Raw genomic sequence first — 57,671 nt, 5'->3', positions numbered from 1 at the left:
TCGAGGCGATCGCCGACCGCCTGATCGATCGCGTCGCGCCGACCGGCCGGATGGACGTCATCAACGATTTCGCTGCGCCCTTCCCGTCGATCGTGTTCGCCGCCTTGCTCGGCGTGCCCGAAGAGGATCACGTGCAATTGAAGCGCTGGTCGGCCGATTTCGCCGAGATGCTCGGCAACTTCCAGCACAATATCGATCGCATCGCCCAGGTGCTTCGCTCGACCGCCGAGATGGTCGATTATTTCCGTCGCGCGATCGAAGAGGAAGACCGCCCGCTCGCCGACGGCCTGCTCAAAAGCCTGGTCGAGGCCGAGGTCGACGGCGAGCGTCTGTCGATCGACGAGGTGATCGCCAACGCGATCGTCACGATGGTCGGCGGGCAGGAGACCACCACCAATCTGATCGGCTCGGGCCTGCTCACGCTGATGCGCCAGCCCGACCACCTCGCCGAACTGCGCGACCGCCCCGAGTTGCTCGAGACCGGCGTCGAGGAGCTGCTCCGCTACGAAAGCCCCAGCCAGCATACCGGGCGCATTTGCCGCGAGGACACGCAGCTCGGCGATCGCGTCATCGGCAAGGGCGAGGCGGTGATGGCGGTGATGGCGGCGGGCAACCGCGACCCGCGCCGCTTCGCCGATCCCGATGCGCTCGACCTTTCCCGCGCCGACAACCGCCACCTCGCCTTCGGCTGGGCGGCGCATTTCTGCTTCGGCGCGCCGCTCGCGCGGATGGAGGGCCGCATCGCCTTCCGCAAATTGCTCGAGCGCATGCCCAATGTCGCGCTCGCCGCCGATACGCTCGAGTGGCGCGAAAACCTCGGCCTGCGCGGCCTCAAAGCGCTCCCTGTGAGGTTCGATTCATGAATGAGATGACCAACGCCGCCGACCTTCGCCGCCAGTTGATGGAGCGGATGCTGCGCGGTGAGGCCACCCCCGCCGCCGCGCAGGCGCTGCCCGATCCGATCCTCCCGCGCGATCCCGCGCGCGTGCTGCCGCTCACCCGCGAGCAGAATCAGCTCTGGCTCCACGCGCAGATGGCGCCGGAGATGCCGCTCTACAACGAATCGATCACCATCCACCGCCGCGGCGCCTACGATCACCGCGCGCTCGAAATGGCGCTGAGCGAGATCGTCCGCCGCCACGAAATCTGGCGCACCTCGTTTCATGAGCGCGACGGCGAGCTTTCGCAGCGCGTCGCCGATCCGTTCTACGTCAAGCTGCCGCTGCTCGACATCAGCGCGATGCCCGCCGCCGAGCGCGAGGCAGAGGCGCACCGGCTTGCCACCGTCGATGCCAAGGCGCCGATCGATTTCGAGACCGCGCCCCTGTTCCGCGCCCGCGTCGTCAAGCTCGCCGAGGACGATCACCGCCTCTACCTGACGCTGCACCACATCATCTTCGATGGCGTCTCGATCTACCGCACGCTCGTCCCCGAACTCGCCGCTCTGGTGAAGGCCTATGAGGCCGGCCAGCCCTCGCCGCTTCCCGAACCCGCGATCCAGTACGGCGATTATGCCGCCTGGCAGCACGATCAGGCCGATCCCGAAACGCTCGACCGCCAGCTCGATCACTGGCGCAATGCGCTCGCCCAGCCGTTGCCGCGCCTCGAACTCGCCGGCGATCGCCCGCGTCCGGGCATGCCGACGCATGCCGGCTCGATGGAAGTGTTCGAGCTTTCGGCCGATCTGATCGGCAAGCTGAAAGCGCTCGCCCGCGACGAGAACGCCACGCTCTACATGGTATTGCTCGCCGCCTACAAGGCGATGCTCTATCGCTATACCGGCGATACCGACATCATCGTCGGCGGCGTCACCGATACCCGGCGCCGCCCCGAATTGCAGCCGCTGATCGGCTATTTCCTCAACACCATGGCGCTGCGCAGCAAGCCGGTCGGCGACCAGCCGTTCCGCGCCTATCTCGCCGAGGTGAAGGCCAGCGTGATCGGCGCGCTCGGCGCCAGCGATATCCCGTTCGATCGCCTGATGCGCGCGTTGGGCATCAAGCGCGGCAAGGGCACGCACCCCTTGTTCAACACGCTCTTCTCGATCGAACCGCCGGTCGATCCCTTCCCCGAAGGCTGGGATCTGACGCAGATGGACGTTGTCGTCGGCGCTGCCAAATACGACCTCTATCTCGAGCTCGACGAGCGCCCCTCGGGCATGGACGGCCGCTTCCTCTATTCCACCGAATTGTTCGACGCGCGCACGATCCGCCGCATGATCGCGCATTGGCAGACGATGCTCGAAGGCGTCGCCGCCGATCCCGATACCACGCTTGGCCGTTTGCCGATGCTGTCGGCCGACGAGCAGAACGAGCTGGTCGATCGCTGGAACGACACCGCGCAGCCGCTGCCGCATTCGAATGTCGTCGACTGGTTCGCCGAACAGGCCGCCCGGCGTCCCGATCAGACCGCGCTTGCCTACGATAACGAGCGCTGGACCTATGCCGATCTCGCTCGCCGATCGGATACGATCGCCGCGCGCCTCGTCGCCGAGGGCGTCGCCCCCGGTGCGCTGGTCGGGCTGTCGCTCGGCCGCTCGCCATGGATGGTCGCGGCGATGCTCGGCGTTGCCAAGGCGGGCGCGGCCTATCTGCCGCTCGATCCCGGCTTTCCGCCGAGCCGCCTCGCGCTGATCGCCGAGGACGCCGGCCTCGCGCTGGTGCTGGTCGAGCCCGGCACCGAACACGCGATTCCCGCCGGCATCGCGCCCAGCCTGTCGCTGACCCGCAACTGGCCAGACACCGCGTTTGAGCCGCGCAGGATCGACGGCGAAAGCCTCGCCTACGTGCTCTACACCTCGGGTTCGACCGGCAAGCCCAAGGGCGTCGAGATTCCGCACGCCGCGCTCGTCAATCTGCTGATGGCGATGCAGCAGGCGCCGGGCTTCGCCGAGGGCGAAACGCTGCTCGCGATCACCACTTTGTCGTTCGACATCGCCGAGCTCGAATTGTGGTTGCCGCTGGTCACCGGCGGCACCGTCGCGATCGCCGCGCGTGACGAAGCGATGGACATGGCCGCGCTGATCGCCCGTATCGACAGGGTGAAACCCCACGTCATGCAGGCCACCCCTGCGACGTGGCGCGGGCTGATCGAGACCGGCTGGGCCGGCGCGCCCGGGATGCGCGTGCTGTGCGGCGGCGAGGCCTTGCCCCGCGCGCTCGCCGACCAGCTCCGGCCCCGCGTGAAAGAGCTGTGGAACATGTACGGCCCGACCGAGACGACGATCTGGTCGACCGTTTCCCAGGTCGAAGCGGACGGCCCGATCGCCATCGGCAAGCCGATCGCCAACACCCAGGTTCGCATCCTCGATGCCGACGGCAACGACCGCCCGGTCGGCGCGATCGGCGAGTTGATGATCGGTGGGCGCGGCCTCGCGCAGGGCTATCGCGGTCGCCCCGATCTCACCGAACAGCGCTTCGTCGATCATGCCGGCACGCGGCTTTATCGCACCGGCGATCTCGGCCGCTGGCGCGCCGATGGCGTGCTCGAATGCCTCGGCCGCACCGATAACGAGGTCAAGATTCGCGGCTTCCGCATCGCCATCGAGGAAGTCGAGGGCGCGCTGGCGAAACTTCCCGGCGTTGCGGGCGCCGCTGCCCGCGCCTGGCCCGATCCGAGCGGCGAGCACATGCTGGCCGGCTATGTCGTCGGCGGCGGCGATCCCGCCGGCTGGCGCGACGAGCTGGCCAGGACGCTCCCCGATTACATGATCCCGACGCGCTTCGTGGCGATGGACGAACTGCCGCTCACGCCCAACGGCAAGGTCGATCGCAAGCAGCTTCCCGAGCCCGGCGCCGGCGCCCAGGCCAAGTCCGCCGGCGAACCCCCGCGGACGCCCGAGGAACAGCAGCTCGCCGAAATCTGGCGCGCCGTCCTCAAGGTCGAGACGGTCTCACGCGACGACGATTTCTTCGATCTCGGCGGCCATTCGCTGCTGATCGCGCGCCTCATTCGCCGCATCCAGGCCGATTACGGCGTCCGCCTGCCGATGGGCGCCTTGTTCCAGGCGCCCCGGCTCGCCGACATGGCCGAGCTGCTGGCGAGCGGCGTCGCGGCGGAGAACATTTCGCCGGTCGTCCCGATCCAGCCGCACGGCAGCAAGCCGCCGATCCTGTGGCTCGACGGCGGCTCGACCTTCCTGCCGCTTTCGGAACGCCTCGGCACCGATCAGCCCTTTTTCGGCATTCATGTCGATGCGATTCTCGAAGCGGCCGGCGGCTGCCCGAAGAAGCTCGAGGACGCCGCGCGTCTCGTCGTCGCGGCGCTGCGCAAGGAACGCCCCAACGGGCCGTATTTCGTCGGCGGCTGGTGCACCTCGGGCATCCTTGCCTATGCCGTCGCCGAGGAGTTCCACCGCCAGGGCTGCGACGTGCCGCTGCTGATGCTGGTCCACGCCTTCCACCCCGAAAAATCGCGCGAGATCGGCGCGTTCGGCGCGTTCGTCAGCAAGTTCCGCTTCCATCTCGCGCAGACCATGGCGCAGCCGCGCGGCCATCGCATTCGCTATTTCTTCGAGCGGCTGCGTGGCCTTTCCGATGCGGCGAACTTGCGCGGCGGCCGCGAGGCGGTGCTCCAGCCCAAGCTGCGCATCCAGCTCGACAAGGCGGCGCTGCGCTACCATCCGCCCGCTTACGGCGGCGCCACCGTGCTGTTCGAGCCCGCCGAGCATCCCGATGTGCTCGATTTCGCCGAGCATTGGCGGGCGTCGTGCACCGGCGCGTTCACCGATCACGTCGTCCCGGGCGGTCACCGCACGATGCTCGAGCCGCCGCACGTCGACACTTTCGCCGCGATGCTCAGGCCGCATCTCGACAAGGCGATGGCCGCCGGGCAGCTGCGCGAGGCGAGCTGAGCCGATGGCGGCGCCCGCCGTCCATTTCGCTCGCCTCGATGTCGCGCCGGCGGAACAGGCGCGCCTCGCCGGCCTGCTCGCGCCCGATGAGCGGGCCCGCGCCGCGCGCTTCCGGTTCGATCGCGACCGCCGCCGCTTCGTCGCCCGCCGCGGCCTCGCCCGTGAACGCCTCGCCGCGGTGACGGGCGGCTGCCCGGCGCGCTTGCGCTTCACCGCCAATGCGCATGGCAAGCCCGAACTGGCCGGCGGGCCGCATTTCAGCCTCTCGCATTCGGGCGACACGATGATGCTCGCGATCGGCGATGCCGCGCTCGGCTGCGACGTCGAGGCGATCGACCCGGCACTCGATTGGCTGCCGCTCGCCCGCACCTTCTTCGCAGGCGCAGAAACCGCCTCTCTCGCCGCGCTCGATCCCGCCGCGGCGCGCCTCGCCTTTTTCGCCTGCTGGTCGCTCAAGGAAGCCTTCGTCAAGGCGCTGGGCCTCGGCCTTTCCTATCCGCTCGACGCCTTCACCGTCGCGATCGGCGGCGTGCCCGCGATCCGGTCGGGCGGCGACGGCTGGGCAGCGCTCCCGGTCGCCGCGCCCGACGGCTACCGCGCCGCGCTCGTCGCGCGCGCGGGCTGATCCGCCGCCGCGACGATGGCATGGCGGCGCGGCAATGCTATGCACCGGCGATGTTCGACGCGCGCGACTGGGCGATGATCGTCCGCCGGATGATCGCTTACTGGCTGCTGATCGCGATGGCCGTCGCGATCGTCGTCGTGATTATCCGCAGCCGCCGTCGCTGACCGCCATCTCGCGATAGCGCGCGCGCAGGCTCACCTTGTCGATCTTCTCGGTGCCGAGCCGCGGCAACGGCTCGGCCGATACCCACACCCGCGCCGGCAGCTTGAACGCGGCGATATGTTCGCCCAGGAACGCGCACAATTGCTCGGTCGCCAGCGTCTCGCCTGCGCGATAATGCACCACCGCGCCGGGCACTTCGCCATAGCGCGGATCGGGCAGCCCGAACACGCAGCATTCCGCCACCGCCGGATGCCGATAGATTGCCGCCTCGACTTCCTGGCACGAGATATTCTCGCCGCCGCGGATGATGATGTCTTTCTTGCGGTCGACGATGAACAGATAGCCGTCCTCGTCGAGATACCCGATGTCGCCGGTCAGGAAGAAGCCGTCGGCGGTGAACGCCGCCTCGGTCGCGTCTGGCCGATTCCAATAACGCTTGAAGTTGCAGATCGATCGGATCGCCACCTCGCCGCGCGCGCCCTGTGCCATCGCTTTCCCCGCGCCATCGACGATCGCCAGCTCGACCAGCGGCCGTGATGCGCGCCCGGTCGATTCGGGCTTGGCGAGGTAATTCTCGCGCCAGTTGCCGCAGCCGACCGCGTTGGTCTCGGTCAGCCCGTAACCGATCAGCGGCGCCCCGCCGCCCATTTCCTCCTTGATCCGCCGCACATGCTCGACCGGGCGCGGCGCGCCGCCCGCGGCGAAATCGGTCACCCTGGAAAGGTCGTATTTGTGCCGGTTGGGATGCGTCAGGATCTCGTAGCTCATCAGCGGCACGCCGACGAAATAGCTCACCTGCTCGGCCTCGATCAGCCGCATCGCTTCCTCGGCGTCCCATTTCGGCATCAGCACCAGCTTGCGCCCCATCGCGAAGCTCTGCAGCATCACCGGAATCTCGGCGGTGACGTGGAACAGCGGCACGTTGAGCAGCGTCGCCGGCTGCCCCTCGGGCGGCGTGCCGTTCTCGGTCGCGATGCCCAGCATCACCAGCGCCTGCGCGAGATAGTTGAACACCCCCTGCAACACCCCGCGATGATCGCTGAGCGCGCCCTTGCACTGCCCGGTCGAGCCGCTGGTGAACAGGATCGTCGCATCGTCCTCGCCGCCAAGCAACGGCAGCGCGGCGGCGCCCGATCCCCGTTGCGAAGTCACCGGCGCCAGCGCCTCGGCCAGCGCCGGTCGGTCGTCGATCGCCACCACCCGGCACGCCACGCCCGCGGCCTGGGCCAGCCGCTCGGCGCGCGGCCCGTCGGCGAACACCAGCCCGCATTCGACGTCGCCGATCGCATCGGCGAGCTCCTCCGGCGTCCACCAGCCGTTGAGCAGCGTCGCCACCCCGCCGGCCATCGTCACCCCCATGTAGAGCGCGATCCACGACGGCGAATTGCGCATCGCGATGCCGATGCGATCACCCTTGGCGACGCCGAATCCGGCGATCAGCGCCGCCGCCACCGCTTTCGCCTGATCGTAGACCGCGGCGAAGGTCAGCCGCTCGTCGCCCGCCACCAGAAAGGTCGCTTCGGCATGTTCGGCGCAGAAATGCGCGAAATAATGCGATAGCGCCGGCGGCGCGGTCGCGATCATCGGCAGCATCCGCCCGTCGCGCTCGACCATCGTCACCGCAAGCGGCCCGTCCGGAGCGGTCAGGCGGGCGATTCCGGCGTCCATCCGGCGATCGAGCTCGGTCGGCATCACTCTCTCCTTGGTCTTCGCTGTTTGTCCCCTTATGGAGGCGGCGATGACCGGGGAAAAGCCTTGATCCTGACCGAACTCGCCGCGGCCGCCGCGGAAACCCGCCACTATCTCCACTGGACCGATCTCGGCCTCAATCCGGTGATCTTCAAAATCGGGTTTTTCAGCCTGAAATGGTATTCGCTGGCCTATATCGCCGGCATCGTCGTCGGCTGGTGGTATCTGTTGAAGCTGCTCGCCCAGCCCGGCGCACCGATGAGCCGCGCGCATGCCGACGATCTCGTTTTCTACGTCACGTTGGGCGTCATCCTCGGCGGCCGCATCGGCTATGTCGTGTTCTACGCGCCGGAAATGTTCCTGCACCCGCTGCAGGTGTTCAAGCTGTGGGACGGCGGCATGTCGTTCCACGGCGGCGTCATCGGCACCTCGCTGGCGATGATCCTGCTGGCCCGCAACAAGGGGCTCAACTGGCTCCGGATCCACGATTATGTCGCCTGCTGCGTGCCGTTCGGCCTGTTCTTCGGGCGCATCGCCAATTTCATCAACGGCGAATTGTGGGGCAAGCCGGCCACCGTGCCCTGGGCGATCATCTTCCCGCATACCATGCCGCCCGGCATGATCGAGCCGCCGCGCCACCCCAGCGAGCTCTACGAGGCGGCGCTCGAAGGCATCTGCCTGTTCCTGATCCTGTGGTTCGCGTTCTGGAAGACCAGGTCGCGCTACGATCCGGGCAAGCTCACCGGCATCTTCCTGCTCGGCTATGGCTGCTTCCGCTTCTTCGTCGAATATTTCCGCGAACCCGATCCGCAGTTCGACGGCACCTTCTTCGCCAATGTCATCCACATGGGCCAGGTGCTGTGCCTGCCGATGATCCTCGGCGGCATCTATCTGATCGTCACCGCCAAGCGCCGCCGCCACCGCGTCGAGCCGATCGCCGGCGGCGAAAGCGTGGCATGAGCGCGGCGAACCGATAGGCCTTCCGTCACGCCGGACTTGTGAAGACTGATTTCGATTGTGCCTGAGGAGGGCCGCGCCATCTCGTCCGATACGCTCTCCCCGGATGCCGCAACCCAGGGCGCGCTGCCCGATCGCCTCGCGCGGGCGATCACGCTGGGCGGGCCGATCCCGCTTTCGCAATTCATGGCTGCCGCCAACGCGCATTATTATGCGACGCGCGATCCGCTCGGCGCCACGGGCGATTTCGTTACCGCGCCCGAGATCAGCCAGATGTTCGGTGAGCTGATCGGCCTCGCGCTGGCCGATAGCTGGGATCGTGCCGGCCGGCCTGACGCGGCCTATGTCGAGCTCGGCCCCGGTCGCGGCACGCTGGCGGCGGACGCCTTGCGGGCGATGGCCAAGGCGCAGGCGATGCCGCCGGCGCATTTCGTCGAGACCAGCCCGGTGCTGCGCGCCGCGCAGGCCGCTCGCTTGCCCGGCGCGACCTGGCACGACGATCTGGCGACGCTGCCGGACGATGTTGCGCTGCTCGTCGTCGCCAACGAATTCTTCGATGCGCTGCCGATCGCGCAGCTCGTCAAGGGCGGCGACGGCTGGCACGAGCGGCTCGTCGCTTGCCAGGATACCTTGTTCCTGCCGATCGCCGGCAAGCGCGTGCCTGACGAGATCATCCCGCCGTCGCTTGCCGATGCGCCCGCCGGCGCGATCATCGAGACCGCGCCCGCCGCCGTCACGCTGATACGCGCGCTCGCCCGCCGCCTCGTCGCCCAGGGCGGCGTCGCGATCATCGTCGATTATGGTTACGAAGGCCCCGCCATCGGCGACACCTTGCAGGCGGTGCGCGGCCACGCCGCGGCCAATCCGTTCGATGCGCCCGGCGAGCAGGATCTTACCGCGCATGTCGATTTCGCCACGCTGAAGGCTGCCGCCGAGGCGGAGGGCGCAACAACCTGGGGCCCGGTCGATCAGGGCGATCTGCTCCTCGCGCTCGGCATCGATGCGCGCGCCGCCTCGCTCGCGCGCCGCGCGCCGGATCGCGGCGACGAGCTTGCCGCCGCGCGCCAGCGGCTCGTCGCGCCCGATCAGATGGGCCGGCTGTTCAAGGCGGTCGCGATCGCGGCGCCGGGCTGGCCGGTCCCGGCCGGTTTCGCATGATCGCCTATCGCGCCGCCACGCCCGGCGACGGCGCCGCGCTCGCGCAAATGGCCGCACGCTCGTTCACCGAGACATTCGGGTCGCTCTACCCCGCCTCCGATCTCGCGCATTTTCTCGATACCACATTCGGCGCCGGCCTGCCGTCGCAGCTCGACGATCCCGCCTATACCATCCGCCTCGCGACCGAGGACGATCGCATCATCGGCTTCGCCAAACTCGGTCCGGTCGCTTTCCCCGGCGATTGGCCGGCGGGCGCCACCGAGCTCCACCAGCTCTATGTGCTGGGCGGCTGGCACGGAGAGGGCGTCGGCCCGGCGCTGCTCGATTGGGCGATCGCTACCGCCCGCGCCGCCGGGCACAGCGAGCTGCTGCTCAGCGTCTATATCGACAATCGCCGCGCCCGCCGCTTCTACGATCGCTATGGTTTCGAAGAGATCGGGCGATACGAATATCGCGTCGGCGAGACGATCGACGACGATCGCATCATGCGGCTCGCGCTGTGAGCGTCGAGGTGATCCGCGCCGCCGCGCTGCAGGGCGTGGCGCACGGTTTTCTCGGCCGGCGGGGCGGCGTCTCGACCGGCGATTATGCAGGGCTCAACGTCGGTATCGGCTCCGACGACGATCCCGATGCGGTCGCCGCCAATCGCGCGCGGGCGCTGGCCGCGGTGGTGCCCGGTGCCGCGCTGGCGACGCTCTATCAGATCCACTCCGCCGAGGCGCTGATCGTGCGCGAGGCGCTCGATGGCCCGTTGCGCCCGCGCGGCGATGCGCTGGTCAGCGATCGGCCCGGCATCGCGCTCGGCATCCTCACCGCCGATTGCGCGCCGGTGCTGTTCGCCGACCGCGAAGCCGGCGTCGTCGCCGCCGCGCATGCCGGCTGGAAGGGCGCGATCGGCGGCGTCACCGATTCGGCGATCGCGGCGATGGAATCACTTGGCGCCCGGCGCGACCGTATCCATGCCGCGATCGGCCCGTGCATCGCGCGCGCGTCTTATGAGGTCGATGCCGCGTTCGCCCGCCGCTTCGAGGCCGACGACCCCGCCAACGAACGGTTCTTCGCGCCGGGGCGCGCCGGTCATTTCCAGTTCGATCTCGAAGCCTATGTCGCCCACCGCCTCGCCGCGGCGGGCGTGGCGCGCGTCGAAGCCCTCGGCCTCGATACCTATCCCGACGAATCGCGCTTCTACAGCTACCGCCGCGCCACCCACCGCGGCGAGCCCGGCTACGGCCGCCAGATCTCGATCATCGGCTTGGCCTAGTCATCTGAATCCCAAGTTCGCATTATAAATGTCGTCATGCTGAACCAGGTTCAGCATGACGGTGAAGGGGCGGATCATCCTCTTTCAATGTTGGAAAATCTCTGTCACCCCAGCCCGATGCGGCACCAATCGCCCCTCGTCCCGTGCAGTCTCATCTCCTCGACATCCCTCAAGGCACGCCCCGCACAAACACCTCGCGACACGCTCCACTTTCTCCACTTCGCGATCGTAATTCCGGCAATTCCAGTCACTTGCGATTCAACCACCCGGTTGACCCCGATTCTCGCCCAACCCCGCCCTCGCGCTCCTGCTCGCGATCCGATAGACGCGCGGCATCACACGCGCGCAACCGAACGCGCGGGTTCCGCATTGGAGAGAGTATGACCGATATCACCGACGAAACCGAAGCCGCGATCACCGGTACCACCCCGCGCCGCAATCCCAAGCCGGAGGTCGACAAGATCGGCGGGCGCAAATTGAAGCCCGCGACGCTGATGATGGGCCATGGTTATGATCCGATGCTGTCCGAAGGCTCGCTCAAACCCCCGATCTTCGCCACCTCAACCTTCGTTTTCCCCAACGCCGCTGCCGGCAAGCGCCATTTCGAAGGCATCACCGGCAAGCGCCCGGGCGGCGCCGAGGGGCTGGTCTATTCGCGTTTCAACGGCCCCAATCAGGAAATTCTCGAAGATCGTTTGGGCGTCTGGGAGGATGCCGAGGATGCGCTGACTTTCTCCAGCGGCATGTCGGCGATCGCCACCTTGTTCCTGGCGATGGTCAAGCCCGGCGACACCATCGTCCATTCGGGCCCGCTCTACGCCGCCACCGAAACGCTGATCGCCCGCGTGCTCGGCAAGTTCGGCGTCCACTTCCTCGATTTTCCCGCCGGCGCCAGTCGCGAGGAAATCGATGCGGTGCTCGCCAAGGCCAATTCGGGCCGCGTCGCGCTGATCTATCTGGAAAGCCCCGCCAACCCGACCAATGCGCTGGTCGATATCGAGGCGGTGCAGGCCAGCCGCGACGCGATCTGGGGCAATGGCGAAGACAAGCCGCCGATCGCGATCGACAACACCTTCCTCGGGCCCTTGTGGCAGAAACCGCTCAAGCACGGCGCCGATATCGTCGTTTACAGCCTGACCAAATATGCCGGCGGCCATTCGGATCTCGTCGCCGGGGGCGTGCTCGGCACCAAGAAGCATATGGACGTGATCCGGGCGATGCGGAACACGATCGGCACGATCACCGATCCCAACACCGCGTGGATGCTGCTCCGCAGCCTCGAAACGCTCGAACTGCGCATGACCCGCGCCGGCGAAAACGCCGCCAAGGTCTGCGAATTCCTCCGCCAGCATCCCAAGATCGAGAAGGTCGGCTATCTCGGCTTTTTGAAGGACGATGCCCAGGCCGATATCTACAAGCGCCATTGCACCGGCGCCGGATCGACCTTCTCGCTCTACATAAAGGGCGGCGAAAAGGAGAGCTTCGCGTTCCTCGACCAGCTCAAGATCGCCAAGCTCGCCGTCAGCCTCGGCGGCACCGAGACGCTCGCCAGCCATCCCGCGGCGATGACCCACATCTCGGTCGCCGACAGCCGCAAGAAGGCGCTCGGCATCACCGACAATCTCGTGCGCATCTCGATCGGGGTCGAAGATGCCGATGATCTGATCGCCGATTTCGACGCGGCGTTGAAGGCGGTTTGAGCCGAGTCGCGAGGGGGTGCGGGTTTTGGACGGGGCGGTAGTGTCCGCCCGAACCCGCTCACCCCCGCGATGCCAGCGTGATGATCGAGAGGCCCGGTGGCAGCGGCAGGCGGCCGACGAGGTGGCGCTCGAGCCCAAAGATCCGCTCGAACGCGGCATTGAGCGGGCGGGCGGGCGGCGAATCGTCGCTATCGTCCTTGCCGGTCAGCTTGCCGGCCAGGCGCGCCGCGACCGCCGCGGGGAACAGCAGCGAATTGAACCAGCGCAAGCCGTTGTGCGTGAGGCCCGCCCCCCGGATCGCCGCGTCGAGCGTCGCCTTCGAATACCGCCGGTGGTGGTGGTTCACCACGTCGTGCGCGCTCCACATCCACTGGTGGGCGGGCACGGTGATCAGGATCTTGCCGCCGGGTTTCAGGCATTCCGCCATCGCCTCGAGCGCGGCAACATCGTCCTCGATATGCTCGACCACGTCGAGCACCGCGATCAGATCGTAGCTGGCACGATCGATGCCCGCGAGTTGCGGCAGCGGCGCGGTGGCGATCGGCTTGCCGAGCCGCGCGCTGGCGATCTCGCGCGCCGCGGCATCGATCTCGATCGCATCGACCGCGCCGAACCGTGCCAGCATCGGCAGATTATGCCCGGTGCCGCAGCCGATCTCCAGGATGCGGGCATCGGCAGGCAGCCCGGCGTAGCGGGCGACGTAATCGGCCAGGATCTCGCGGCGCGCGCGATACCACCAATGCGTGCTGTCGTGTGCCGCCATGCGATCGTAGACGACGCGCTCCATCAGGCGAACGCCCAGTATCGGTTAAGCCAGAAGGTGACGAGCGGCACCACGCTGACCGCCGGCACCAGCGGCCACCAAGTCGGGCCGTGGAAGAACGGCCCCGTCACCAGCACCCAGGTGAAGCCCTGCTGCATGATGAAGCCCAGCCCCTGGACCGTGAAAAACCGCCGGATCGTCCGCCGGCTGCGCGTGCCGTGGCCGCGAAAGCTGATCGCGCCATGGGCATAGCGGCCGGCGGTGGTCGCCACGACAAAGGCGATGACGACCGCGAGATTGGGGTTCATCACATAAGTGGCGAGCGGCCAGTAGATGATCGCATAGAGCCCGGTCAGCGCCAGCCCGGTGAAGCCGAAGCGCACCAATTGGCCGAGCATTCCGCTCGTCCGCCATCGCTCGATCTGTCCCGCAATCGTCGCCACGCGCTGCCCTTGCTCTTTCGTGGAGGTGCAGTAATGGCCGGAATCGAGTGAGGGAAGCGTTTTGATCGATAGCCAAAGCGGGGCCTGGAGCATCCGCCGAGAACTCGAGGTCAACTGGCTGCGGCTGACGCTGCTTGCCTGGGTGATGGTCGCGATCTGGTCGGTCTGGCAGGATTGGGGCCATATCTACTGGCTCGCGCTGGGCGATACCGACGACAATATGCGCCTGATGCAGGTCCGCGCGCTGCTCCACGGGCAGGGCTGGTACGACCTCAGGCAATATCGGCTCAACCCGCCGGGCGGATTCGATATCCACTGGACGCGGCTGGTCGACCTGCCGATCGCCGCGCTGATCCTGTTCTTCCGGCTGTTCACCACCGAATTCTGGGCCGAACGGCTGGCCTGCGGCATCGCGCCGCTGATCCCGCTCGCGATCACGATGAGCGCGCTGGGGCTGGCGGTGCGGCGGCTGGTCTCGCCGCTTGCCTGGCCGCTGGCGATCGCCGTGATACTGATCGGCTGCCCGACGGTGATGCTGATGTATGCGCCCGAGCGAATCGATCTCGGCGGCTGGCAGCTCGCGATGCTCTCGCTGCTCGCCGCCGGGCTGACCGATCCGGCGCGTCGCCGTGGCGGGGTGACGATCGGACTTGCCACCGCGCTGTCGCTGTCTATCGGGCTCGAGCTGCTGCCCTATGAGGCAATCGCCGGCGCGATCGTCACGCTGCGCTGGATCGCCGATCGCGACGCCGCGGCGCGGATGACCACTTATTCGCTGACGCTGTCCGGCGGCAGCGCGCTGGGCTATGCGATCTTCGCGTCGGACGCCAACCGCGTGATGCGCTGCGACGCGCTGACCCCGGTCTATCTGACGGTGATGGTGACGGCGGGGCTGCTGCTGTTCCTGCTCGCGCTGGCCAGCCCGAGGCGCTGGCAACTGCGCCTGCTGCTTGCCGCCATCGCTGCCGCGGTGATCGGCGCGGGCTTCGTTCTGTTGTTCCCGCAATGCCTGGGCCGCCCCGAACAGGTCTCGCCCGAGCTGGCGAAGAACTGGCTCGACAATGTGCGCGAGGCCAAGCCGATCTACGCGCAGCCGATCAAGACGCAGATCGCCGTCGGGGTGATGCCGCTGATCGGGGTGATCGGCACGCTGCTGGCGCTGTGGCGCAACCGCAACGAGCCGCGCCTCGTCGCCTGGCTGTCGCTGCTCGCGCTGCAGCTGGCCTCGAGCGCGATGATGTTCTGGCAGGTGCGAATCGGCTCCGACGCACAGACGCTGGCGGTGCCCGGCTCGGTCGCGCTGATCTGGATCCTCGTGCCGATGGTGATGGGCAGCGATCGCGCCTACGTCCGCGTGCTCGGCACGGTCGGCGCGGTCGCCTTCGCGACCGGCGGTTTCGTCGGGATGCTGCTGCCTTATGTGCCGCTGGGCAAGCCCAATGCGCGGATCGCCCTGGTCAACAAGGCCAATCGCTTCTGCCCGACGCTGCCCGCGCTGCAGGCGCTCAACCGCTATCCGGCGCAGACGGTGTTCACTTTCGTCGATCTCGGCCCGCGGCTGATCACGGTGACGCATCACGATGCGGTCGCCGGGCCCTATCATCGCAACGGCGACGCGATCCTCGACGTCCAGCACGCCTTCCAGGGCTCGCCCGAGACGTTCCGCCGGATCGCCGCGAAGCACGGCGCGACCTTGCTGCTGATCTGCCCGAACATGTCCGAATCGACCGTCTACCGCGCGCGCGCGCCGGGCGGCTTCTACGATCAGGTCGCGCATGGCCAGACCTTCCCGTGGCTCAAGCCGCTGCCGCTGCCGCCGAACGACCCGCTGCGGCTGTTCCAGATCGAAAAGTAGATTATGCGGCGAGCGGGAAGCGCAGCAGCCGGTCGTCGAGCGCGATCAGCGCCTGCGCCGGCGCGCCGACCGCGCGGACGATCTCGGGATGATCGGCATCGAGCCCGCCGGTGAGCGCGCCGAATGCGGGCAGGATCAGCTTGCGTTCGGTGGCGACGAAGCAGCGCCGGGCGACGCGGCGGCCGCGCACCGTCAGCCGCAATTTGGGGTGGAAATGACCCGACAGCTCGGCGCGCGGATCGGCGGGATCGGCCTCGTGGCGCAGGATTACGCCGTCGACCTCCGCCTCTGCCATCACCTCGCCGCCGCAGCGATCGACCAGGTCGCGATCGTGATTGCCGGTGATCCACACCCAGCGGTGGCGCGCGGTGAGCGCAGCCAGGGTCGCGCGCGCCGCCGTGGGCAATCGCTCACAACCCGCCGAATCGTGGAAACTGTCGCCCAGGCACCAGATTTCGCGGGGATCGGTGGCGACGACCAGCGCCGAGAGATCGGCGAGCGTCGCCATCGAATCGTACGGCGGCAGCATCTGCCCGCCCGCCGCGAACCAGCTCGCCTTCTCGAAATGGAGGTCGGCAACGATGAGCGCACGCCGGGCGGGCCAGAACAGCGCGCCCTGGGGCAGTGCGGCGAAGGCATGACCGGCGAACGAAAAGCGAACCATCGCCTCGCTATGGCCCCCGAACGGCACGCGATCAATGCCTCGCGCGTTGGCATCGCGTTCCGAACGGCGTAAGGCGCGGCCGCAATGTCCGAAACCACTCCCGAAATCGCCGCCGCCGGCAAGCGATCGCAACTCACGATCAGCCTCGCTGCGCTGGGCGTGGTGTTCGCCGATATCGGCACCAGCCCGATCTATGCCTATCGCGACGCGCTCGATCAGGCCGGCGACACCGGCATCGGACCGGCCGAGATTCTCGGTGTGCTGTCGTTGGCGATCTGGTCGCTGATCATCGTCGTGTCGATCAAATACGTGCTGCTGCTGTTGCGCGCCAACAACCAGGGCGAAGGCGGCGTGCTCGCGCTGGCGGCGATCGCGCGGCGCGGGCGGGGCACGCGGGCGCGGATGGCGCTGGTGCTCGGCGCCGCCGGCGCGGCGCTGTTCTATGGCGATTCGTTGATCACGCCGGCCTTGTCGGTGCTGGCGGCATCGGAGGGGCTGCGCACGCTGCCCGGCGCGCGCACCGCGGTTTCCGAGCACGCGATCTTCTTCCTCACCATCTTCATCCTCGTCGCATTGTTCGCGGTGCAGGCGCGTGGCACGCAGCGATTGTCGCGGTTCTTCGGCCCGATCGTGCTGTTGTGGTTCGTGGTGATCGGCGCACTGGGGCTGTGGCGGCTGATCGAGGAGCCAAGCGTGCTCGCCGCGCTGTCGCCGCTGCGCGCGGTACGGTTCGTCTACGATCACGGGCTGACCGGCTTCTTCGTGTTCGGCGCAATGAGCCTGACCGTGGCCGGCGCCGAGGCGATGACTGCCTATATGGGCGGATTCGGCCGCGATGCGATCCGGCGCAGCTGGTTCGCGGTCGCGCTGCCGGCGCTCGCCCTCAACTATTTCGGGCAAGCCGCGGCGGCGATCGATGCGCTGCAGGGATCGGCGATCGTCGACGGCCGGTTCGTCAATGCCGACTGGTTCTTCCTGATGGCGCCGGTGCCGTTGCGCATTCCGCTGATCGCGCTCGCCATCGTGACGACGATCATCGCCAGCCAGGCCGTCATCAACGGCGCCTTCTCGCTGACCCAGCAGGCGATCCAGCTCGGCCTGTTGCCGCGGCTGCGTATCCGCCGCAGCCTCGCCGCCGATGCGCCGACCCTCTATCTGCCGGCGATCAACTGGCTGCTGCTCGCAGGCGTGCTGCTGTTGATCGTGCGGTTCCGGGATTCGACCGACATGGCCGCCGCTTATGGCATCGCCGTGACCGGCACGATGCTGGTGACGACCGCGCTCGCCTATATCGTCGTGCGGCATCGCTGGCGGTGGAGCCGGGTGCGCGCGATGCTGCTGGTCGGGCCGTTCTTCGTGCTCGATATCGTATTCTTCGCCGCTAACCTGCTGCGCGTCGTCGAGGGCGGGTGGATCACGCTGCTGGTCGGCGCCGGCATCGGCCTCATCATCAGCATCTGGGTGCGCGGCCGCGGCATCGTCCGCGTGTTCGAACAGCGCCACAGCGTGCCGCTCGCCGACCTTGCCGCCGCGCTGGAACGGCGGCCGCCGGAGCGGGTGGCGGGGACGGCGGTGTTCCTCACCGCCAATCCGGAAAGCGCGCCGGGCGCCCTGCTCCACAATCTCAAGCACAACAAGGTGCTGCACGAAAAGAACTTGGTGGTAAGCGTCAAGACCGACGACCGCCCGGTGGTGCCAGCCACCGAGCGCACCAAGGTCGAGCGGATCAACGACTCGTTCATCCGCGTCAAGCTGAGCTACGGCTTCATGGAATCGCCGGACGTGCCGCGCGACCTGGGCCTCGAGGCAAAGGGGCGGGGCATGGAGTTCGAGCTCAACAAGACCTCGTATTTCATCGGCCGCAACACGCTGAAGCCGTCTAAGGACGAGGGCATGCCTTTATGGCAGGATCGCATCTTCATGTTCCTGCAGCGCAACGCCTCCGACCCGACCGACTTCCTGCAGATTCCGCCGGGCAAGGTGCTGGAGCTTGGCGAGCAGGTGACGGTTTGAGGGACTAACGGCGCGCCTTGCCGCGCAGATGGATCACGCCCTAATTCGCCGCCATCTGCGCGGGCCGCGGCATGCTGAAGCGGATTTCGCGATTGGCGAAATCGATCTGGATGTTGCGGAACAGGCGCAGCGAATCCATGCCGAGCAGCAGCGCCGGCTGATCGGCGAGATCGAACCGGCGGAACGGCTCGGCATCGTTCACCGCCATCGGCACGTCATGGAAGGTGATGCCGCCGATCGAGATGCGATCGACCGCGATGTAATCTGCATTCATCAGCTGACCGAGCGCCGAGATCAGGTCGACCTTGCCCAGCGATTTGGGTTGATGGTCGAGCATCGCGACGAAGGCACGATTGGCGATGGTGATCGGCGTGCCGGTATCGACGACGACGGAGATATGCTTGCCGTGGTAGCTCGCGTTGGTGACGATCAGCTGGCCGAACCGGCTGCGAGCGGTGACGACGATCTCGTTCGGACTGGCGGGCGCGCTGATCCGCTTGCGCGACGGCCGCACCGTCATTTCGTTCCTGTCGAAATCGATCGACACCGATTGGCCCTGCAGGGCATCGATGCCGAGCATGCCCGGCGCACCCATATCGGCCTGGTTGAGCGCGGGCGCCTCGATCGTCGCGGCAGCGGTCTTGCTCAGCTTTAGCGCCGGCACGATCGCGGTGCCGACCAGCGCCTGGTTGGTCATCGCGGTGACGCGTACCGTGCGCCCCGATTTCAGCCCGAGCAGCCCGGCAAGGTCGCGCGAGACGACGGTACGCTGGGCGCCGGTATCGACGACGAACTCATACGGGCCCCGCTCGCCGATCGATACGGGCACCGTCATCCGCGACGCCTGGTTGGTGAAGCTGAGCTGATCTTCGGGCAGCGGCGGTTGTTCAGCAGCAATCAGCGGTATGGGAGGCACGTTCTGCAACGGCATCCCGGCCGGTAAAAGCGCTGTAAGCGCAGGAAGAAGAATACCGCGCATATTGGAACGATACGCCCGGTCCGGACCTAAGGCAAGACGTTTGCGAGGCGGGACGAGCCGTTCAATCGGGCCGCATCGCCTCCGCCGCCAACGCTTCCGCTTCGGCCAGCAGCGCATCGTCGGCCAATCCAGTCGCTACCCGCTCGCGGCCGATCATTGTCAGCACCGGCACCGCCAGCGGCGTCACCCGATCGAGATCGACATGCACCATCGTCTCGGCCGCGCGGTCGAGCAGGTCCGCCAAGCGCCCGACATCAGTCATCTTCGCGCGGGCGTCCGCCCAGGCGGCGCGGAGCAGCAGGTGATCGGGCTCGTAGCGGCGCAGCACGTCGTAGATCAGGTCGGTCGAGAAAGTGACTTGCCGGCCGGTCTTGCGCTTGCCGGGATGCTGGCGCTCGACCAGCCCGCCGATCACCGCCACCTCGCGGAACGCGCGCTTTAGCAAGTGCGATTGCTGCACCCAATCGACGAATTCGTGTTCGAGGATATCGGGCGAAAACAGGCTAGCCGGATCGCGCACCGGATCGAGCGAATAGGTCGCGATGCAATAGTCGCTGGCGACGAAGCCGAGCGGCTTCAGCCCCTGCGTCTCCATCCGCCGGGTGAGCAGCATGCCCAATGACTGGTGCGCGTTCCAGCCTTCGAAACTATAGGAGACCATATAGTGCCGGCCCTCGCGCGGGAAGGTCTCGACGAGCAGCTGGTCGGCGCGGGGCAGCGCCGATCGCCGCGCCTGCATCTCCAGCCATTCGCGCACGTCGTTCGGGAAGCGATGCCAATCCTCCGACGACGCGAGAAAGCGGCGGACGCGCCCGGCGAGGTTGGTCGAGATCGGCATCCGCGCGCCGCCATAAGTCGGAATGCGCGCCGGGCGGCTGGTGGCGCGGACGATCAGATCCTCGGTGTCGATCCGCTCGACCTCGAGGCTGAGCCCCGCGAAGAAGAAGGTGTCGCCGTGGCTGAGCGTCGCCGCGAACCCCTCCTCGACCTTGCCCAGGTGTCGCCCGTTCTTGAAGCGCACGTTGAGCATCGTCGCCTCGACGATGATACCGGCGTTGAGGCGGTGCTGCTTGACGAAATTGGGATGGCTGACACGCCAGGTGCCATCGGGGTCCTGCGTCAGACGCTTGAAGCGATCATAAGCCTTGAGCGCATAGCCGCCGTCCTGAATGAAGCCGAGCACGCGCGCGAACGCCGCGTCGGTCAGCGCCGAATAAGGCAGCGCCGAGCGCACCTCGTCGCGCAGTTCCTCCTCGCGGAACGGCGCCGCGCACGCGCATGCCATGACGTGCTGAGCCAGCACGTCGAGCCCGCCGGCGCGGAACGGCTCATTGTCGAGCTCGCCCGCCTCGACTGCGTCCAATGCCGCGCGCGCCTCGAGATATTCGAAGCGGTTGCCGGGGACGAGGATCGCCTCCGACGGCTCGTCGAGCCGGTGGTTGGCACGGCCGATCCGCTGCGTCAGGCGCGAGGCGCCCTTGGGCGCGCCCATCTGGATCACGCAATCGACATCGCCCCAGTCGACGCCGAGATCGAGGCTCGCCGTCGCCACCAGCGCGCGCAGCCGTCCCGCCGCCATCGCGCCCTCCACCTTGCGCCGCGCCTCGCGCGCCAGGCTACCGTGATGGACGCCGATCGGCAGGCCCATCGCGTTGACCTTCCACAGATCCTGGAAGATCAGCTCGGCGAGGCTGCGCGTGTTGCAGAACACGATCGTCGTCTTGTGCGTCTCGATCTCGGCCATCACCTGTTCGGCGGCATAGCGCCCCGAATGGCCCGACCACGGCACGCGCCCCTCGGGCAGCAGGATCGCGACATGGGGCTCCGCGCCGGGATCGCCCTCGACCAGCGCCACGGAATCAATATCTCCATCGGGCGCGAGCCAGGCGCGATAGGCGTCGGGGTCCGCCACCGTCGCCGACAGCGCGACGCGGCGCATGGCGGGGGCGATCCGCTGCAACCGGGCCATGCACAGCGACAGCAGATCGCCGCGCTTGCCGGTGGCGAAGGCGTGGACCTCGTCAACGACGATCGTCTTGAGACCCGCGAACATCGTGAAGCTGTCGGGATAGCTGAGCAGCAGCGACAGCGATTCGGGTGTGGTGAGCAGAATCTGCGGTGGCCTGGCGCGCTGGCGCGCCTTGCGGTCACTGGGGGTATCGCCGGTGCGTGTCTCGACGCGAATGTCGAGCCCCATCTCGTCGATCGGGGTGATGAGGTTGCGCTGCACATCGACCGCCAGCGCCTTCAGCGGCGAGACGTACAGCGTGTGCAGCCCGTCGGTCGGCGCCTCGACGAGGCCGGCGAGCGTCGGCAGGAAGCCCGCCAGCGTCTTGCCCGCGCCGGTTGCCGCGACGAGCAGCGCATGCCGCGCCGCGCGCGCCTCGTCGAGCATGGCAAGCTGATGCCGCCGCGGCGTCCAACCGCGCGCCGCGAACCAGTCGGTCAGCGCCTGGGGCAATGAGGGCGAAGCAGACACCACCGGCTATATGGGGGCCAAGCCATCGGAATCGCCAGAGGCAATCGCGGCGCCGCGGCTATTCGCGGTCGAAGAGCGCGGCGAGTTGCTCGATGATCGTGCCGCCCAATTGCTCGGCGTCCATGATCGTCACGGCACGCTGATAATAGCGGGTCACGTCATGACCGATGCCGATCGCGATCAGCTCGACCGGTGAGCGGCTCTCGATCCAGGCGATCACCTGGCGCAGGTGCTTTTCGAGATAGCTGCCCGAATTGACGCTGAGGGTGGAATCGTCGACCGGGGCCCCGTCGGAAATGACCATCAGGATCTTGCGATCTTCCGGCCGCACGATCAGCCGGTTGTGCGCCCACAACAGCGCCTCGCCATCGATATTTTCCTTGAGCAGGCCTTCGCGCATCATCAAGCCGAGGCTGGTGCGCGCACGGCGCCACGGTGCGTCGGCTTCTTTGTAGACGATGTGACGGATGTCGTTGAGGCGGCCTGGATGCGGCGGGCGGCCAGCGGCGAGCCACGCCTCGCGCGACTGGCCGCCCTTCCACGCGCGGGTGGTGAAGCCGAGGATCTCGGTCTTGACCCCGCAACGCTCGAGCGTTCGCGCGAGGATATCCGCCGAGATCGCCGCGATGCCGATCGGGCGGCCGCGCATCGACCCCGAATTGTCGATGAGCAGCGTGACCACGGTATCGCGGAATTCGGTGTCGCGCTCGATCTTGTAGCTCAGCGAATGAGTCGGGTTGACGACCACGCGGGCAAGGCGCGCGGCATCGAGCAGGCCTTCCTCCTGATCGAAATCCCACGAGCGCGATTGCTGCGCCATCAAGCGGCGTTGCAGCCGGTTGGCGAGCTTCGACACCGCCGATTGCAGGTGGACGAGTTGTTGGTCGAGATAGGCGCGGAGGCGGACGAGCTCGTCGGCATCGCACAGGTCGGATGCGCTGACGACTTCGTCGAACTGCGTGGTCCAGGCCTTGTAGTCGAAGCTCGGGGCCAAATCGGAGAACGGGCGGTTGGGGCGGACCGGGAGCATGCCCTCGTCGCCATCGTCGCCGGGCTCGCCCTCGGCGTCGTCCACGCTGTTCTCGTCGAGTTCGCCCTCGCCTTCCGATTCGTCGTCCTGCTGCTGCTCGCCGCGCGCCTCGACGTCGCCTTCTCCCTGCTGGCCGGGATCATCGCCTTCGTTGCCTTCGTCGGACTCCTGTTCCTCCTGGCCCTCATCCTCGCTGCCACCCTCATCATCCTCTTCGGGCAGCACCTCGCCCTCGGTGAGTTCGAGATCGCGCAGCAGTTTCTTCGAAAGATCGGCGAAAGCGGCCTGATCGTCGATCGCGAGGCCGAGCGCGTCGAGATCGGCGCCGATCTTGTCCTCGAGCCAGTCCTGCACCAGCGCCATGCCCGGCGCGGCGGTAGCGGGCGGGGCGCGGCCGGTAAGCCGCTCGCGAACCATCAGGCCGAGCGCGGTCGACAGCGGCACCTCGTCCTTGTTGCGCGCGCGGGTGATCGGGTCCGAGCGCAGCCGCAGGCCAAGCGCGGTATCGAGGTTATCCGAGATGCCTTGGTATCCGCGCGAGCCGAGCGCCTCGACGCGGGCATTCTCGACCGCATCGTAAACCGCGCGCGCGATCGGCTCGCCCGGGGCGCCGCGCTGATGGACCGTGGCGTCGTGGAGGCGCATCCTGAGGGCGAACTGATCGGCGAACCCGCGCGCTTCGGCGACCTGATCGGCGGGAAGCTGGCGCGCGGGCATCGGCACCTTGACGTGCTTGCCGGTCTGCGACGGCGCATCGGCGGTGAAGGCAAGCTCGAGCTCGGCCTCCTCCGACAGCGCTCGTGCCGCGCCGCCAAGCACCGCCTTGAAGCGATCGAGGGGCGTTTCCGCGGCCACTTACGCCTTGCCGACCACGCTTTCGGGCAAATCCTTGCCGAACACGCGCTGATAATATTCGGCGACCAGCGGCCGCTCCGCCTCGTCGCACTTGTTGAGGAACGACAAGCGGAAGGCGAAGCCGATGTCGCCGAAGATCAGCGCGTTCTGCGCCCAGGTGATCACCGTGCGCGGGCTCATCACGGTCGAGATGTCGCCGTTGACGAAGCCCTTACGGGTGAGATCGGCGACGCGAACCATGTCCTCGACGGTCTTCTTGCCCTCGGGCTTGTCATATTCGCCCGATTTGGCGAGCACGATCTGCGCCTCGGTCGCTGCCGGCAGATAGTTCAACGTGACGACGATGTTCCAGCGATCCATCTGGCCCTGGTTGATCTGCTGCGTGCCGTGATAGAGCCCGCTGGTATCGCCCAGGCCGACCGTGTTGGCGGTGGCGAATAGCCGGAACCAGGGATTGGGCCGAATCACGCGGTTCTGGTCGAGCAGCGTCAGCTTGCCTTCGGTCTCCAGCACGCGCTGGATCACGAACATCACGTCGGGCCGCCCCGCGTCATATTCGTCGAACACCAAGGCGGTCGGCGTCTGCAGCGCCCATGGCAGCAGGCCTTCGCGGAATTCGGTGACCTGCTGGCCATCGCGCAGCACGATCGCATCGCGGCCGACGAGATCGATGCGGCTGATATGCGCATCGAGGTTGATGCGGATGCACGGCCAGTTGAGGCGTGCGGCGACCTGCTCGATATGCGTCGACTTGCCGGTGCCGTGATAGCCCTGCACCATCACGCGGCGATTGTGCGCAAAGCCCGCCAGGATCGCGAGCGTGGTGTCGGGATCGAACACATAGGCCGGATCGAGATCGGGCACACGCTCATCGGCCTCACTGAAGGCCGGGCATTCCATGTCCGAATCGACGCCGAACACGTCGCGCACCTTGATCATCTTGTCGGGCGCGTCGAGCACGGTGGTCTCACGGCTGTCGGGCTGGGTGTTGGGAATATCGCTCATGTCACTCTCGATACCGTTCGGGCCGGGCGTGTCGATGTCAGTGCGAACGGAAATGAATTACGTCAAGCCAAGTCGATCTTGGCGGGCAATGAGAACAAGGTGACGAAGCGCGCTGCCAGCGCCCTGTTCCCCTCGATGGCCAATGTATGATCCGCCTCGGCTTCGGCAATGGGTCGGCGGCCGTAGATGACGCGTATCAGGTCATTGGGCGCACTGGTCAGCACGAAATCAGCGCTGTCCGGTGCTGCGCGTTCGACGGTTACCTCGCCGCCCGCCACGCGCATCACGAAGCCGTCGCCGTCGAAGCGAAAGCCAGCGGTGCAGGCGAAGCCCGCTGCCGCGCTGGCGACGAACAGCGCGCGCATCGACATCATCAGCGACGCCGGTGACAGCGGCAGCCGCGGGTCGTGACGGCGGCTGCGTAGCGCCCATACCACCATCGCGTCGAAGATCGGCCGGCTCTCGAACCCCCATTCGGTAAGCTCATAGACCTGCACCGAGGCGGGTGAGGGGAGCATGCGCTTGCGCACGATCCCCGACGCGATCAGCCCTTCCAGCCGCTGCGTCAGCACGTTCGCACTGACGCCGGCCAGTTGCGCCCTGATCTCGCCGAACCGGCGCGGCCCGAACATCAGCTCGCGTACCACCAGCAGCGCCCAACGCTCGCCGACCAGTTCCAGCGCCAGCGCGGTGCCGCAGGCATCGTCATACCATCGTTTCGTCGTGACCTTGCCTTTCATAGTTACTTTTTATAACTTCACAGTTGCTTTTAATAACCGAATGCGGCACGACTCGCAAGCACCGAGTCGCAAAGGAGTGATCCCCCGATGGCCAAGATGATCTTCGTCAACCTGCCCGTGACCGACGTCGCCCGCTCGACCGCCTTTTACGAGGCGATGGGCTTCGAGAAGAACGCGCAGTTCAGCAACGAACAGGCGTCGATGATGGTCTGGTCGGACACGATCAGCGTCATGCTGCTTGCTCACCCATTCTATTCGACCTTCACCTCGAAGGAGATCGCCGACACCAAACGGACCAGCGCGACGCTGCTCTGTCTGTCGCGTGACAGCCGCGCCGAGGTCGATGCGATCACCGAGGCGGCGCTGGCTGCCGGTGGCCATGAAACCCGCGATCCGCAGGAGATGGGCTTCATGTACGGCAGATCGTTCGAGGATCCCGACGGCCATACATTCGAGGCGATGTGGATGGACATGGCCGCCGCCAGCGCAGCCGATGCGGCGGGCGAGCTCCACCAGCCGGCCGCCGGCTGAGCCGCGAGAGCGAGGCCGATGCGCCGCTTTCGCGCCATTCTGATCGGGGTCGCCGCCTTCGCCATGACGACGCTGGCGATTCTGGCCGAGGCCGCATTGGCCGGCACCGCGCCATTCGCCTGACCTTTGAGGAGAGAGACGATGCAGCCCACCATCACCACCTTCGCCTGGGTGCCCGACTTCGCTCGCGGCTTCGTCCGCGACATCCGGGCGCGCTGGGCGTGCGAGGAAGTCGGCCAGCCGTATGACGTCAAGCTGATCCGCGACGCCAAGGGCCCCGATTATCGCTGCTTCCAGCCATTCGGCCAGGTGCCGGCTTATGCCGATGACGAGGTCGAGATTTTCGAATCGGGCGCGATCGCCCTGCATATCGCCGAGCGCGGCACCGGGCTGCTGCCCAACGATCCCGCCGCGCGCGCACGGGCGATCCAATGGCTGATCGCGGCGCTCAACTCGATCGAGCCGTGGGTGATGCAGCTCGCCGTGGTCAATCTGTTCGAGGCCGATCAGCCGTGGTCCGCGATGCGGCGCGACAAGGTGATGGCGGACCTGCAAGGGCGACTCGCCGATCTCGGCGCGGCCCTCGGCGACAAGGCCTGGCTCGACGGCGACAATTTCACCGTCGGCGACCTGATGATGGTCTCGGTCCTTGGCGGGTTACGCAATACGGACATCTTGGCGGGCTATCCCAATCTGGCCGATTATGTCGCCCGCGGCGAAGCGCGGCCGGCACATCGCAAAGCGATGGCCGATCACCTCGCCGTCTATGACAATGCCGACGCCCCTGTCTGATCCCCAGGAGAGAGACGATGACCTACATCCAGGGTTTCCTCACCCCCGCCAAGACCGTGAAGCAGCAGGCCTATCGCGACATGTCCGCGAAAATGGCGTCGATCCTCACCGATTACGGCGCACTCGGCATCGTCGAATGCTGGGGTGCCGACGTGCCGGAAGGCAAGCGCACCGACATGAAGCGCGCAGTCGCCGCAGAGGGCGACGAGACGGTGGTCTTTTCCTGGGTCGTCTGGCCCGACCGCGCTACCTGCGATGCGGCATCGGAAAAGATGATGTCCGACGAGCGCATGCAGCCCGAAGATCCGATGCCGTTCGACATGAAGCGGCTGATCTATGGCGGCTACGAGATCGACGAGGATACCGGCGAGGGCGGCCGCTTCGGCTTCATCACCGGGATGGTCGCCGCGGTGCCCGACGACCAGCGCGACGCCTATCGTCGCCATGGCGAGGCGACCGCGCCCCTGTTCAGGGAATATGGCGCGCTGCGCGTGACCAGCGGCTGGGGTGTTGACGTGCCAGAGGGCAAGACCACCGATTTCCGTCGCGCGGTGGAGGCTGGCCCCGGCACGACGGTGATCTTCGGCTGGATCGAATGGCCCGACAAGGCGACCGCCGACAGCGCGATGGCGAAGCTGTTCGAAGACCCTCGGTTGCGCGAACTGACGCCGCCCTGGGACGGACCGACCGCGATCTTCGGCGGCTTCGCGCCAATCATCGACAGCTTCCACGACTGATCCAGCGCTTGCAGGAGAGAAACGATGCCCAATCCGCATGGAACCCCGATCTGGTACGAACTGATCACCGCCGATCCCGACGCGGCCAAGCGCTTCTATGATGCGGCGGTCGGCTGGACGATCGAGGCTCAGCCGTCGGGCGAACTGGACTATCGCATGATTACAACCACCGGCGGCGACAATGCCGGCGGCGTGATGCGGCTGACCGACGAGATGAAGGCCGGCGGCGCGAAACCGGCGTGGCTGTTCTACATCGGCGTCGATGACGTCGATGCGACGGTGGAGAAAGCCAAGGCGGCGGGTGCGGGCGTCATCATGCCGCCCTGGACGATCGAAGGAATCGGCCGGATGGCGCTGCTCCACGATCCGCAGGGCATTCCCTTCTACGTGATGCGCGGCGCCAGCGAGGAGAACAGCACGGCGTTCGAGCGAACGGGGCTGGGCAAATGCAACTGGAACGAGCTTACCACCGATGACCAGCAGGGCGCGCTCGACTTCTACGGTGCGGTGTTCGGCTGGCAATATCCCGAAAAGATGCCGATGGGCGAGATGGGCGATTACGTGTTCATCGACGTTGCCGGAGAGCGGATCGGCGCGATCATGCAGCGCCCGAAGGACAGCCCGCCGCAGAACTGGCGCTTCTATTTCCGCAGCCCCGACATCGAGGCGGCGGCGGGCAAGGTGAAAGCCGGCGGCGGCACCGTGCACATGGGGCCGATGGAGGTGCCCGGCGGCGACCGCATCATCGTCATCAGCGATCCCGAGGGTGTCAATGTCGGCATCGTCGGGCCCGGCGAGCAGACCGGCTGAAACCACCATTGTTCGCCCCGGACGAGTCGAAGGGCGAATTCAATGACGCAAATGGCTGCGGAATGACGCCTCTCGATATGCTGAGGGCGAACGCCGACAGTTTTGACTTACGAGGAGAGAGACGATGAACAAGATGACGACCTGCCTGTGGTTCGATCGCGGCGAGGCGCGCAAAGCGGCCGAATTCTACGCCGCAACCTTTCCCGACACCCATGTCGGTGCGCGTCATGCGTCTCCCACGGACAATCCTTCCGCCAAGCAGGGCGAGGAGCTGATGGTCGACTTCACCCTGCTCGGTCAGCCGTGCATCGGGCTCAACGGCGGGCCGAACTTCAAACCCAACGAAGCCGTGAGCTTCATGGTGCTGACCGACGATCAGGAAGAGACCGACCGCTATTGGAACGCGATCGTCGGCAATGGCGGCCAGGAAAGCATGTGCGGCTGGTGCAAGGACCGCTGGGGCTTTTCGTGGCAGATCACCCCACGCGCGCTGATCGCCGCGACGACGGATAGCGATAAGGCGGCGGCCAAGCGCGCGATGGAGGCGATGATGACGATGAAAAAGATCGACATCGCGAAAATCGAGGCGGCGCGTGCCGGAGCGACGACCGATGCGTAAGGTCATCGGCAGCGTGTTCCAGTCGCTCGACGGGGTGATGCAGGCGCCGGGCGGGCCGCGCGAGGATTGGACAGGCGGCTTCGAACTGGGCGGCTGGATGTTCCCGCTCGCCGACGAGGCGACCGGCGCGTGGATCGGCGAGCTGTTCGGCGGCGCGTACGACCTGCTGCTCGGCCGCAAGACCTACGAGATCTTCGCCGCCTATTGGCCCTATGTCGATGACGGCAACCCGATCGCGAAGGGCTTCAACGCGGCGACCAAATATGTGCTGACGCGCGGCGACGACCCGCTGCCCTGGGAAAACAGCCATCGGCTGGCCGACATCGCAGCGGTTGCCGCGCTGAAGCAGGGCGATGGGCCGGACCTCATCATCCAGGGCAGCAGCACGCTCTATCCCACGCTCCTCGAAGCCGGGCTGCTCGACCAGCTGACCACGCTGACCTATCCGGTGGTGCTGGGCCCCGGCAAACGGGTGTTCGGGGCGGGCACGCCGCCGCGCACGCTGAAGCTCGTTCGCCACCAGGTGTCGCCCGGCGGCACCATCATCGCCCATTACGAGCCCGCCGGTGAGGTCGAAACCGGCAGCTTCGCCGCGATCGAGCCGAACGCGCGCGAAGAGGCGCGGCAACAACGTATGAAACGGAAAGATTGAAGGCGATGGCACTTGAATTGTTCGGACACCCCTTCTCCTCCTACACGTGGAAGGCGCTGATTCCGCTTTACGAGAACGGCACGGCGTTCGTGTTTCGCAACGTCGATCCCAGCGAACCCGACAATCATGCTGAGCTGGCGCGGCGCTGGCCGCTGGCCAAATTCCCGCTGCTGGTCGACGGCGACGCCCAGGTGTTCGAATCGACTGCGATCATCGAATATCTCGACGCCGCGCATCCCGGCGCGGTGCGGTTCGTGCCCGGCGACGCGCTGGCGAGCGTGGACGTGCGCATGCTCGATCGGCTGTTCGACAATTACGTGATGACACCGATGCAGAAGATCGTCGGCGATGCGCTGCGCCCCGCCGACGCCCGTGACGCTCTCGGCGTCGAGCAGGCCCGGGCGACGCTCGACCGTGCGTATGAATGGCTCGAAACGCGCATGGCCGATCGCGAATGGGCCGCGGAGGGCGGCTTTTCGCTCGCCGATTGCGCGGCAGCCCCGTCGCTATTCTATGCGGATTGGGTTCATCCGATCGGCGACCGCTTCCCCGCGCTCGCCGCCTATCGCGGGCGGCTGCTCGCCCGCCCGTCTGTCACGCGCTGCATCGACGAGGCGCGGCCGTATCGCCACTACTTCCCGCTCGGCGCGCCCGACCGCGATTGATCGTTCAGGGCAGCGCGAGGCGCGGGCCAAGTTGCACGGCGCCGCGTTTGAGTTCGCGCATCGCGCGGGCGAAGCCGGCGGTGGTGCGCGCGACATCGGCGACCTGCGCGGGGCGGCGCGCGAGCGAGCGGAGCATCGCCTGGGTATCGACACCGCCATCGGGGCGCATCGAGACGGTGATCGCGTGCGGCAGCAGATGGCGAGCGCCATCCGAAACGCAGCGGACGATCGCGAAGGGCAAGCCGCGCTCGGCAGCGACTGCGGCGGCGACATGGCTTTCCATGTCGACCGCGAGCGCCGCGTGACGCTCGCCGAGCGCGAGCTTCTCGGCAACGGTATCGATCATCCGGCCATCGGCGAAGAAACCGCCGACGCGGGCGCCGGGTAGGCGCGCGGCCAGCGCGGCGCGCCAGGCCGGATCGCACTCGATCTCGATCGCGCCGGACAGACGATCGGCCACCACCCAGTCGCCGATCGCCAAGCCGTCGGCGAGCGCGCCGGTCATGCCATAGCTCGCGATCCCCGCCGCACCCGCGGCGGCCTGTTCGAGCTTGCGGCGCAGCCCCACCGGATCCCCGCCGCCGGCGACGACGACGATGCCGGGCTGGCGCAGCGTCTGCACCTCGCGGTTGAAGCCGGTGGCGACGACGACGTGGCTCATGGGTGGCCCCGCCCCCCTTTAGACGCAGGATATCGGGCGGGACATTTGCCTACATGCCCCATGCCACATCCTTTGCGTTGCTGCGTTTGAGATTTCGATAGCGTGCCAGCGCCCAGAGCGGGAAATATTTCGGATAGCCGTGGTAGCGGAGATAGAAGACGCGTGGGAAACCGCCGCCGGTGTACATCTCCTGCCCCCACAGGCCGTCCTCCTGCTGATGCTCGGCGAGCCAGGCGGCGCCGCTAGCGACAGCCTCGCTCTCCACCTCGCCCGTCGCCATCAGGCCAAGCAACGCCCAGCCGGTCTGCGAAGCGGTCGAGGGCGCGGGGATGTGGCCGGTGCGATCGAGCGTATAGCTGTCGCAGGATTCGCCCCAGCCGCCATCAGCGTTCTGGATCGCCTTCAGCCATGTCACTGCCCTGGCGACCATCGGGTGCGACGGTGCCACACCGGCGGCGTTGAGTGCGCAGAGCACCGACCAGGTGCCGTAGATGTAATTCACGCCCCAGCGGCCGAACCAGCTGCCGTCGGGCTCCTGCGCGCGCTCGAGCCAGGCCAGCGCCGCCTGCATTCGCGGCCCGTCGCGCTCGCCCAGTTGCGCGAGCATCGAGACCACGCGCGCGGTAACGTCGGCGGTCGGCGGATCGAGCAGCGCGCCGTGATCGGCGAACGGGATATTGTTGAGATAATGCCAGCCGTTGTCGGCATCGAACGCGCCCCAGCCGCCGTCCTTGCTCTGCAACCCGCGGGTCCATTCGGCACCGCGGTCGATCGCCTCATCCAACCCCCCGTCGCGAGCGCTGGCGCGATCCATCGCCATGACGACGACGGCGGTGTCGTCGAGATCAGGATAATGATCGTTATTGTACTGGAAGGCCCAGCCGCCGGGGCGGACATCGGGACGCTCCTCCGCCCAATCGCCGGCGACGTCGAGCACCTGGCGCGGCTTGAGCCAATCGAGCGCCCGGCGGGCGGCGCCCTCATTAGCGTCCCCGCCGGCTTCGAGCATCGCGTGCGCGGCAAGCGCGGTATCCCACACCGGCGAAACGCACGGCTGGCAATAAGCCTCATCATCAGTGACGACGAGCAGCCGCTCGACCGATTCCCGCGCGATCGCGCGCGCGGGATGATCGGGCGGATAGCCGAGGCAATCGAACATCATCACGCTGTTGGCCATCGCCGGATAGATCGCGCCGAGCCCGTCCTCGCCATTGAGCCGCTCGATAACCCAGGCGACGCAGGTATCGAGCGCGCGCTGACGAAGACGCCGCGGCCAATGATCGCCGACCGCTTTCAAAACGCGATCGAGCGCGTTGAAGCCCTTGGTCCACAGCCATTTGGGGTCGTCGGCCTGGCTCTTGAGCGCTGCTTGGCGGCCGGTGAACAACTCATCGACGCGAACGCCCCTAGGATTGCGCGCAAGCGGGCGCCTGGCGCCAAGCACGAGCAGCGGCACGATCACCGTGCGCGCCCAATAGCTCATCTTCGACAGGTGGATCGGGAACCAGCGCGGCAGCAGGATCAACTCGGGCGGCATGGTCGGCACCGCGTCCCACGAGCCGGCGCCGTAGAGCGCAAGCTGGATGCGGGTGAAGACGTTGACCGCTTCGGCACCACCGGCGGCGAGGATCGCATCCCGCGCACGAGCCATGTGCGCGGCATTCACGTCGTCCCCGATCATCTTGAGCGCGAAATACGCCTTCACGCTCGCGCTGATATCGAACCCGCCGGCGTGAAACAGCGGCCAGCCATGATGATCGGACGATTGGATGCGGCGGAGGTAGCGGCCGATCTTCGCCTCGAGCGCGGCGTCGACCGGCTCGCCGAGATAATGGCGCAGCAGGATGTATTCGGCCGGGATCGTGGCATCGGCCTCGAGCTCGAACACCCAATGGCCATCCGCCTGCTGCGCGTCGGAGAGCGCGGCGGCGGCACGATCGACGGCGCGGTCGATCGCTTCGAGCGGTGGGCGGGCGGTGGTATCGAGCATCGCGGCCTTCCGTTACGCCGATTGCCCGGCGCGCGCCAAGCCCGCCGCGGTCTCGCCCGAGCGCAACGCGCCCTCGATCGTCGCGGGCAGGCCGGTATCGGTCCAGTCGCCGGCGAGGAACAGGTTGCGCCAGCGCGTCGCGGCGGGCGGGCGCTTTGCATTCTGATCGGGCGTGGCGGCAAAGGTGGCGCGCTTTTCCTTGACCACCTGCCAGCGCGGCAGCGGCGCCGCCATGCCGAGCGCGGCACAGATATCGGCCCAGAAGGTACGCGCGAGGTCTTCCCGGTCGCGTTCGACCAGACGGTCGGCCGCGCTGACGGTGATCGACAGCCGATCGTCGAACGCGAACAACCATTCGGCGGTGCCGCCGAGCAGGCCGAGCATCGGCGGCGTGCCGGACGGCGGGACGACATCGAAATGCGCGTTGACGATGGCGTGGAAGGAGTCCGGCACGACGAGATCGGGGACCAGCGCGCTCGTCACCCAAGGCGGGACGGCGAGGATGACTGGTTCGTCGGGCGCGATCGGTTGCGGACCGTCCGACCAGTCGAGCCCGGTGACGACCTCGCCGTCGAACCGGATCGCGCGCAGACGGCGGCCGAGCGCGACCGGCGCGTCGTGCGCGGCGAGCCACGCGGTCGCCGGATCGATGAACGCGGCGGCAAGCGTCGGTTCGGCCACTTGCGGACGCATCGCCGCGCCGCCTTTGGCAATCGTCTCACGCAGCACGTTGGCGGTGAGGCGCGCCGAGCCCTCGCCCGGTGGCGTGTTGAGCGCGGCGAGCAGGACGGGTTCGAGCAGCTTTTCCCACACCGGACCGATCGTGGTGAAGCGCTCGTCGACGCGGGCCTCGCGCGTGGAGAGCAGGCGGAGGATCGGCAGGTAATCGACCACGCCCGAGCCAGGCACGCGATCGCGGCGCGAGAAGATCCAGCGCGGGAATCGGCCATGGTTGATGCGGACGGTCCAGCTTTTGCCGGTCGCGAGGTCGGCGAAGGCGAACGAGGCGTCGGGCGGCCCGGCGAGCGGCGTCTTCGCCCCGATCCGGTCGCGGAAGCGGTGGACCGCCGCGTTGCCGGAGAGCACGAGATGGTTGCCGTTGTCGATCACCCGGCCGATCTGCGGATCGTGATACGAGCGGCAGCGGCCGCCGGCCTGCGCCGCAGCCTCGACAATCGTCACCGGCACGCCCGCCTCGCGCAGCGCGACCGCCGCCGACAGCCCGGCGAGCCCTGCGCCGACCACCGTCGCGCGCGTCATCGCGTCACCAGCAGCCGCAGCGCGGTGACCATCAGGCCGAGCTTGGAAACCTTGACGCGGTGGCGCGGCGGCGCCCAGCCGGCGGCCTCCATCCGTGCGAGGATCTTGGCATAGGCAATCGCCATCAGCCGCGGCGCGATCAAGTGGCCGCGCGGGCGCTCGGCCAGGATCGCGCGCGCGGTGGCGAAATGGGCTTCGGCCTGCGCCGCGACGGCGCGCGCGACGGCATCGATGCGCGGATCGCCCACCACTTGCTCGGGCGTGGTGAAGACGATGCCGGTGGCGGTGATCGCTTCGCCGGGCAGATAGACGCGGCCGATCGCGGCGTCCTCATCGATGTCGCGCAGGATGTTGGTGAGTTGTAGCGCGCGGCCGAGATGGTGCGCGAGATCGCGGCCGGGTTCCTCGTCCATGCCGAACACCTTGACCGACAAGCGGCCGACCGCCGAGGCGACGCGATCGCAATAGAGATCGAGCTCGGCCGCCGGCGGCCAGCGGATATCGCGATCGACGTCCATCGCCATGCCGTCGATCACGGCGTGGAAATCGGCGCGATCGAGCGCGAAGCGAGCGACGGGTTCGGCGAGGAAAGCGGCCTGGCCGGGATCACCGCCGGCGTAGATCGCGTCGACATCGGCACGCCACCGGTCGAGCTGGCTCGCGCGCGCCGCGCGGTCGCCCTGCTGATCGTCGGCGATGTCGTCGACCTCCCGGCAGAAGGCGTAGATCGCGTACATCGCCTCACGCTCGGGTTTCGGCAACACGCGCATCCCAGCATAGAAGGAGCTGCCCGCGGCGCGGCGCTCGGCAATGGCCGTCTGATTGCCGAGGTTCATCCGCGCCGCCCCATCCAGTGACGTGCGACGGCCCATGCCGCGCGCGACGCCGCTTCGCCCTTGCCGTGATGCACGCGTTGACTCAAGGGGTCACGCGCCATCAGGCGGCGGGTGAGGCTTTCGGCGAGACGCTGGATCACCGCGACTTCGCTGGCCAGGCGCTTGTCGCGGATCATGCCGGCGAACGGCGCGCTTTGCGCGAGCAGCGCCTGGGTGCGCGCGGCCATCAGCGTGATTGTCGCGCGCAGGGCCGGACTGGCGACGGGCGCGGCCAGCTCCTCGATATGCGCGCCGGTCGCAGCGAGTAGGTCGGCGGGGAGGTAGACGCGATCGAGCGACCGGTAATCCTTGCCGCAATCCTGCAGGTGGTTGATGATCTGCAGCGCGGCACACAGGGCATCGGAGGCGGGCCAGGTCGCGCGATCCTCGCCATGCACGTCGAGCACGAAGCGGCCAACCGGCATCGCCGACAGCCGGCAATAATCGATCAGCGCGTCCCAAGTGGGATAGCGATTGACACGGACGTCCTGTTCGAACGCATCGAGCAGATCGTTGGCATGGGCGGCATCGAGGCCGCGCTCGGCTATCGCGGCGGCGAGCGCGATCGCTTCGGGCGCGCCGTCGCCGGCCAGCCCGGCACGCATGCGAGCGAGGCCGTCGAGCTTCTCGTCCCGCGAGGCGGTGGGGTGATCGGCCACGTCGTCGGCGGCGCGAGCGAAACGGTAGAAAGCCATGACCGGCGCGCGATAGGCGGGCGCCACCAGCTTGCTCGCGACCGGGAAGTTCTCGTCGCGATGCCCCTTGCCCGAGGCGAAATCGGCGCGCCGCGCGGTCATCGGGCGATCGCTTGGGCGCGGCCCTTCCACATCCCGCCACGCCCCCGCCAATGGCGCCAGGCTGAGAGGAAAGTGCAGCCGGCGTAGAAAGCGGCGATCAGGGGCAGGGCGACGCCCCACAATGGCGATCGGTGGTAGAAGCGGAGCATCGGCTGGAACGCCAGCGCCATCATCGCCCAGGCAGCAAGGCCGAGCCAGCGCGCGGCGCCGTGAGCGAACAACGCAAGCGAAGGCGGGGCGAGATAGACCAGCGCCATGCCGGCGAGCGTGCCGAGCAGCAGCAGCGGATTGTAGCGAAGCTGGGCATAAGCCGAGCGCGCGATCATGTCGACGATCGAGCCCCAGCCGTCATAGCGGCGGATGCTGATCGAGCGATCAGTGAGGCCGAGCCAGATCGGGCCTTCGCGCTTCAGCAAGGCGCCCATCGCGCAATCGTCGATCAGCGCGTGCCGGATCGCGGCGATGCCGCCGGCGTGATCGAGCGCCTCGCGGCGAACGAGCATGCAGCCGCCCGCCGCCGCCGCAGTGTTGCCCGGGCGGTTCACGCGGGCGAACGGGTAAAGCAGTTGGAAGAAGAACACGAACGCCGGCACCAGCGCACGCTCGGCGAGCGAGACACACCGCAGCCGCGCCATCAGCGAAACCAACGCCAGCCCGCCGGCTTCGGCGCGCGCGACGAGCGACCGCAAGGTATCGGGGGCATGGGCGATATCGGCATCGGTGAGCCACAGATAGGCCGGCGCCCCGGCTGATGCGACCCCTTGCGCGACGGCGGCGAGCTTGCCGGTCCAGCCCGCCGCGAGTGGTGCTGCTCTGACGATCGCGAGACGCTCCCCGCCGGCGCCGCGCGCGAGGGCGGCGGTGTCGTCGCTGCTGCCGTCATCGACCAGCACGATGCGGAAATGCCCCGGATAATCCTGCGCGGCGAGGCTGGCGATCGCGCGCTCGATCACCTCGGCCTCGTTGCGGGCGGGGACGATCGCGACGACATCGGGCCAATGCGCCGGTGGCACGATCGCCGCCGCATCGCGCGCGCTGGTGGTCCAGAAACGACCGTGGCCGAGCACGAGCGCCAGCCAGATCGCCAGCGCGAGCGCGCCGATCGCAAGCGCGATCACCGGATCATTCCCGCGCCGCGGAACCAATCGATCGCTTCGACCAGCGCCTCGCGATAGGGCCGCGCGCGATAGCCGAGCTCGCGGATCGCCTTGGCCGAGGAATAGAACATGTGGTGGCGCGACATCCGCAAGCCATCGAGCGTGAGAAACGGCTCGCTGCCGGTGAGACGCGCGCGCTGCTCGTTGAGCCAGGCGAGCGGCATCAGCGGTGCGCGGGGCAGCGCCAGCTTGGGCGTGCGGCGGCCGGTGATTGCGGCAATCGCACCGAGCATCTCCTTCAGGCTCGCATCCTGCCCGCCGAGCACGTAGCGCTCACCGATGCGGCCGCGCTGCAGCGCCGCGAGGTGGCCGGCCGCAACGTCATCGACATGGACGAGGTTGAGCCCGCTGTCGACAAAGGCTGGCATGCGGCCGCCGGCGGCCTCGACGATGATGCGGCCGGTCGGCGTGGGCTTGACGTCGCGGGGGCCGATTGGAGTCGAGGGATTGACGATCACCGCGGGCAGGCCATCATCGGCGATCATCCGTTCGACCAGCCGCTCGGCGACGACTTTCGAACGCTTGTAGGCGCCGACCACCTCACCCTCGGTCGCGGCGCGGGTTTCGTCGGCGGGACCGGCGGGATCGGGCAGCAAGGTGGCGACGCTGCTGGTATAGACGATCCGCTTCACCCCGACATCGAGCGCGGCGCGCATCACGTTGGCGGTCATCGCGCGGTTGTTGCGGATGATTTCCTCTGGGTCGGGCGCCCACAGCCGGTAATCGGCTGCGACATGGAACAGGTGGGTAACGCCCGCCATCGCGCGGCCGACCGCGCCCGCATCGCGCAGATCGGCCTCGACGCGCTCGACGGGCAGATCGGCGAGATTGCGCGGATCGCTGGTCGCGCGAACCAGCAGCCGTAGCCGGCGCCCTTCCGCCGCCAGCGCGCGCGCGACCGCCGCGCCGACGAAGCCGGCGGCACCGGTGACCAGAACGAGATCGGGACGCGCGGACACGCGCTCCCCCTATCGGCAAAGCGGGCAGCGAGACAACTGGTTAAGGGAGTTCAGTCAGCGAACAGCAGAACCGGGGTTTCGAGCAGCTTCTTCAAGGCCTGGACGAAGCTCGCCGCATCCCAGCCATCGACGACGCGATGGTCGCACGAGATCGACAGGTTCATCAGCTTGGCGCGAACGATATCGTCGCCGGCGAAGATCGGGCGCTCGACGATCTTGTTAGGGCCGATGATCGCGACCTCGGGGCGATTGATCACCGGGGTGGTGGCGATGCCGCCGAGCGGGCCCAATGAGGTGACGGTGAGCGTCGAACCCGACAGTTCGTCGGACTTCGCCTTGCCGGTGCGCGCAGCTTCGGCGAGGCGGCCGATCTCGCTCGCGAGTTGCCAGACGTTCCTGTCCTGCGCGTCGCGAATGACGGGGACCATCAGCCCGGCGTCGGTCTGCGTCGCCATGCCGAGATGGACCTGGCCGTGGCGCGTCACCACGCCAGCCTCGTCGTCATAGCGGGCGTTGATCATCGGGAAATCGGGGATCGTCCGACAGATCGCGACGATCAGGAACGGCAGCATGGTCAGCTTCGGCCGGCCGCCGCGATTGGCGTTCAGATCCGCGCGCATCTCTTCAAGCGCCGTGACGTCGATTTCCTCGACATAGGTGAAGTGCGGAATCGCGCGCTTCGAGGCGGCCATGTTCTCGGCGATGCGGCGGCGCATGCCGATGACCTTCACCGTCTCGTCGGCGCGGGCGCGGCTGGCATGGGGCGCGTGATAGCCCTGCTGCGTGCTATAGCGGAGATAGGCGTCTAGATCGGCGTGGCGGACGCGGTCACCGTCGGTCTTCACATCCGCGAGGTCGATGCCGAGATCACGCGCGCGAGCACGGACCGCGGGGGAAGCGAGCACGGGTTTTTGATCCTCCCCGGCACGGGGAGGGGGACCGGCCGCGTCAGCGGACGGTGGAGGGGGGGCTGCGACGGATGCATCGCTCGGGGCTGAGCCCCCTCCACCACCGGCTTCGCCGGCGGTCCCGCTCCCCGTGCCGGGGAGGATCGACTCAACGCCTGGCGCTTCCGCTTCGGCTTGCTCTTTGACCTTGTCCGCCGGTTCGGCCTTGACCTCGTCGACCTCGACCTCGCCGTCAGTCTCGATCACCACCAGCGTCGCGCCGATCGACACCTGGTCGCCGACCTCGCCGGCGAGCTCCAGCACTTTGCCAGAAACCGGCGATTCCATTTCGACGGTCGCCTTGTCGGTCATCATGTCGGCGATCTGCTGGTCTTCCTCGACCGTGTCGCCGACCTTGACGTGCCAGGCGACCACCTCGGCCTCGGAAATGCCTTCGCCGATATCGGGCAGGCGGAATTCGAAACGGGCCATCTCAGGCGTCCTTCATGATCTTCTTAATGGCCTCGCCGATGCGGACGGGGCCGGGGAAATAGGCCCATTCGAGGCTGTGGGGGTACGGCGTGTCGAAACCAGTGACGCGCTCGATCGGCGCCTCCAGCGAATAGAAGCAGCGTTCCTGGACCAGCGCGGAAAGCTCGGCGCCGAAGCCCGAGGTCTTGGTCGCCTCGTGGACGATCATGCAGCGGCCAGTCTTCCTGACCGATTCCTCGATCGTGTCGATATCGAGCGGCAGAAGCGTGCGCAGATCGATGATCTCGGCATCGACGCCCGCTTCCTCGACCACCGCGCGGCAGACATGGACCATGGTGCCATAAGCGAGGATGGTCAGCGCTTCGCCGGCGCGGACGATGTTCGCCTTGCCCAGCGGGATGCGATAATAGCCGGTCGGCACCTCGCCACCGGGATGGCCCGACCAGTTCTTGGCGGGCTTGTCCCAATGGCCGTCGAACGGGCCGTTGTAGATGCGCTTGGGCTCGAAGAAGATGACCGGATCATTGTCCTCGATCGCGGCGATCAGCAGGCCCTTGGCGTCGTATGGCGTGGCGGGGACGACCGTCTTCAAACCCGAAACGTGGGTGAAGATTCCCTCGGGCGATTGCGAGTGCGTTTGGCCACCGAAGATGCCTCCACCGAACGGCGAGCGAACCGTGAGCGGTGCGGTGAACTCGCCCGCCGAGCGATAGCGCAGCCGCGCGGCTTCGCTGACCAGCTGATCGAGGCCGGGATAGATGTAATCGGCGAACTGGATTTCGGGCACCGGGCGCAGCCCATAGGCGCCCATGCCGATCGCCACGCCGATGATCCCGGTTTCGGTGATCGGCGTGTCGAACACCCGGGTCTTGCCGTATTTCTTCTGCAGGCCGGCGGTGGCACGGAACACGCCGCCGAAGAAGCCGACATCCTCGCCCATCACGATGACGTCGGGATCTCGCGCCATCATCACGTCCATCGCGGAGTTGATCGCCTGGATCATGTTCATCCGCACGGTGTCGCCCTCGCGCTCGGGGGTCGGCGCGACGCGTTCCTGATCGGTGTCGAGTTCGGTCATTTGCGTGCCCATGGCCGACCCGAGGCTTGTTCCTCGGCCAGCATCTGTCGTTGTTGTTCGCGCAGGTGCCAGGGCATCTCTTCGTAGACGCCCTCGAACAGGGTATCGAGCGGCTGGTGGAGACCGTGGCCGAGGATGCCGTTCTTTTCGGCCTCCTTCTGCGCGGCGCGAACCTTTTCGGCGAGTTCCTTGTCCATCGCGGCCTGGCGCTCCTCGTCCCATTCGCGCAAGCCGATCAGATGCTGCTTCAGCCGCACGATCGGATCGCCGAGCGGCCAGGCGCCATATTCCTGCGCGCTGCGATATTGCGAGGGATCGTCCGAGGTCGAATGGCCCTCGGCGCGGTAAGTGAAATGCTCGATCAGCGTCGCACCCTGGTTGGTTCGCGCGCGCTCGGCCGCCCATTGGGTTGCCGCGTAGACGGCGAGCGCGTCGTTGCCGTCGACGCGCAAGCCGGCGATACCGTAGCCGATTGCGCGTGCGGCGAAGGTGGTCGCCTCGGCACCGGCGAAGCCCGAGAACGAGCTGATCGCCCATTGGTTGTTGACGACGTTCAAGATCACCGGCGCGCGATAGACGCTGGCGAAGGTGCACGCGGAGTGGAAGTCGCCCTCGGCCGTCGAGCCCTCGCCGCACCACGTCGCGGCGATACGCGTGTCGCCCTTCGAGGCGGACGCCATCGCCCAGCCAACCGCCTGCGGATATTGGGTCGCGAGGTTGCCCGAGATCGAGAAGAAGCTGCCTTCCTTGGTCGAATACATGATCGGCAATTGCTTGCCCTCAAGCCGGTCGCCCTTGTTCGAATAGACCTGGTTCATCATGTCGACCAAATCCCAGTCGCGGGCGATCAGCAGGCCCTGCTGGCGATAACTCGGGAAGCACATGTCGTCGCGATCGAGCGCGAAGGCGGCGGCGACCGCGACCGCTTCCTCGCCGGTGCACTTCATGTAGAAGCTGGTCTTGCCCTGGCGCTGGGCGCGGAACATGCGCTCGTCATAGGCACGGGTCAGCGCCATCGCGCGGAGCATGCGGCGCAGCACCTCGGGCGACAGCTTCGGATCCCACGGGCCGACCGCCTTGCCGTCGTCGTCCAGCACGCGGACCAGGGTGTAGGCGAGTTCGGTAAAGCTGTCGGCCCTGTCGGCAGTATCGGGGCGCCGCGCCGCGCCGGCAGGCGGCACCTCGACATCGGCGAAATCGACCTCGTCGCCCGGCCGGAACTTGGGTTCCGGCACGTGCAACGACAGCGGCTTCAGGTTGGCGCGCGTCTCGCTTGCCATGCTCTCTCCAGACAGAAGTGGCGTCCGTGTCGTCTTTGCGAACGCGCGGAATCGCCTTTGGCGCCTTGTTATAAAATTTCAACGGGGGAAGCGAGTCCCGATCCTCCCCTGCAAGGGGAGGGGGACCATCACCGCGCCAGCGGGGATGGTGGAGGGGCGTAGCCGCATAGCGTTGCGCTTGCGGTCAAGCCCCTCCACCACCGCTTCGCGGCGGTCCCCCTCCCCGCTGCGCAGGGAGGATCAGATCGCCGCCACCGTCTGCTCGATCGCGCCGAAGATCGGGTGGTGGTGATCGTCCTCCGCCCAGATTCGCACGGTGTCGCCGGGCTTGAGGAACGCGGTGGTCGGCTTGCCCTCGCGGATCGTCTCGACCGTGCGGACCTCGGCGAGGCAGGAATAGCCGACGCCGCCCTGCGCGATCGGCTTGCCGGGACCACCATCGGCATCGCGATTGGAAACGGTGCCCGAGCCGACGATCGTGCCGGCGCCCAATTTGCGGCTCTTGGCGGCATGCGCGACGAGCGTGCCGAAATCGAACGTCATGTCCTCGCCCGCTTCGGCACGGCCGAACGGTTCGCCGTTCAAATCCACCATCAGCTTGCGGTGGAGCTTGCCGTCCCGCCACCAGTCGCCGAGCACATCGGGGGTGACGAAGACCGGCGAAAAGGCGCTCGCCGGCTTCGACTGGAAGAAACCGAACCCCTTGGCCAGCTCACCGGGGATCAGGTTGCGCAAACTGACGTCGTTGGTCAGGCCGATCAGCAGGATCGCCTCGAGCGCCTGATCGCGCGTCGCGCCGAGCGGCACGTCGCCGGTGACGACCACCACCTCCGCCTCGAGATCGCAACCCCAGCTTTCGTCCTTGAGCGGGATTGCCTCCCGCGGGCCGAGAAAGCCGTCGGAGCCGCCCTGGTACATCAGCGGATCGTGCCAGAAAGTCTCGGGCATCTCGGCACCCCGCGCCTGCCGGACCAGTGCGACGTGGTTCACATAGGCCGAGCCGTCGGCCCATTGATAGGCGCGCGGCAACGGCGAGGCGGCGTCGTGTTCGTGAAAACGCTCGCGCGGGATCGCCTCGTGCTCGAGATCGGTCGCCAGATTGCGGAGATCGGGTTCGTGCCGCCCCCAATCGTCGAGCGCAGCCTGCAACGTCGGCGCGATATGCCCGGCATCGGCATACCAGGCGAGATCGTTCGAGACGACGACGAGCCTGCCGTCGCGGCCGTGCTTCAAGCTGGCGAGTTTCATGCATTCTCCTAAAAACGTGTCCGGGCATCATAGCCGCGTCGAGCACGCTGACGGAAGGGCGAACGGACGCCGTGGCGGAATGCTCCATTCCGGAGCTGCCTCGCCGTATCACCGCCGGAATGAACCCGGTTCGGCTTGGCCGCGGCATGGCGCCGCGTCACGCTCGGCGAATGCGAAATCGGCCTGATAACCATCTCTATTACGGCGACAACCTCGCGGTACTGCGCGAGCATATCCCGGCGGCGAGCGTCGATCTGGTCTATCTCGATCCGCCGTTCAATTCGAACGCGAGCTATAATATCCTGTTCAAATCCCCGGCGGGGACGTCGGCCGATGCGCAGATCGAAGCGTTCGAGGATACCTGGCACTGGAACGATCATGCGGAGGACGCCTTCGATCAGGTTGCGCGCAGCGGCAACACCAAGGCGTTCGACCTGTTGAACGCAATGCGCGCATTCCTCGGCGAGAACGACATGATGGCATATCTGTCGATGATGGCGATCCGGTTGATCGAGTTGCACCGCGTGCTCAAGCCGAGCGGCAGCCTGTACCTGCACTGCGATCCGACCGCGAGCCATTACCTCAAGCTGCTGCTGGACGGGGTGTTCGGCAAGCGCGAATTCGAGAACGAGATCATCTGGAGCTATCGCCGCTGGCCGACCAGCGCGCGCCGGTTCCAGCGAATGCATGATTGCGTCCTGTTTTATAGCCGTGAGGCGGGCGCCAACACTTTCAACACGCAGCTCATGCCGCCCTCGGCAAGCTCGCTCAAGCGCTGGAAGGGAGCGATGCAGAAGGTGACGTTCGATGCCGGCGGAAAGCGCCAGCCAACGCAAGAAGCCGGCGAATCGCCGGGTGTTGCGCTCAATGACGTGTGGGACATCCCGATCCTTGCGCCGGTATCTAAGGAGCGTTTGGGCTATCCTACCCAGAAACCCGTAGCGTTGCTCGAGCGTATTATCGCCGCGTCGTCGCGCGCGGGCGATACGGTGCTCGACCCGTTCTGCGGATGTGGCACGGCGATCCATGCGGCGCAGAAGCTCGACCGCCAATGGATCGGCATCGACGTGACGCACCTCGCCATCTCGCTGATCGAGAAGCGGATGCGCGCCGCCTTTCCCGAGATCGCTTTTACCGTCGAGGGCACGCCCAAGGACCTCGCTTCGGCCGAAGACCTCGCGCGGCGCGACAAATATCAGTTTCAATGGTGGGTGGTGTCGATGCTCGACGCCATGCCTTACGGCGGCAAAAAGAAAGGCGCCGACGGCGGGATCGATGGTATCATCTATTTCAAGCCCGACGGCCGCAAGACCGAGAAGGCGCTCGTTTCGGTGAAGGGCGGCGACAGTGTCGGCGTGCAGATGATCCGCGACCTGCATTCCGCGATGGAGCGCGAGAAGGCGCCGATCGGCGTGTTCGTCACTAAGGCCTTGCCGACCAGCGTGATGCTGCGCGAAGCCGCGGCGGTCGGCCGCTTCCACGCGCCGGTGACAGGCAAGAGCTATGCCCGACTGCAAATTCTGACGCTGGCCGAACTGTTCAAGGACCGCAAGCCCGACATTCCCTATGTCGATCCCGGTGCGGCTTTCAAGCAGGCCGCGCGCGAGCCCGCGGCGCGACAGGCGCAATTGCTTTAAGGGGTGCTGAGTCTGATCCCCGTGCGCAGAGGCGCGCATCGCCTCTTTCGCTGAACGGCGAGACACCCTATGTCGACGATATGATCCCGCGCCTCGTCTTGCGCCGCGGGTCGTCTGTCTTTCCTTTTGCGCCCGTCCGGAGTAAGGCTCCGCGACTTTTTCACGCGCGTTCACACCCAAGAGGTTTTGTTTGGCCAAGGAAGAACTTCTCGAAATGCGGGGGCAAGTGGTCGAGCTCCTGCCCAACGCCATGTTTCGCGTTCGGCTGGAAAACGATCACGAGATTCTCGGACACACCGCCGGCAAGATGCGCAAGAATCGCATCCGCGTGCTGGTCGGCGACGAGGTGCTCGTCGAACTGACGCCCTATGACCTGACCAAGGGCCGCATCACCTATCGCTTCATGCCCGGCCGCGGCGGCCCCGGCCCGTCCTGACCGGCGCGCCGGCGCCCCGTCCGGTCATGACCTTCATTCTTGCATCGACCAGCCCGCGGCGGCGCGATCTGCTGGCGCGACTTGGCGTGACGCCTGATCGCGTCGCCGCTCCCGATATCGACGAGACGCCGCTGCCCGGCGAACTGCCGCGCGTCTATGCGCTGCGCCTCGCCGAGGCGAAGGCGCACGCGGTGTCTCGGGAAGCGGGCGATGTGGTGCTCGCCGGCGATACGACGATCGCGCTCGGCCGCCGCATCCTGCCTCCGGCCGACAACGAAACCGTGCAGCGGCGGTTGCTGGCGATGCTGTCCGGGCGGCGGCACCATTGCCTGTCGGCGGTGTGCGTGATCGACGGTAATGGTCGCGCGCGGACGCGATTGGCCGACACGATCGTCGCGTTCAAGCGGCTGAGCGATGCCGAGATCGATCGCTACGTCGCCTGCGGCGAGGGGCTTGGCAAGGCGGGTGGTTATGCCATCCAGGGCCGCGCCGAGGCATTCGTCCGCTTCCTCTCGGGCAGCCATTCGGGTGTGATCGGGCTGCCGCTGTTCGAAACACGCGCGCTGCTCGAGGCCATCGGGGTGCCGCTTGGCTGAATGGCTTTACGAAGCCGGGATCGGCGAGGCGCGCGCGGCGCTGGTCGAAGATGGCGCGATCGCCATCGCGCGGATCGAGCGTGACGAGGACCGCCTGCGGCCCGGCGCGGTCGTTGCCGGGCGGCTGATCGAGATCACGATCAAGGGGCGCGAGGGCGTGGTGGTGCTCGAGAGCGGTGACGAGGCGTTGCTGGCGCCGCTGCCGCCACAAGCGACGGAGGGCGGACGGCTGCGGATCGAGATCGTCCGCGCCGCGCTTCCCGAGCGCGGGCGCACGAAACGCGCGAGGGCGGTGCCCGCGGCGGACGATGCCGAGGAAAGTGCCGGCCCCGATCTGCTCGCCCGCATCACCGCAAGCGGGATACCGGTTCGGCGGCTCCAGGCGCACGAGCCCGACGCACTGGAAGCCGCGGGCTGGTCCGAAGTGCTGGACGAGGCCGAGACCGGCGAGATTGCCTTTCGCGGCGGCGCGTTGCGCGTGTCGCTGACCCCGGCGATGACGCTGATCGATGTCGACGGCCCGCCGCCGCTGGAAACGCTGGCCGTCAACGCGGCGACCGCGGCGGCGCGGGCGATCGATCGCCATGGCATCGGCGGCTCGATCGGCATCGATTTTCCAACGATCGAGGGACGCGCGGCGCGGCAAGCGGTCGCCGCGGCGATCGACGCGGCACTGCCGCAACCGTTCGAGCGGACCGCGATGAACGGGTTCGGTTTCCTGCAGATCGTCCGCCGCCGCCGCCGCGCCTCGCTGCCCGAACTGATTCGCGAAGACCCGGTGGCAGCGGCGGTGCGCGCGCGGTTGCGGCGGATCGAGCGCACGCCCCCGCCCGGCGAGCGCACTCACGCCCTGCCGGTAGCCGAATTGGCACTGATTCGCGCGCGACCCGCATGGACCGCGGAACTCGCGCGGCGCACCGGCGTCGACACCATATTCATTGCGGAGGAGCGTTGATGGCCAAATCACTTGCCTGCCCGATCTGCGGCAAGCCGCCGCTTACCGAGTTCGCCCCGTTCTGTAGCCGCGGCTGCAAGGATCGCGACCTTTTGCAATGGCTCGGCGAGGGCTATCGCCTGCCCGGCGCGCCGGCCGGGGAAAATCCCCGAACCGGGCTGGACAGCGCCGACGCGCACGATTAAAGCGCGCGTCTCTTTGCGATGCCCATCGCCAAGTGCCCAGGTAGCTCAGTTGGTAGAGCATGCGACTGAAAATCGCAGTGTCGGCGGTTCGATCCCGTCCCTGGGCACCATTTCATCAGATCAGCAGCCAGCGTGCTTTTCCGTAAAGTTCCGGTGCGGCGCCGCGACGATCGTCAGATTTCGAGCTGACTGCCGAGTTCGACGACGCGATTTGTCGGCAGCTTGAAGAACGCCATTGCGCTTTCGGCGTTGCGAACCATCCATGCGAACAGCTTCTCTCGCCACAGTGCCATGCCCGGGCGACCGGCCGCGACCAGCGTCTGGCGCGACAGAAAGTAGCTGGTGTCGAGCGGGGTGAACGGCGGATCGATCGCGATTCGCGATAGTTCGGCAGGCAGGTCGGGCTCGTCCATGAAGCCGTAGCTGAGCACGATGCGGTAAAAGCCTTCGGTCAGGTCGGTGAGCGCAACGCGATTTGCCGCCGGCACATGCGGCACCGGCTCTATAGCGACCGTCAGCAGCACGACGCGCGCGTGCAGAACATGATTGTGCTTCAGGTTGTGAAGTAGCGCCGGCGGGATATCGCTGGCGCTCGACGACAGGAAAACGGCGGTGCCCGACACGCGCGCAACCGAATTGACCGCCGAGCGGACAAAGACCTCGACCGGCATCGCGCCGTCGTGCAGCCGCCGCCGCATCAGCGCGCGGCCGGTAGCCCAGGTGGTGAGTATGGTGAAGGTGATGCCGGCGACGAGTAGTGGGAACCAGCCGCCGTCGGGAATCTTGGTGACGTTCGACGCGAAATAGGCGCCATCGACGATCAGGAAGCCGCCGGTCACCAGCGCCGCGGCGGCGGGCGGCCACCGCCAGATTTTGAACGTCAGCACGCCAAGCATGCACGCGGTGATGACCATCGTGCCGGTCACGGCGATGCCGTAAGCGGCGGCAAGGTTGCTCGAGCTCTGGAAGCCGAGCACGAGCAGCACGACCAGCACCAACAGCCCCCAATTGACCAGCGGAACGTAGATCTGCCCGGCCGCCTTGGCGCTGGTGTGGAGGATGCGCAGTCGCGGCAGATAGCCGAGTTGCACCGCCTGTTGCGAGATCGAATAGGCGCCGGAGATCACCGCCTGGCTGGCGATGATCGTCGCCAGCGTCGCCAAGATGACAAGCGGCAGCCGCGCCCAGTGCGGCGCCATCAGGAAGAAGGGATTCTGCACCGATGTCGGGTCGACCAGCAACAGCGCCGATTGTCCGAGATAATTGATCAACAGACACGGAAACGCGACATAGAGCCACGCGATCATGATCGCCTTGCGCCCGAAATGCCCCATATCGGCGTAGAGCGCTTCCGCCCCGGTCACCGCCAGCACCACCGAACCCAATGCGAGAAACGCGAGACCGGGATCGAGCAGAAAGAAATTGATCGCATACCAAGGATTGAGCGCCCACAGGATCCGTGGCGCCTGGGCGATCCCCATCAGGCCGAGCACCGCGAGCACCAGAAAATAGACCAGCATCACCGGCCCGAACAGCTTGCCGACCGCCGCTGTGCCGTTCGACTGGATCGCGAATAGGAAGACAAGGATGGCGATCGCGATCGGCACAACCAGCGAGGTCAGCGCGGGCTCGACCACCGCGAGCCCTTCGACCGCCGACAACACCGAGATGGCCGGCGTGATGATCGCGTCGCCATAGAACAGCGCGGTGGCGATCACCCCCATCATCACGATTGTTGTGGTCCAGCGCGGGTCGGAGAGCTTGCGGGTAATCAGCGCGAGCAGCGCCAGGCTGCCGCCTTCGCCCTTGTTGTCGGCGCGCAGGATGATGAAGACGTATTTGATCGTGACGATAAGTGTCATCGTCCAAAACACAAGCGACAGCACACCGAAGATGTGCGCCTGATCGACCGCCAGCGGGTGCGGGCCGATGAAGCTTTCCTTGAGCGCGTAGAGCGGTGAGGTGCCGATATCGCCGAACACCACGCCCACGGCGCCGATCGCGAGCGCGGGGAGCGACTCCCGATGGCCGTCATGCGCGGGCGCGTGTTCCATTGTTGCGCCCTAGGCGCGCGATCGCTTTGTCGCCATGACCTTTATGGAATCTTTACACGGATCGCCAACTTCCCCGTGGAATCTTAATCCGGATCGGTCGCACATCATGTTCGATGACGACCCGCGACATCGACATTGTACAGCGGCTGCAATCGGCGGAGCGCTGGCTGGCGGCTGACCTTGCGATCCGCGGGCTGGGCTGCGTGCTGCTCGGGCTGTGCGCACTGGCGGCGTGGTGGCTGTATCGCATGGTGCAGCGGCCGCCGGCGCACCCCGTGACGCTCGGTGAGTTCGCGACAGGCGCCGGCGCCGTCATCAGCTGGGCATGCGGCTGGGCGCTGCTCGGCGAGGGGCAGGGGCTGTTCCGGCTGGTCGTGGTGCCCGGCCGCCACGCGCGTTTCAAACCCACTGCGTCGAGGACGGGACGATGACCGACTTGCTGTGGCTCGGCGCGCTCGCCGGGCTGTTCCTGCTTACCCTGGCCTATGTCCGGCTGTGCGACCGCGCCTGAGGAGACGCCCATGACCCTCCACCTGTGGCTCGCCGGGCTAACCGTGCTCGCGCTGATCATCTACCTCGTCGCCGTGCTGATCCGGCCCGAGCGGTTCTGAGGATAAGCCTATGACCATCCAGGGATGGGCGATGATCGCCCTGTTCGCCGCCATCGTGATCGGCCTCGCCAGGCCGGTCGGCGCATGGCTGTTCGCGCTGTATGAAGGGCGGCGGACCCCGCTTCACGCCATGCTCGGCCCGGTCGAGCGCGGCTTTTACCGGCTCGCCGGGATCGACCCGAACAAGGAACAGGGCTGGCGCGCTTATGCGCTGCACATGCTGCTGTTCCAGCTCGCCGCGCTGCTGTTCACTTATGCCGTGCTGCGGCTGCAGGACGTGCTGCCGCTCAACCCCCGCCATCTGCCCGGCGTAGGTTCCGACGGCGCGTTCAACACCGCGATCAGCTTCACCACCAATACCAACTGGCAATGGTATTCGGGCGAGGCGGCGATGAGCAACCTCAGCCAGATGCTTGCGCTGACGCTGCACAATTTCCTGTCGGCGGCAACGGGTATCGCTATCGCCTTCGCGCTGTTCCGCGGATTTGCCAGGCAGAAGGCGGGGTCGATTGGTAATTTCTGGGCCGATGTCACGCGCATCACGCTCTACCTGCTGCTGCCGATCTGCCTGATCTACGCGCTGTTCCTGATCGCCAGCGGCGTGCCGCAGACTTTCGCCGCCAGTATCGATGCGATGACACTGGAAGGGGCAAAGCAAACAATCGCGCTGGGCCCCGTCGCCGGCCAGGAAGCGATCAAGATGCTGGGCACCAACGGCGGCGGTTTCTTCAACGCCAACTCCGCCCACCCGTTCGAGAACCCGACCGCGCTCACCGATTTCGTCGAGATCGTGTCGATCCTGGCGATCGGATCGGGGTTGACCTGGTGCTTCGCCAAGGCGGTCGGCAACACCAAGCAAGGCTGGGCGATCCTCGCGGCGATGATGACACTGCTGATCGCCGGCATCGCCGTCACTTATTGGCAGGAGGCCGCGGGTAACCCGATCCTTCATCACCTCGGCGTCCCCGGCGGCAATATGGAGGGCAAGGAGGTGCGTTTCGGCATCGCTGCCTCCGCGCTGTTCTCGGTGGTGACGACGGCGGCGTCATGCGGCGCGGTCAACGCGATGCACGACAGTTTTACCGCGCTGGGCGGCATGATCCCGCTGTTCAACATCCAGCTGGGCGAGATCGTCATCGGCGGCGTCGGCGCTGGTATCTACGGCTTCCTGCTGTTTGCGATCCTCGCCGTGTTCGTCGCCGGCTTGATGGTCGGCCGCACGCCCGAATATGTCGGCAAGAAGATCGAGAGCCGCGAAGTGAAGCTCGCGGTGCTGGCGATCGCGGTGCTGCCCTTGTGCATCCTCGGCTTCTCGGCGCTGGCGGCGGTGCTGCCCGCCGGGCTTGCCGGCCCGCTCAACAAGGGGCCGCACGGCTTTTCGGAGATCCTCTACGCGTTCAGCTCGGCGACCGGCAACAATGGCTCCGCCTTCGCTGGCCTCAGCGCCGGCACGCCGTTCTACAATGGCCTGCTCGGCGCCGCGATGTGGATCGGGCGGTTCTTCATGATCGTGCCGATCCTGGCGATTGCCGGCAGCCTCGCCGCCAAGAAATACACGCCGGAGACCGCCGGCTCGTTCCCCACCACCGGCCTGCTGTGGGTCGGCCTGCTGATCGGAATCATCCTGATCTTTGGCGGCCTCACCTTCCTTCCCAGCCTCGCGCTCGGGCCGATCGCCGATCATCTCGCGATGATCCACGGCCAGACCTTCTGAAGGGCACATCCATGTCCACCACCTCCACCTCGATCTTTTCGGCCGAGCTTGTCGGCCCGGCGATCGAGCAATCGTTCCGCAAGCTCGATCCTCGCGAGCTGATCCGCAACCCGGTGCTGTTCGTCACCGCCGTGGTCGCGCTGCTGCTGACCATCCTGCTCGCGCTTGGCGGCGAAGGGCTGTCGGTGGGGTTCCAGGTCCAGCTCGTCATCTGGCTGTGGCTGACGGTGCTGTTCGGCACCTTCGCCGAAGCGCTCGCCGAGGGGCGCGGGCGTGCGCAGGCGAGCTCGCTGCGCGCCGCCAAGGGTGACCTCACCGCCAAGCTGGTCCTGCCAAAGGACGCCGGGTGCGAGATCGTCCCTGCCGCCAAATTGCAGCGCGGCCAGGTCGTATTGGTCGAGACCGGCGACCTGATCCCCGCCGACGGCGAGGTGGTCGAGGGCGTGGCCAGCGTCAACGAAGCCGCGATCACCGGCGAAAGCGCGCCCGTGATCCGCGAGGCGGGCGGCGACCGTTCGGCAGTGACCGCGGGCACGCGCGTCATTTCCGATGCGATCAAGGTTCGCGTCACGCAGGAGCCGGGCCAGGGCTTCCTCGATCGCATGATCGCGCTGGTCGAGGGTGCCGAGCGGCAGAAGACGCCCAACGAGATCGCGCTGACCATCCTGCTCGTCGGGCTGACCATTATCTTCCTGATCGCCGTGGCAACGATCCCTAGCTTCGCGGCCTATGCGCACGGCTCGATCCCGGTAAGCGAGCTGGCCGCGCTGCTGATCACGCTGATCCCGACGACGATCGCCGCGCTCCTGTCGGCGATCGGCATCGCCGGCATGGACCGGCTGGTGCGCTTCAATGTGCTTGCCAAGTCGGGCCGCGCAGTGGAGGCGGCGGGCGATGTCGACGTGCTGCTGCTCGACAAGACCGGCACGATCACCATCGGCGACCGCCACGCCAGCGAATTCCGCCCCCTGCGGGGCGTCGGGCTGGACGATCTCGCCGAGGCGGCGCTGCTCGCCAGCCTCGCCGACGAAACCCCCGAAGGTCGCTCGATCGTCGTGCTGGCGCAGCGCGATCATGCGATCGAGACTCGGGCCCTGCCTGAGGGCGCCGAGATCATCCCGTTCACCGCACAGACCCGTATCTCCGGCGTCCGACTGGAGGAGGCGTTGATCCAGAAAGGCGCGGTCGACGCGGTGCTGCGCGCCAACCCCACCGCCGCCGAGACCGCCGCGGCGACCGAGTTGCGCCGCATCACGGACGAGATCGCGCGTGCTGGCATGACCCCGCTGGCGGTGGCGAAGGACGGCAAGCTGCTCGGCGTGATCGCCTTGAAGGACGTCATAAAAGCCGGCGTGCGCGAACGCTTCGCGGAATTGCGCCGGATGGGCATCCGCACCGTGATGATCACCGGCGACAATCCGCTCACCGCCGCGTCGATCGCCGCCGAGGCCGGCGTCGACGATTTCCTCGCCGAAGCGACGCCCGAGGACAAGCTGGCGCTGATCCGCAGCGAACAGCAGGGCGGCAAGCTGGTCGCGATGTGCGGCGACGGCACCAACGACGCCCCCGCGCTCGCCCAGGCCGATGTCGGCGTCGCCATGAACACCGGCACGCAGGCCGCGCGCGAGGCGGGCAACATGGTCGATCTCGACAGCGACCCGACCAAGCTGATCGAGGTCGTTGGCCTCGGCAAGCAATTGCTGATGACGCGCGGCGCGCTCACCACCTTCTCGGTTGCCAACGATGTCGCAAAGTATTTCGCGATCATCCCGGCGATGTTCGTGACGCTCTATCCGGGGCTCGGCGTTCTCAATATCATGGGGCTCGCTTCTCCACGCTCCGCCATCCTGTCGGCGATCATCTTCAACGCACTGGTGATCCCGTGCCTGGTCCCGCTCGCTTTGAAGGGTGTGCGCTACAAGCCGATGGGCGCGGGGCAGCTGCTCGCGCGCAATCTATCGATCTACGGCCTCGGCGGCCTTGTCGCGCCGTTCATCGGTATCAAGGCGATCGACCTCGCCGTATCCGCTCTCCACCTCGCCTGAGGAACTCGTCCGATGTCCAAGGAACTCACTGCCGCGCTGCGCCCCGCGATCGTCATGACGTTGCTGTTCGCGGCGCTGCTCGGCCTCGCCTATCCGGCGCTGCTGACCGGCATTGGCCAGCTCGTCTTTCCCGTTCAGGCGAACGGCAGCCTGATCCGCGACCAGGGCCACGTTGTCGGCTCGTCGCTGATCGGCCAGCAATTCGATTCGGCGCGCTATTTCCATAGCCGCCCTTCCGCCGCTGGAACGGGCTATGACGCCACCGCGTCGTCGGGTTCAAACCTTGGCCCGACCAGCAAGGTGCTTGCCGACCGCGTCCGCACCGATCTCGCCGCGCTGCCCAAATCACCGGAAGGGACCGTCCCCGCCGATCTGGTGACCGCCTCCGCCTCGGGGCTCGACCCCGACATCAGCCCCGAGGCGGCTTTTCTCCAGACCGCGCGCGTCGCCAAGGCACGCGGCCTGCCCGAAGCGAGCGTGCGCCAGTTGGTCGCGGATAATGTCCGCCAGCCTTTGCTCGGCGTCATCGGTGAACCGCGCGTCAACGTGCTGTTGCTTAATCGCGCGCTCGACAGGATGGCATCGGCGGGCGCAAAAGCGGCCGGGTGACCGACGCCGCTCCCGACCCCCGCCCCGATCCAGAGGCCCTGCTGCGCGCCGCCGCGCAGGAGGGCCGCGGTCGGTTGAAGCTGTTTCTCGGCGCCGCGCCGGGCGTCGGTAAGACCTATGAGATGCTCAAGCAGGCGGCGGCGCGACATGATGCCGGCACCGATGTGGTAATCGGCGTTGTCGAGACCCATGGCCGCGCCGAAACCGAGGCGCTGACCCGCGGCTTGCCGGTCATCCCGCGGCGCACGATCGACCATCAGGGCCATTTGCTCGAGGAAATGGATCTCGACGCAGTGCTCGCCCGCCGACCGCAGCTCGTGCTGGTTGACGAGCTGGCCCATAGCAATGCCCCCGGCAGCCGCCACGACAAGCGCTACCAGGATGTCGAGGAATTGCTCGCGGCGGGAATCGACGTGTTCTCGACCGTCAACATCCAGCATCTCGAAAGCCTCAACGATATCGTCGCGTCCTTCACCAAGGTTCGCGTACGCGAAACCTTGCCTGATCGCGTGCTCGAACATGCTGATATCGAGGTGGTCGACATTCCGCCCGACGAGCTGATCCAGCGACTGCGTGATGGCAAGGTTTACGTGCCCCACGAAGCGAGCCGGGCGCTCGGCAACTTCTTCTCCAAATCCAACCTCTCAGCGCTGCGCGAGCTGGCGCTGCGCCGCGCGGCGCAGACCGTCGACACACAGATGCTGGATTATCTGCGCGCGCATGCGCTCGCCGGCACCTGGGCAGGCGGTGAACGGATCGTCGTCGCGGTCAGCGAGCTGGAGGGCGCCGCCACGCTGGTCCGCGCCGCCAAGCGGCTGGCCGACGCGCTGGGCGCGCCATGGACCGCGGTGCATATCGAAACCCCACGCGGACGCCGCTTCGGCGATGCGGAGAACGCCAGCATCGCGGCGACACTGCATCTTGCCAGCCAGCTTGGCGGGCAGGTCGCATCGGTGCCGGCGGAAACCGTGATCGACGGCTTGAAGCGCTTTGCCGTCGAGGCGCGCGCGACCCAACTGATCGTCGGCAAGTCGACCCGGTCGCGGCTATTCGAGCTGCGCCATGGTTCGGTTGTCGACCGCGTCGTGCGCGAAACGCCCGGCGTCGCCGTCCATGTATTGCCTTTGTCCGACAACCCCCGCCGCCGGACCCGGCCGTCGCGCCTGCACGGCGGCTGGGGACGCCCGCGCGACTATGCCGTCGCGCTGGCGCTGACCGCGTTCGTCACGCTGATTGGCACCGCGCTGTTCTCGGCAGGCAACATCACCAATGTCGGGCTGCTGTTCCTGTTGCCGGTGATGATCGTCGCGACCCGCTACGGTATGCGGCTGGGCGTCATCACCGGACTGGTCTCCTCGCTTGCCTATAATTTCTTCTTCATTCCACCGACCCATACCTTCACCATTCAGGATCCCCAGAATATTCTGACGGTGCTGGTGCTGCTTGGCGTCGCGGTGACGAGCAGCCAGCTCGCCGCGAGGGTGCGGGATCAGGCGCTGCTGGCGCAGGAGAGCGCAGCGCAGAACAGCGCGCTCGCCGGCTTCGCCCGGCAACTGACCGCGATCAGCAAGCGCGACGAGCTTGGTCAGCTCTTGTGCGCCGAGATCGGCCGGCTGCTCGATGCGCACGCGGTGCTGTTGTTCCCCGAAAATGGCGAGCTGGAAGTAATCGCGGCGGTGCCCCCGGAAGACCGGCTGGCCGCGATCGAGCAGGCCGCTGCGCGCTGGGCTTATGAGAACAACCGCCCCGCCGGCCGCAGCTCCGAGACGCTGACCGCATCGGAATGGCTGTTCCATCCGCTGTCCGCCGGCGGTCACGCGCGCGCGGTCATGGGGTTGGCGCGCCCCGATGCCGGGGCGATCCGATCGGATCAGCTGCCGTTGCTGCTCAGCCTGCTCGACCAGGCCGCGTTGGCGCTCGAGCGAATCGAACTCGAGGCCGAGATGACGAGCGTTACCCAGCTCAAGGAACGCGACCGTCTGCGCGCGGCGCTGCTTTCGTCGGTCAGCCACGACCTGCGCACGCCGTTGACAACGATCCTCGGCACGCTCGGCGAGATCGCCCCGGCGTCGGACGTCCAGGCCGAGCAGCTTGCGGCCGCCCGCACCGAGGCAGAGAGGCTCAATCGTTTCGTTGCCAACCTGCTGGACATGGTGCGGATCGAGGCCGGCGCGCTTGATCAGTCGCTCGAACCGGTCGATTTGGTCGATGCGGTTGGCGCTGCCGTGCACGATCTGCGGCGGATCCTGCCCGGCCATAAGCTGCATATCCGGATTCCCCCCGACTTGCCGTTCGTAATCGTCGATCCGCAGCTGTTTCACCACTGCCTGATCAACCTGATCGAGAACGCGGCCAAATACGGCTTGCCGGAGGGCGCGATCGAAATCGTTGCACACCGCCGGCACGATGCCCTGTCGCTGCACATCGTCGACGAAGGCCCGGGCCTGCCGGGCGACGACCTGGCGCGCGTCTTCGAAACCTTCACGCGGATCGAAGGCTCTGACCGCAAGGGAGGAACAGGACTGGGTCTGGCCATCGTCAAGGGTTTTGCCGAGGCGATGGGCCTCACCGTGTCGGCCGCCAATCGCGAGGACGGCAAGGGCGCGCGCTTCACGATCCACTTCCCGTCCGATCGCATCCGTGCCGGAGACATGGCCGCATGACCACGAGGCCGAAGCTGTTGCTGGTCGACGACGAGCCGGCGATTCGCAAGCTGCTCGGTGCCGCGCTGGCGCGCGGCGATTACCGCATCGTCGAGGCGGGCACCGCGCGAGAGGCGCTCAACGCGGTGCAGATCGACAAGCCCGAGGCGGTGCTGCTCGATCTGGGTCTGCCTGATCGCGACGGGCTCGAGCTCGTTCCCTTACTCAAGGCGGCGGGTGTCGCGTTGATCGTCGTGTCGGCACGCGACGCGACCGAACAGAAGGTTGCCGCTCTCGATCTCGGCGCCGACGATTACGTGACCAAGCCGTTCGACACCGAAGAGGTGCTGGCGCGCGTGCGCACTGCCCTGCGCCATCGCCTCGCGCTCAGCACCGATGCCGCGATGCTCACGATTGGCGCGATCGAAATCGATCTCGACGCCCGCACGGTGCTCAATCGCGGCGAAGAGGTTCATCTGACGCCGAAGGAATATGCCTTTCTCGCCGAGCTTGCCCGGCATCCGGGCAAGGTCGTCACCCACAGTCAGCTGCTCCGCGAAGTCTGGGGGCCTGGCCATGAAAACGACGTCGAATATCTGCGCGTTGCTGTTCGCGGCGTGCGCCGAAAGCTGGGTGAGGATCTGGCGGGCGGCTCGATCATTCGCAACGAGCCGGGCATCGGATACCGGCTACGCGGCTGACGCATCCGGCGCCCGGCGAACGCGGCGCATGCCAGCCGCACTGCCGATCGGCCGGCACTCCGGGCTAGCCCTGATTCCGTCAGCGCGGCGACACCGGCATCCTGTGGTAGGATGGCGCATCGCCAAGCGGCCGCAGGCTTCTGTCGCTGCCTCACGCCGTCATGTGGAGCCGCGTCGCAATGATGCAGGATGGGCCATGAACAATGCGCAAGCGGCGAGCCGCCAGGTGCCGCGCGAACTGGAGATCAAGCTCGATCTCACGCCGATCGACGCCGCGATGCTCGAAGCGTCGCTCGCGGGCGCGCTGTCGCCGGATCGCATCGAGCAGCGGGCGATCTATTTCGATACGCCGGACGGCCTGCTGCGCCGCGCCGGCCTTACGCTGCGAATTCGCGAAACCGAGGGATGCCTGGTCCAGACGGTCAAGACATGGCCCGATGGCGCCGGCTTGTTCGATCGCGCCGAATGGGAAAAATGCGTCGCGGCGCTCCGGCCCGTAATCGACCCGCGGGTGACGGGCATCACGCTCGATCGCCGCCTGCTGTCGGCATTGGCGCCGGCATTCGAGATCCGCGTGCTGCGGCATCGCTGGGCCGCAGTGCACCATGGCGGCATCGAGCTGGCGATCGACCAAGCGACCATCGTCGCGGCCGACCGGGAAGCGCGCTTCGCTGAGCTCGAATGCGAGTTGAAGCACGCCGGTCCGGACGCGGCCTTCGCGCTGGTCCGGCGCCTTGCCGAGGCCGTACCGTTGCGCCTGGGTGTG

General features: G+C 67.2%; 52 protein-coding genes and 1 tRNA gene (2 of these 53 running past the window's edge). 32 read left to right on the top strand and 21 right to left on the bottom strand.

Going from position 1 to position 57,671, the window contains the following annotated elements; translation table 11 throughout:
- The 4 genes in view from K7G81_RS12780 to K7G81_RS12765 are tightly spaced (at most 20 nt apart) and all read left to right on the top strand, a layout consistent with a single transcriptional unit that may run on beyond the window.
- Positions 1-863, top strand: partial view of a cytochrome P450 gene (locus K7G81_RS12780; RefSeq protein ID WP_223031190.1) — the 3' portion only. The gene continues 367 nt to the left of window position 1, outside the view; only the last 863 of its 1,230 coding nucleotides appear in the window; its start codon lies beyond the left edge, outside the window; its stop codon occupies positions 861-863.
- Positions 860-4,852: a non-ribosomal peptide synthetase gene (locus K7G81_RS12775; RefSeq protein WP_223031189.1), complete on the top strand. Its 3,993-nt coding sequence runs from the start codon at positions 860-862 to the stop codon at positions 4,850-4,852. Before K7G81_RS12780 ends, K7G81_RS12775 begins: the two co-directional genes overlap by 4 nt.
- A gap of 4 nt (positions 4,853-4,856) precedes the next feature.
- Positions 4,857-5,477, top strand: a complete 621-nt coding sequence (locus K7G81_RS12770) for a 4'-phosphopantetheinyl transferase family protein (protein WP_223031188.1) — start codon at positions 4,857-4,859, stop codon at positions 5,475-5,477.
- A 20-nt stretch (positions 5,478-5,497) separates the two neighbouring features.
- Positions 5,498-5,641 (top strand): hypothetical protein, encoded by a 144-nt coding sequence (locus K7G81_RS12765; protein ID WP_223031187.1) that lies wholly within the window; start codon positions 5,498-5,500, stop codon positions 5,639-5,641.
- Here K7G81_RS12765 and K7G81_RS12760 read toward each other — a convergent pair.
- Positions 5,619-7,331 carry a class I adenylate-forming enzyme family protein gene (locus K7G81_RS12760; RefSeq protein WP_223031186.1) on the bottom strand — a complete coding sequence of 571 codons (1,713 nt, stop codon included), beginning with the start codon at positions 7,329-7,331 and terminating at the stop codon, positions 5,619-5,621. The genes K7G81_RS12765 and K7G81_RS12760 overlap by 23 nt on opposite strands.
- Positions 7,332-7,394: 63 nt before the next feature.
- Between K7G81_RS12760 and lgt the strand changes: the two genes are divergently transcribed.
- The 5 genes from lgt to K7G81_RS12735 all read left to right on the top strand — a co-directional run bounded on the left by lgt (position 7,395) and on the right by K7G81_RS12735 (position 12,404).
- On the top strand, positions 7,395-8,288 hold the full coding sequence (lgt, locus tag K7G81_RS12755) for a prolipoprotein diacylglyceryl transferase (protein WP_223031185.1): 894 nt from the start codon (positions 7,395-7,397) through the stop codon (positions 8,286-8,288).
- Positions 8,289-8,366: 78 nt separating this feature from the next.
- On the top strand, positions 8,367-9,443 hold the full coding sequence (locus tag K7G81_RS12750; RefSeq protein ID WP_439649552.1) for a class I SAM-dependent methyltransferase: 1,077 nt from the start codon (positions 8,367-8,369) through the stop codon (positions 9,441-9,443).
- A complete protein-coding gene (locus K7G81_RS12745; RefSeq protein WP_223031184.1) occupies positions 9,440-9,946 on the top strand; it encodes a GNAT family N-acetyltransferase in 507 nt (168 codons plus the stop codon). Before K7G81_RS12750 ends, K7G81_RS12745 begins: the two co-directional genes overlap by 4 nt.
- Positions 9,943-10,704, top strand: a complete 762-nt coding sequence (gene pgeF / locus K7G81_RS12740) for a peptidoglycan editing factor PgeF (RefSeq protein WP_223031183.1) — start codon at positions 9,943-9,945, stop codon at positions 10,702-10,704. The genes K7G81_RS12745 and pgeF overlap by 4 nt, the downstream gene beginning before the upstream one ends.
- Positions 10,705-11,084: 380 nt before the next feature.
- The gene (locus K7G81_RS12735) at positions 11,085-12,404 is read left to right on the top strand and encodes a cystathionine gamma-synthase family protein (RefSeq protein WP_223031182.1); all 1,320 of its coding nucleotides are present in this window, start codon (positions 11,085-11,087) and stop codon (positions 12,402-12,404) included.
- A 58-nt stretch (positions 12,405-12,462) separates the two neighbouring features.
- On the opposite strand, the gene K7G81_RS12730 is transcribed toward K7G81_RS12735, so the two are convergent.
- Both K7G81_RS12730 and K7G81_RS12725 read right to left on the bottom strand, forming a co-directional pair.
- A complete protein-coding gene (locus K7G81_RS12730) occupies positions 12,463-13,191 on the bottom strand; it encodes a class I SAM-dependent methyltransferase (RefSeq protein WP_223031181.1) in 729 nt (242 codons plus the stop codon).
- A complete protein-coding gene (locus tag K7G81_RS12725) occupies positions 13,191-13,610 on the bottom strand; it encodes a GtrA family protein (RefSeq protein ID WP_369412107.1) in 420 nt (139 codons plus the stop codon). The genes K7G81_RS12730 and K7G81_RS12725 overlap by 1 nt, the downstream gene beginning before the upstream one ends.
- A 61-nt stretch (positions 13,611-13,671) precedes the next feature.
- Between K7G81_RS12725 and K7G81_RS12720 the strand changes: the two genes are divergently transcribed.
- Entirely contained in the window at positions 13,672-15,465 is a 1,794-nt protein-coding gene (locus tag K7G81_RS12720; protein ID WP_255587000.1) for an AcrB/AcrD/AcrF family protein, read from the top strand.
- A 1-nt stretch (position 15,466) separates the two neighbouring features.
- Here K7G81_RS12720 and pdeM read toward each other — a convergent pair whose 3' ends face one another.
- Positions 15,467-16,129 carry a ligase-associated DNA damage response endonuclease PdeM gene (pdeM, locus tag K7G81_RS12715; protein ID WP_223031180.1) on the bottom strand — a complete coding sequence of 221 codons (663 nt, stop codon included), beginning with the start codon at positions 16,127-16,129 and terminating at the stop codon, positions 15,467-15,469.
- Between the two features lie 84 nt (positions 16,130-16,213).
- On the opposite strand from pdeM, the gene K7G81_RS12710 reads away from it, so the two are divergent.
- On the top strand, positions 16,214-18,142 hold the full coding sequence (locus tag K7G81_RS12710) for a potassium transporter Kup (protein WP_223031179.1): 1,929 nt from the start codon (positions 16,214-16,216) through the stop codon (positions 18,140-18,142).
- 40 nt (positions 18,143-18,182) lie between these two features.
- Here the strand turns inward: K7G81_RS12710 and K7G81_RS12705 are convergent, their stop codons facing one another.
- The 5 genes from K7G81_RS12705 to K7G81_RS12685 all read right to left on the bottom strand — a co-directional run bounded on the left by K7G81_RS12705 (position 18,183) and on the right by K7G81_RS12685 (position 25,230).
- On the bottom strand, positions 18,183-19,058 hold the full coding sequence (locus K7G81_RS12705; protein WP_223031178.1) for a retropepsin-like aspartic protease: 876 nt from the start codon (positions 19,056-19,058) through the stop codon (positions 18,183-18,185).
- A 124-nt stretch (positions 19,059-19,182) separates the two neighbouring features.
- Positions 19,183-21,600: a ligase-associated DNA damage response DEXH box helicase gene (locus K7G81_RS12700; RefSeq protein ID WP_439649548.1), complete on the bottom strand. Its 2,418-nt coding sequence runs from the start codon at positions 21,598-21,600 to the stop codon at positions 19,183-19,185.
- Between the two features lie 58 nt (positions 21,601-21,658).
- Positions 21,659-23,485 (bottom strand): cobaltochelatase subunit CobT, encoded by a 1,827-nt coding sequence (cobT, locus tag K7G81_RS12695; protein ID WP_223031177.1) that lies wholly within the window; start codon positions 23,483-23,485, stop codon positions 21,659-21,661.
- A complete protein-coding gene (cobS, locus tag K7G81_RS12690) occupies positions 23,486-24,490 on the bottom strand; it encodes a cobaltochelatase subunit CobS (RefSeq protein ID WP_223031176.1) in 1,005 nt (334 codons plus the stop codon). It lies immediately after the preceding gene.
- A gap of 62 nt (positions 24,491-24,552) precedes the next feature.
- Positions 24,553-25,230 (bottom strand): winged helix-turn-helix transcriptional regulator, encoded by a 678-nt coding sequence (locus K7G81_RS12685; protein WP_255586999.1) that lies wholly within the window; start codon positions 25,228-25,230, stop codon positions 24,553-24,555.
- An 87-nt stretch (positions 25,231-25,317) separates the two neighbouring features.
- Between K7G81_RS12685 and K7G81_RS12680 the strand changes: the two genes are divergently transcribed.
- The 7 genes from K7G81_RS12680 to K7G81_RS12650 all read left to right on the top strand — a co-directional run bounded on the left by K7G81_RS12680 (position 25,318) and on the right by K7G81_RS12650 (position 30,036).
- Positions 25,318-25,761 carry a VOC family protein gene (locus tag K7G81_RS12680; RefSeq protein WP_223031175.1) on the top strand — a complete coding sequence of 148 codons (444 nt, stop codon included), beginning with the start codon at positions 25,318-25,320 and terminating at the stop codon, positions 25,759-25,761.
- 141 nt (positions 25,762-25,902) lie between these two features.
- Complete coding sequence (locus K7G81_RS12675) at positions 25,903-26,553, top strand: glutathione S-transferase family protein (RefSeq protein ID WP_223031174.1); 651 nt, start codon at positions 25,903-25,905, stop codon at positions 26,551-26,553.
- Positions 26,554-26,570: 17 nt separating this feature from the next.
- Entirely contained in the window at positions 26,571-27,290 is a 720-nt protein-coding gene (locus K7G81_RS18120) for a DUF1428 domain-containing protein (RefSeq protein WP_439649547.1), read from the top strand.
- Positions 27,291-27,314: 24 nt separating this feature from the next.
- Positions 27,315-28,100 carry a VOC family protein gene (locus K7G81_RS12665; RefSeq protein ID WP_223031173.1) on the top strand — a complete coding sequence of 262 codons (786 nt, stop codon included), beginning with the start codon at positions 27,315-27,317 and terminating at the stop codon, positions 28,098-28,100.
- A gap of 124 nt (positions 28,101-28,224) precedes the next feature.
- The gene (locus K7G81_RS12660) at positions 28,225-28,719 is read left to right on the top strand and encodes a VOC family protein (RefSeq protein WP_223031172.1); all 495 of its coding nucleotides are present in this window, start codon (positions 28,225-28,227) and stop codon (positions 28,717-28,719) included.
- Entirely contained in the window at positions 28,712-29,371 is a 660-nt protein-coding gene (locus tag K7G81_RS12655) for a dihydrofolate reductase family protein (RefSeq protein ID WP_223031171.1), read from the top strand. Before K7G81_RS12660 ends, K7G81_RS12655 begins: the two co-directional genes overlap by 8 nt.
- Positions 29,372-29,376: 5 nt before the next feature.
- The gene (locus tag K7G81_RS12650) at positions 29,377-30,036 is read left to right on the top strand and encodes a glutathione S-transferase family protein (protein ID WP_223031170.1); all 660 of its coding nucleotides are present in this window, start codon (positions 29,377-29,379) and stop codon (positions 30,034-30,036) included.
- Positions 30,037-30,040: 4 nt separating this feature from the next.
- Here K7G81_RS12650 and K7G81_RS12645 read toward each other — a convergent pair whose 3' ends face one another.
- The 11 genes from K7G81_RS12645 to K7G81_RS12595 form a co-directional block, all read right to left on the bottom strand.
- Positions 30,041-30,697 carry a phosphorylase family protein gene (locus K7G81_RS12645; RefSeq protein WP_223031169.1) on the bottom strand — a complete coding sequence of 219 codons (657 nt, stop codon included), beginning with the start codon at positions 30,695-30,697 and terminating at the stop codon, positions 30,041-30,043.
- Between the two features lie 49 nt (positions 30,698-30,746).
- A complete protein-coding gene (shc, locus tag K7G81_RS12640; protein WP_223031168.1) occupies positions 30,747-32,687 on the bottom strand; it encodes a squalene--hopene cyclase in 1,941 nt (646 codons plus the stop codon).
- A gap of 12 nt (positions 32,688-32,699) precedes the next feature.
- Entirely contained in the window at positions 32,700-33,947 is a 1,248-nt protein-coding gene (hpnE, locus tag K7G81_RS12635) for a hydroxysqualene dehydroxylase HpnE (protein ID WP_223031167.1), read from the bottom strand.
- On the bottom strand, positions 33,944-34,783 hold the full coding sequence (hpnD, locus tag K7G81_RS12630) for a presqualene diphosphate synthase HpnD (RefSeq protein ID WP_223031166.1): 840 nt from the start codon (positions 34,781-34,783) through the stop codon (positions 33,944-33,946). The genes hpnE and hpnD overlap by 4 nt, the downstream gene beginning before the upstream one ends.
- Positions 34,780-35,619 (bottom strand): squalene synthase HpnC, encoded by an 840-nt coding sequence (gene hpnC, locus K7G81_RS12625; protein ID WP_223031165.1) that lies wholly within the window; start codon positions 35,617-35,619, stop codon positions 34,780-34,782. The genes hpnD and hpnC overlap by 4 nt, the downstream gene beginning before the upstream one ends.
- Positions 35,616-36,737 (bottom strand): glycosyltransferase, encoded by a 1,122-nt coding sequence (locus K7G81_RS12620; protein WP_223031164.1) that lies wholly within the window; start codon positions 36,735-36,737, stop codon positions 35,616-35,618. Before K7G81_RS12620 ends, hpnC begins: the two co-directional genes overlap by 4 nt.
- The gene (hpnA, locus tag K7G81_RS12615) at positions 36,734-37,735 is read right to left on the bottom strand and encodes a hopanoid-associated sugar epimerase (protein ID WP_223031163.1); all 1,002 of its coding nucleotides are present in this window, start codon (positions 37,733-37,735) and stop codon (positions 36,734-36,736) included. The genes K7G81_RS12620 and hpnA overlap by 4 nt, the downstream gene beginning before the upstream one ends.
- A 50-nt stretch (positions 37,736-37,785) precedes the next feature.
- A complete protein-coding gene (locus K7G81_RS12610; RefSeq protein WP_223031162.1) occupies positions 37,786-39,114 on the bottom strand; it encodes a dihydrolipoamide acetyltransferase family protein in 1,329 nt (442 codons plus the stop codon).
- A 1-nt stretch (position 39,115) separates the two neighbouring features.
- Positions 39,116-40,123, bottom strand: coding sequence for an alpha-ketoacid dehydrogenase subunit beta (locus K7G81_RS12605; protein ID WP_223031339.1), 1,008 nt, complete (start codon positions 40,121-40,123; stop codon positions 39,116-39,118).
- A gap of 65 nt (positions 40,124-40,188) precedes the next feature.
- Positions 40,189-41,472, bottom strand: coding sequence for a 3-methyl-2-oxobutanoate dehydrogenase (2-methylpropanoyl-transferring) subunit alpha (locus tag K7G81_RS12600; protein ID WP_223031161.1), 1,284 nt, complete (start codon positions 41,470-41,472; stop codon positions 40,189-40,191).
- 240 nt (positions 41,473-41,712) lie between these two features.
- Positions 41,713-42,720, bottom strand: coding sequence for a fumarylacetoacetate hydrolase family protein (locus K7G81_RS12595; RefSeq protein WP_223031160.1), 1,008 nt, complete (start codon positions 42,718-42,720; stop codon positions 41,713-41,715).
- Positions 42,721-42,890: 170 nt separating this feature from the next.
- Here K7G81_RS12595 and K7G81_RS12590 point away from each other — a divergent pair, with 170 nt between their 5' ends.
- The 6 genes from K7G81_RS12590 (at position 42,891) to K7G81_RS12565 (ending at position 46,639) form a co-directional block, all read left to right on the top strand.
- A complete protein-coding gene (locus K7G81_RS12590) occupies positions 42,891-44,357 on the top strand; it encodes a DNA methyltransferase (protein WP_223031159.1) in 1,467 nt (488 codons plus the stop codon).
- Between the two features lie 190 nt (positions 44,358-44,547).
- Positions 44,548-44,793: a translation initiation factor IF-1 gene (gene infA, locus K7G81_RS12585; protein ID WP_022685627.1), complete on the top strand. Its 246-nt coding sequence runs from the start codon at positions 44,548-44,550 to the stop codon at positions 44,791-44,793.
- Positions 44,794-44,819: 26 nt separating this feature from the next.
- The gene (locus K7G81_RS12580) at positions 44,820-45,389 is read left to right on the top strand and encodes a Maf family protein (RefSeq protein ID WP_223031158.1); all 570 of its coding nucleotides are present in this window, start codon (positions 44,820-44,822) and stop codon (positions 45,387-45,389) included.
- Entirely contained in the window at positions 45,382-46,344 is a 963-nt protein-coding gene (locus K7G81_RS12575; protein WP_223031157.1) for a ribonuclease, read from the top strand. The genes K7G81_RS12580 and K7G81_RS12575 overlap by 8 nt, the downstream gene beginning before the upstream one ends.
- Entirely contained in the window at positions 46,344-46,529 is a 186-nt protein-coding gene (locus K7G81_RS12570) for a DNA gyrase inhibitor YacG (protein WP_223031156.1), read from the top strand. Before K7G81_RS12575 ends, K7G81_RS12570 begins: the two co-directional genes overlap by 1 nt.
- A gap of 34 nt (positions 46,530-46,563) precedes the next feature.
- A tRNA-Phe gene (locus K7G81_RS12565) sits at positions 46,564-46,639 on the top strand.
- A 63-nt stretch (positions 46,640-46,702) separates the two neighbouring features.
- Here K7G81_RS12565 and K7G81_RS12560 read toward each other — a convergent pair.
- The gene (locus K7G81_RS12560; RefSeq protein WP_223031155.1) at positions 46,703-48,583 is read right to left on the bottom strand and encodes a potassium transporter Kup; all 1,881 of its coding nucleotides are present in this window, start codon (positions 48,581-48,583) and stop codon (positions 46,703-46,705) included.
- A 113-nt stretch (positions 48,584-48,696) separates the two neighbouring features.
- On the opposite strand from K7G81_RS12560, the gene K7G81_RS12555 reads away from it, so the two are divergent.
- The 8 genes from K7G81_RS12555 to K7G81_RS12520 all read left to right on the top strand — a co-directional run.
- Complete coding sequence (locus K7G81_RS12555; protein WP_223031154.1) at positions 48,697-49,014, top strand: hypothetical protein; 318 nt, start codon at positions 48,697-48,699, stop codon at positions 49,012-49,014.
- A gap of 90 nt (positions 49,015-49,104) precedes the next feature.
- On the top strand, positions 49,105-49,194 hold the full coding sequence (gene kdpF / locus K7G81_RS12550; RefSeq protein WP_223031153.1) for a K(+)-transporting ATPase subunit F: 90 nt from the start codon (positions 49,105-49,107) through the stop codon (positions 49,192-49,194).
- 10 nt (positions 49,195-49,204) lie between these two features.
- Positions 49,205-50,908 carry a potassium-transporting ATPase subunit KdpA gene (kdpA, locus tag K7G81_RS12545; RefSeq protein ID WP_223031152.1) on the top strand — a complete coding sequence of 568 codons (1,704 nt, stop codon included), beginning with the start codon at positions 49,205-49,207 and terminating at the stop codon, positions 50,906-50,908.
- An 11-nt stretch (positions 50,909-50,919) separates the two neighbouring features.
- A complete protein-coding gene (kdpB, locus tag K7G81_RS12540; protein ID WP_223031151.1) occupies positions 50,920-52,953 on the top strand; it encodes a potassium-transporting ATPase subunit KdpB in 2,034 nt (677 codons plus the stop codon).
- Positions 52,954-52,965: 12 nt separating this feature from the next.
- Positions 52,966-53,562 carry a potassium-transporting ATPase subunit KdpC gene (gene kdpC, locus K7G81_RS12535; protein WP_223031150.1) on the top strand — a complete coding sequence of 199 codons (597 nt, stop codon included), beginning with the start codon at positions 52,966-52,968 and terminating at the stop codon, positions 53,560-53,562.
- The gene (locus tag K7G81_RS12530; RefSeq protein ID WP_223031149.1) at positions 53,559-56,225 is read left to right on the top strand and encodes a DUF4118 domain-containing protein; all 2,667 of its coding nucleotides are present in this window, start codon (positions 53,559-53,561) and stop codon (positions 56,223-56,225) included. Before kdpC ends, K7G81_RS12530 begins: the two co-directional genes overlap by 4 nt.
- Positions 56,222-56,905 carry a response regulator transcription factor gene (locus K7G81_RS12525; RefSeq protein WP_223031148.1) on the top strand — a complete coding sequence of 228 codons (684 nt, stop codon included), beginning with the start codon at positions 56,222-56,224 and terminating at the stop codon, positions 56,903-56,905. Before K7G81_RS12530 ends, K7G81_RS12525 begins: the two co-directional genes overlap by 4 nt.
- Positions 56,906-57,101: 196 nt before the next feature.
- Positions 57,102-57,671, top strand: partial view of a CYTH and CHAD domain-containing protein gene (locus K7G81_RS12520; RefSeq protein WP_223031147.1) — the start only. It continues 885 nt past the right edge of the window; only the first 570 of its 1,455 coding nucleotides appear in the window; its start codon is at positions 57,102-57,104; its stop codon lies beyond the right edge, outside the window.

The sequence above is a fragment of the Hephaestia mangrovi genome, assembly GCF_019880555.1.
Classification (GTDB): Bacteria; Pseudomonadota; Alphaproteobacteria; order Sphingomonadales; family Sphingomonadaceae; genus Sphingomonas; species Sphingomonas mangrovi.
This window is presented reverse-complemented; position numbering and strand designations above follow the sequence as displayed.

Bases quoted from the DNA above. Each gene is read 5' to 3' on its own strand.
- K7G81_RS12775 (WP_223031189.1), top strand. From the start codon at position 860: ATGAATGAGATGACCAACGCCGCCGACCTTCGCCGCCAGTTGATGGAG.
- K7G81_RS12770 (WP_223031188.1), top strand. From the start codon at position 4,857: ATGGCGGCGCCCGCCGTCCATTTCGCTCGCCTCGATGTCGCGCCGGCG.
- K7G81_RS12765 (WP_223031187.1), top strand. From the start codon at position 5,498: ATGGCGGCGCGGCAATGCTATGCACCGGCGATGTTCGACGCGCGCGAC.
- K7G81_RS12760 (WP_223031186.1), bottom strand. From the start codon at position 7,331: ATGCCGACCGAGCTCGATCGCCGGATGGACGCCGGAATCGCCCGCCTG.
- K7G81_RS12745 (WP_223031184.1), top strand. From the start codon at position 9,440: ATGATCGCCTATCGCGCCGCCACGCCCGGCGACGGCGCCGCGCTCGCG.
- K7G81_RS12735 (WP_223031182.1), top strand. From the start codon at position 11,085: ATGACCGATATCACCGACGAAACCGAAGCCGCGATCACCGGTACCACC.
- K7G81_RS12730 (WP_223031181.1), bottom strand. From the start codon at position 13,191: ATGGAGCGCGTCGTCTACGATCGCATGGCGGCACACGACAGCACGCAT.
- pdeM (WP_223031180.1), bottom strand. From the start codon at position 16,129: ATGGTTCGCTTTTCGTTCGCCGGTCATGCCTTCGCCGCACTGCCCCAG.
- K7G81_RS12710 (WP_223031179.1), top strand. From the start codon at position 16,214: ATGTCCGAAACCACTCCCGAAATCGCCGCCGCCGGCAAGCGATCGCAA.
- cobS (WP_223031176.1), bottom strand. From the start codon at position 24,490: ATGAGCGATATTCCCAACACCCAGCCCGACAGCCGTGAGACCACCGTG.
- K7G81_RS12685 (WP_255586999.1), bottom strand. From the start codon at position 25,230: ATGAAAGGCAAGGTCACGACGAAACGATGGTATGACGATGCCTGCGGC.
- K7G81_RS12680 (WP_223031175.1), top strand. From the start codon at position 25,318: ATGGCCAAGATGATCTTCGTCAACCTGCCCGTGACCGACGTCGCCCGC.
- K7G81_RS12675 (WP_223031174.1), top strand. From the start codon at position 25,903: ATGCAGCCCACCATCACCACCTTCGCCTGGGTGCCCGACTTCGCTCGC.
- K7G81_RS18120 (WP_439649547.1), top strand. From the start codon at position 26,571: ATGACCTACATCCAGGGTTTCCTCACCCCCGCCAAGACCGTGAAGCAG.
- K7G81_RS12665 (WP_223031173.1), top strand. From the start codon at position 27,315: ATGCCCAATCCGCATGGAACCCCGATCTGGTACGAACTGATCACCGCC.
- K7G81_RS12660 (WP_223031172.1), top strand. From the start codon at position 28,225: ATGAACAAGATGACGACCTGCCTGTGGTTCGATCGCGGCGAGGCGCGC.
- K7G81_RS12655 (WP_223031171.1), top strand. From the start codon at position 28,712: ATGCGTAAGGTCATCGGCAGCGTGTTCCAGTCGCTCGACGGGGTGATG.
- K7G81_RS12650 (WP_223031170.1), top strand. From the start codon at position 29,377: ATGGCACTTGAATTGTTCGGACACCCCTTCTCCTCCTACACGTGGAAG.
- K7G81_RS12645 (WP_223031169.1), bottom strand. From the start codon at position 30,697: ATGAGCCACGTCGTCGTCGCCACCGGCTTCAACCGCGAGGTGCAGACG.
- shc (WP_223031168.1), bottom strand. From the start codon at position 32,687: ATGCTCGATACCACCGCCCGCCCACCGCTCGAAGCGATCGACCGCGCC.
- hpnE (WP_223031167.1), bottom strand. From the start codon at position 33,947: ATGACGCGCGCGACGGTGGTCGGCGCAGGGCTCGCCGGGCTGTCGGCG.
- hpnD (WP_223031166.1), bottom strand. From the start codon at position 34,783: ATGAACCTCGGCAATCAGACGGCCATTGCCGAGCGCCGCGCCGCGGGC.
- hpnC (WP_223031165.1), bottom strand. From the start codon at position 35,619: ATGACCGCGCGGCGCGCCGATTTCGCCTCGGGCAAGGGGCATCGCGAC.
- K7G81_RS12610 (WP_223031162.1), bottom strand. From the start codon at position 39,114: ATGGCCCGTTTCGAATTCCGCCTGCCCGATATCGGCGAAGGCATTTCC.
- K7G81_RS12605 (WP_223031339.1), bottom strand. From the start codon at position 40,123: ATGAACATGATCCAGGCGATCAACTCCGCGATGGACGTGATGATGGCG.
- K7G81_RS12600 (WP_223031161.1), bottom strand. From the start codon at position 41,472: ATGGCAAGCGAGACGCGCGCCAACCTGAAGCCGCTGTCGTTGCACGTG.
- K7G81_RS12595 (WP_223031160.1), bottom strand. From the start codon at position 42,720: ATGAAACTCGCCAGCTTGAAGCACGGCCGCGACGGCAGGCTCGTCGTC.
- K7G81_RS12590 (WP_223031159.1), top strand. From the start codon at position 42,891: ATGCGAAATCGGCCTGATAACCATCTCTATTACGGCGACAACCTCGCG.
- K7G81_RS12580 (WP_223031158.1), top strand. From the start codon at position 44,820: ATGACCTTCATTCTTGCATCGACCAGCCCGCGGCGGCGCGATCTGCTG.
- K7G81_RS12570 (WP_223031156.1), top strand. From the start codon at position 46,344: ATGGCCAAATCACTTGCCTGCCCGATCTGCGGCAAGCCGCCGCTTACC.
- K7G81_RS12560 (WP_223031155.1), bottom strand. From the start codon at position 48,583: ATGGAACACGCGCCCGCGCATGACGGCCATCGGGAGTCGCTCCCCGCG.
- K7G81_RS12555 (WP_223031154.1), top strand. From the start codon at position 48,697: ATGACGACCCGCGACATCGACATTGTACAGCGGCTGCAATCGGCGGAG.
- kdpF (WP_223031153.1), top strand. From the start codon at position 49,105: ATGACCCTCCACCTGTGGCTCGCCGGGCTAACCGTGCTCGCGCTGATC.
- kdpA (WP_223031152.1), top strand. From the start codon at position 49,205: ATGACCATCCAGGGATGGGCGATGATCGCCCTGTTCGCCGCCATCGTG.
- kdpB (WP_223031151.1), top strand. From the start codon at position 50,920: ATGTCCACCACCTCCACCTCGATCTTTTCGGCCGAGCTTGTCGGCCCG.
- kdpC (WP_223031150.1), top strand. From the start codon at position 52,966: ATGTCCAAGGAACTCACTGCCGCGCTGCGCCCCGCGATCGTCATGACG.
- K7G81_RS12525 (WP_223031148.1), top strand. From the start codon at position 56,222: ATGACCACGAGGCCGAAGCTGTTGCTGGTCGACGACGAGCCGGCGATT.